The sequence below is a fragment of the Pseudooceanicola profundi genome (assembly GCF_050897955.1).
Taxonomy (GTDB): Bacteria; Pseudomonadota; Alphaproteobacteria; order Rhodobacterales; family Rhodobacteraceae; genus Pseudooceanicola.
Genome location: NZ_JBPAXZ010000001.1, coordinates 448,788 through 503,638, shown reverse-complemented (window position 1 = coordinate 503,638; position 54,851 = coordinate 448,788). Strand labels below are relative to the sequence as shown.

The window sequence follows — 54,851 nt, the reverse complement described above, 5'->3', positions numbered from 1 at the left end:
GGCGCATTGCCACGGCCACGGGCGAAAGCCGCTGGATCACCGGGCCGGAGGCGCGGCGGTTCGTCCATTCTATGCGTCTGCGCCATGATGCGGTGATGGTCGGCGCCGGGACTGCGCGGGCGGATGATCCGTCCCTGACGGTCCGCGACATGGGTGAGGTGCGGCAGCCCGTGCGCGTGGTGACGTCACGCCGGCTGGACCTGCCGCTGATGAGCCAGCTGGCGCGGACGGCGAAGGATGTGCCGGTCTGGATGTGCCATGGCCGCGACGCCGATGCCCAGCTGCGCCGGACCTGGGCGGGCCTTGGCGCGGAGCTGATCGAATGTGATGTGCGTGGCGGCCAGCTGGACCCCCTGTCGGTCCTTCGGGGGCTGGGGGCGCGGGGCCTGACACGGGTCTTTTGCGAGGGCGGCGGGGCGCTGGCGGCCGCCCTCCTGCAGGCCGATCTGGTGGATGTGCTGGTGGGCATGACGGCAGGCGTTGCCATTGGCGCGGAGGGGCAGCCGTCGCTGGGCGCGATGGGGCTGGGACGGCTGGCCGAGGCGCCGCGGTTTCACCTGCGGGAGGCACGGCCACTGGGCGGCGATGTCTGCCACATCTGGGAGCGGGCGGGCGACTGACCCCACGGTATGCCCGTGGTGCGCGCGGAAGCCTCCGGCGGGAGTATTTATTCCAAGATGAAGGGGGGGCGTGGCGCGCGGGCGGGACCGTCAGCGCCAGAGCCAGCTTTGCCCGGCAAGCAGGCCCTGGACCTTGGCAAGCAGGCGCAGAGCCGGAGAGCCATGGCGGCGCGGTCCTTCGGAGAGACGGCGGATCGCCGTCTCCACGGCGCAGGGCTGACGCGTGACCGGGTCGAAATAACGCGGATAGTCGATGAGGGCGGCGTGCACGAGGCCCGTGAGGGCGGGGCGCGCCTGACGGCGGGCGGGCACACGGCCAAGGTCGTTTGTCAGGCCCCAGCCGGCGTAGAAGGGCGTGCCGGTGGTGGTGACGCGGCGACCTCGGATCAGCGCCTCGAACCCCAGGAGAGAGGTCATGGTCCAGACCTCGTCAACCTCCGGCAGGAGCGCGGCCGTGTCGGTGTCGGTGAGGGTAAGATCGGCCCATTGTCCGGGATCGGCGACCGCGCCGCTGCGCAGACCGGCGAGCACGTCGGGATGCGGCTTGTAGAGGATCACCGCATCCGGATTGGCGCTACGGGCGGCCTGCAACAGGCCTTCATTCGTGCGGATATCGCCCGCGCCGAAGCGGATGGAGGCATCGTCCTCGACCTGTCCCGGAACCAGAATGCGGCGGCCCGGCGGCAGCTCCGGCAGGGTGCCGCCCAGATTGTATTTGGTGAGCCCCATTGCGATCAGAGCCCGGATCAGGGTCTCTGCCCGGCTCTGCTGATCCGGGCGCAGGGTGGCGCGCAGGGCAATCATCCGTTCCAGCCGGCTTTCGCTGCGGGGATCGTAATAGATGCCGAGGTCATCGCAGGCCAGCGACAGCGGCGGCACCAGATCCGCACCCAGGCCGCGCGAGCGCAGGAAGCCATCCTCCACCCGCACCGCCGCGGTGTCCTCCGGGGCCTTTCCGGCCCAGACCATGGCGCGCCGGGGCGCCTCTGGCGGGTCTTCGGAAAAGATCACACGGGTCTCCGCCCCGAAAACCTGCTGTAGCACGCCGCGTTTCCACAACCGCATGCCGGCCGCCTGCCAGCCGTGCCGGTCCTCCCGATAGGCGCGCACCCGGGCCTCCAGCCAGCCGAGCGCCTCTTCAAACGTCGCCAGCCTGTCCTCACAGGGGTGATACCAGACCGGATAGAGGATCATGGCGCAGGCGAAAAGCTGGACGCGGGTCAGGCTGCGACCCCGCCGGGTGGCGGGAAAGCGCAGCGGATGGCGGTCATCCGTCAGGTCCCAGCCCGCATAGAAGGGCTGACCGAAGACCACGGGGCGATGGCCCGCCAGGATCGCCTCGAACCCCATCTGGGAGGTGACGCAATAGACGGCAACCGCGTTTTCCAGCAGCGTCCAGGGATCGACCGGATCGGTGCAGAGGCTGATACGGTCCGTCTCGTCTTCGGGGCCGAAATAGCCCTCCCGATGGCCGTCCAGCGTTTCGGGATGGGTGCGGATGACGATGCGGGCGGCGGGGTGATCCTCCTGCGCCCAGTAGAGCATTTCCTTGAAACTATTGGCATCCGCGCCGCCATGGGTGACGGAGGCATCGCCGCGGGTCTGGTCGATGACCAGCACGTAGCCGGGGTCGGGGGCAGGGGCTTCCGGATCACCGGCATTATATTTCGACAGCCGCGCCTCTTTCAGCCGGGCGATGCCGCCCCGCGCGCGGTCGAGCAGGACGGTATCATCCAGCGGATGGGTCAGCAGAAGGGTTTCGAGGTCGGAGGGACCGGAGGCATCAAAATAGATACCGGAGTGATCGATCACGAGGCCCAGCGGCGGCTCTCCCGACCGGCCGGGATGGACGGAGCGCAGGAAGGCATCCTCCACGCGCACCAGCGCCGCGCCCGTTGCCTCTGCCACTGCTTCGCCGCGCTTGGCATAGGGGGAATGGCCCCAGACGGCGATCCGGTCCTCGGCCCCCGGCTTGCCCAGCGTCAGGTCATAGCCTGCCAGCGCCATGATCCGGCGCAGCCTCTTCTGCGACAGGAACCCGCCGTTGAAATAGTAAAGCCGCCGGGGCTGGTCCTCCCCGGCGGCTGATATCATGTGGTCCTCGGGGCCCAAGCCCCTCAGCCGCCGGCGGCGGTGGAGAGCGTGTTGACGGAACCCAGCGTGCCGGTCAGGGCGGAAATGGCCTTGTTCCACTGGGTGAACGGCGCTTCGGTCACATAAAGCGTATCGCCGTCCCGGACAGAGAAGTCGCGTGCATGGAACATGCCGTTGGGCTGCGTCAGGTCGAGCACATAGACCATGCGCTGTGCACCTACGAGGTCGGCGCGGCCCAGTACCTGATTGGCAATCTCTGCCGGTTCGTTACGCAGGACAAATACGCCGGTCGGATCGGCGGCATTCGACAGCAGGCCGCCGACCTGGGCGATGGCTTCCAGCCCCGACAGCGTCTGCGTCTCGAAGGTGACAAGGCTCTGCGCGCCGGTGGCGCCAAGCGCGGTGAATTTGCGGTCATCGGCCTCGACCAGCACCTTGTCGCCCGCGCGCAGCGCAATGTCGAGCTCAGGGTTCTTGTAGAGGTCCTGAAGCCAGATCGTGCCGGTGCTGCCACCGCGAATGACTGAAATCCGCGCGACCTCGGGGTTGATCGTCACGCCGCCGGCCCGGGCGATCATTGCCGCCAGCGTCCGGGTGGGGCGTTCAATCGCGTAAACGCCCTGTCCGCCAATCGCACCGACCAAAGACACGGTCGACCCATCGCCCGCGATCCGCCGCACCTGCACCTGCGGGTCCGGGGTCTGATCTTCCAGCTGACGGGTGATCACACCGCGCACCGCTTCGGGCGTGTTTCCGGCGGCCTTGATCCGCCCCGCATAGGGCACAAAGATAAAGCCGCTGCCGTCCACCTGCACCTCTTCCAGCAGCGTGGCATTGGCGCCTTCGGAGGCCAGAAGCCCGTCATCAACGTTTTCCCAGATCGTCAGACCCAGCGTATCGCCCGGCCGGATCACATCGGAGCCGAGCGTCCCGGCATTCACGAAGCTCTGCGAAAAACCCAGGGCGGGGATCACGGCGGTTGCCCGCGTCACGCGGTCGTTGACCGATACCACAAAGGCATCGCCTTCGCGCTGCACCGATCCGGCAAAAATTTCGCGTTTGTTCGGGCCCACGCGGGGCAGCACGCTGCACGACGCGACCACGGACACGGCTGCCAACAGGGCCACGGGCCTTGCCCAACGGGACATGGGGGATTTCACTGCTCGGTCTCCTCGACCTGATTTCTGCCTCGGTCTTTTTTTGTCAAACTAGCGGATTCAAGGGGATAACGCTAGTCCTTAGCGTAAGCATGCCTCAGTGAACGACCCGCAACTGTTGCCGTGGTGTCGCGGTGCCGGATTTCAACGCATCATAGGGGTCTTCGGGCGCCAGCATCATGTCGACCACGGTGCGCAGCAGCTGGCGCCGCGCGCGGGCAGAATAAAATCCCCCCGCAACCTGGCTGGTTTCCAGAAGAAACCGGCGATAATCCTGATAGGCCTTACGATCCGGACGCGCCGGCCGGGCAAAGAATTCCGGCAGCGGCTGGGTGGAGACGAACTCCGGTTTGGCATAGACCGCCTGCCCGAAGGTCTTGAGCGGAATTCCGCGGAAAAGCACCTGCTGTGCGGCGGTGGAATTCACCGTCACCGCCGTGCGCGTATCGGCCAGCAGCTGTGCCAGCTTGCCGCCGCGCACGTAATGCACCCGGTGTTTCACCCCGCATTCAGCGGCGATGCGGCGGATCTCCCGGCGGACGGGCACGCGGCCATCCTCCAGCGGATGCGCCTTGAAGACGAGGTGATGGTGCTGCGGCGCGCCCTCGGCAAAGCCCTTGATCACGACTTCCAGGAAATCGGACATGGTGTCGAAGGGCGAATGCGCCTGGAACGACGCGTCATGTTCCAGCTGCAAAAGCGCCAGATGATAGGGAAAGCCGCCATGCCGGATCCGCATCGTGGCGAGCCACCGTTCCGCCGCCTGCGCGGGCATCAGGAGCAGCCGCCGCAGGTAAAGCTGGAATTCCTTGGCCACCGACAGCGAGCGGTGCGGCTCAAAACTCCGGTAATCGCCGTTCCGGAACATCACGAACCAGTGGTAGAGCGCGCCGTAGAACACATGGTGCCGCGTGTCGCCCCATTTCGCCGGGGGCAGGGCGGTGTCCATATCCGACTGCTCCAGCATTTTACGCATCTCGTCGACGGTCATGGTCATCAGCCGGGAATGCCCGTTCGACCCGCCGCGTTCGTAGCTGACCCAGTAGGGCCGCATATAGCCTTCCTCGAAGACATGTACGGTCAGGCCCATCTGCTTGGCGCGCTTCACCGCCTCCGCGTGGATCGGGCGCACGTCGCCATAAAGCACGATGTCGGTCACACCCTTTTCGCGCACTAGATCGAGGAAGTGATCGGGCCATTCCGCCACGGTCTTGCGATAGGGCAGGTAGCTTTGCGGATGGAACCAGAAGGCCCGGTCGCCGGCATTGAACCCCACGCGCCAGACCTCTGCCCCCGCCAGCCGCAGCATCTTGCCCAGCCGATGGAAGAAGGGGCCATGGGGCCCCTGGAGGAATAGGAATACGCGCTGTGGTCCGGTGTCTGCCTGCATGACCCTCTGCCCCAAAGGTTCTGGACCTTGTGGATAATCTTTTAAGGCGGCAAAAATATGGCGTGGTCAAGGGATTGCACCCGGGCGCGCGGAGTAATAGCTCTGATCCAAGGCCCTTTGGCGCAGGAGCACCCCATGTTCACAGGCATTGTCACCGATATCGGCATCGTCCGGCAGGTCACCCAGCGGGGCGATCTGAAGGCGCGGATCGGCACCGGCTATGTCACGGACGGGATCGACCTCGGCGCCTCCATCGCCTGCGATGGCGTCTGTCTGACGGTGATTGAAACGGGGGCGGACTGGTTCGACGTCGAAATCAGCGCGGAGACAGTGTCCAAGACCAATATCTCTTCCCACGCCTGGACCGAAGGGCGGCGGCTGAACCTCGAACGTGCGCTGAAGGTCGGCGACGAGCTGGGCGGCCATATCGTGTCGGGCCACGTCGACGGCGTGGCAGAGGTCGTGTCGATGACCGATGAGGGCGACAGCACCCGCGTCCTCTTCCGCGCGCCGGATGCGCTGGCGAAATTCATCGCGCCCAAGGGGTCCATCGCCCTGAACGGCACCTCGCTCACGGTGAATGAGGTCGATGGCGCCCAGTTCGGCGTCAACCTCATCCCCCATACCAAGACCGTCACCACCTGGGGCGATGTCGTCAGTGGCGACCGGATCAATCTGGAGATCGACACGCTCGCCCGTTACGTCGCCCGGCTGCAGGACTGGCAGGGATGAGCGACACCGCCCATGGCATCGGTCACAACAACGGGCCTGCCATGGATGCGGGCCGGTCCTTCCGGGTCTATCGCTGGGCCAAGGCCAAGGCCAACCGCCCCTCTGCCAGCGTCACCCCGCATGTGATCCGCCGCCGGGTGACCCGGGCAAAGGAACTGGGGCTGAGCTATGCCGCCTATGCCTCTCTTCTGGAAACGGCGGGACGCGATGTGGGGGGGTTCCTGATGTCGGCCAATGCCCTGCAGCTGCGCCCGAACCGGCCGGAGCCGCCGGAGAGGATCCTCGACCACCTCGCCGGTCTGCGGAATGTCGAGCGTATCGCCCTGATCCCGCGCGGCTGGCCGCTGCCGGAGGCCGATGTCTTTGACGCGATCTATCAGGCACCGACCCCGATGGCGGCGTTCCCCCGCATCCGCATGGCGATAGCCCAGGCACAGGACCGCCGCCCTGCCGCCAGCCTCGTCGTGATCGGCATGGGGCTGGAACGCGAATGGGTCAGCGCCGGGCGCCTTGGCGGGTTCCTTGAGGCCTCGGAGGTCTTTCCGGCGGCGTGAATGCCACCGGACGAGACGTGCCGGTAATTCGTCTTGCGACAAGCCGGGTGCCGGGCCCGCAGCGCCGCACCATGCAGAAACGCCCGGCAGGACCGGGCGTTCATTTGGGTCATGGATCCCGATCGGATCAGTCCACGCGGCTCTCCGAGATTGTCGGATAGGCGAGGTTCTTGAAAACTGCCCGCACCGGCGTACTGTTCGTTGGCGCCTGGATCATCAGCAGGAAAATCACGTCCTCCACCGGGTCGGTGAAATACGCGGTCCCGGCCGCGCCGCCCCAGTAGAATTCACCCGCACTTCCGAAAATCGGCGCATTGCCCGTCTCCAGCCGCACGCCGTATCCCAGCCCGAAGCCATAGCCGGGGCCTGGCAGGTAGTATTTGCCCGGCATGATGCCCTGCATGTGGTTGGCTGTCATCAGCTGCACCGTTTTGGGAGACAGGATCCGGGAGCCGTTCAGCTCTCCGCCGTTCAGCATCATCTGCGCGAAGAGCGCATAGTCGTTTATGGTCGAGACCAGCCCGCCGCCTCCGCTTTCCGATGGCATCCGCTGACGGGGGTCAAACATGTCGAATGGCCCGATCTTGGCCGTTTCGGGAAAGGCCTCTGCGATCCGGGCGTGCTTGGCAGGGTCGTCCACGTAGAAATCCGTATCCTCCATGCCGAGAGGATCGAATATGCGGGCCTTGAGAACTGCGCCCAACGACTGCCCCGTTACGGCCTCGATCACCCCGCCCAGCACATCGGTCGAGCGTGAGTATTCCCAGGTCGTGCCCGGATCATGTTCCAGCGGCAACGTGGCGATCAGCTTGGCCTGTTCCAGCCCGGTCAGCTCCGGATTGGCGACGCCGGCCTCATTATAAGCATCCCGCGCCGGTCCGACGCCGAAGAAGCCGTAAGTGAGGCCGGACGTGTGGCGCAGCAGGTCCTGAATCGTGATGCGCCCCTTGGCCGGGCGCGTTTCCGGTTTGCCCTCGGCATCGGTTTTGCCCGTCATCACGACCATGTCCTTGAATTCGGGAATATAGGTCGACAGCGGCGCATTCAGGGCGATCCTGCCCTCTTCGACCAGCGACATGATCGCCGCACTGACGATAGGCTTTGTCATCGAATAGATGCGGAAGATCGCGTCTTCGGTCATGGGCGCGCCATCCGGCGTCAGGGTCCCCATCGTCGCAGTATGGGCGATCTGCCCGTCGCGGATCGCCATCACCACGGCGCCGGGCATCATATTGCGATCGATCAGCGCCATGATCCCGTCATCGAGCTTTTGCAGTCGCGCCGGATCGAAGCCTAGCGCGTCCGGATCCCCCTTTGGCAGCGTGTCGGCCGCGAGCGGCAGGGCCAGCGACAGGCCAAGCACGACGGTGCCGGCCCAGAGGCCGGGTTTCCAATAAGTCATGAATTTTCCTCCCTGTGCCGCTCCTCCAGCGGCGACGTCTCAACCCTAGCGGGCGCCATGCCCGCACAGCAACGCCCAGCCTTGCACGAACAGCATTGCACGTCCCCCCTGCGCCAGCGCAGACCCGCGCCGCCGCGTTTCGCTGGTCATTCGCGCCCACAGGTATTATCTGCCAACCCAAGGGAGACGACGGAGACGCCCATGTCCGACAGCATGACCTATGAAGACGCCGGCCCGGTCGAAAAGACCTGGTCCGATGCGATCAGTTCCATCGAAGAGATCATCGAGGATGCCCGCAACGGCCGGATGTTCATCCTCGTCGATCACGAGGACCGCGAGAATGAGGGCGATCTGGTGATCCCCGCCCAGATGGCCACGCCCGAGGCGATCAACTTCATGGCCACCCACGGGCGCGGCCTGATCTGCCTGTCGATGACCGGCAACCGGGTCGACCAGCTGGGCCTGCCGCTGATGGCGTCGCAGAACTCCTCCCGCCATGAGACAGCCTTTACCGTGTCGATCGAGGCGCGGGAGGGCGTGTCGACCGGCATCTCCGCCCATGACCGCGCCCGCACCGTGGCCGTGGCGATCGACGCGGGCAAGGGCCCGCAGGATATCGCCACCCCCGGCCATGTTTTCCCGCTGCGCGCCAAGGATGGCGGCGTTCTTGTCCGCGCGGGCCATACCGAGGCGGCGGTGGATATCTCCCGCCTCGCCGGGCTCAACCCTTCCGGCGTGATCTGCGAGATCATGAACGAGGACGGCACCATGTCCCGCCTGCCGGAGCTGATTGCCTTCGCGCAGAAACATAACCTCAAGGTCGGCACGATCTCCGACCTGATCTCCTACCGCCGCCGCCACGACAACCTCGTGCGGATCGCCTCTGAAAAGACGGTGGAGACGGAGTTTGGCGGCAACTGGCAGATGCGCATCTATACGGACGAGACGCAGGGTGCCGAACATATCGTGCTGATCAAGGGCGATGTTGCGGGCGATGACCCGGTGCTGGTGCGGATGCATGCCATGGATCCGATGAAGGATGTCGTGGGCATCGGTGGCGAAGCCCGCGCCGACCTGTTCCGTGACGCCATGCGCACGGTGGCCGAGGAGGGGCGCGGTGTGGTCGTGCTGCTGCGGGATCTCACGATGAAAATCGCCGAAGGGGCAGAGGTGTCGCCGCAGACGCTGCGCCAGTACGGTCTGGGCGCGCAGATCCTGTCGTCCCTCGGCATTCACAAGCTGGAACTGCTCACGAACTCTCCCCAGCCCAGTGTCATCGGCCTCGATGCCTACGGGCTGGAGATCACCGGCACCCGCAAGATCAAAGGAGCCTGAGCCATGGCTGGCACCGAAACCCATTACATCCTGCCGCGCGGCAGCTTCGACAAGCCCGCCAAGGTGCTGATTGTCGTGGCACCCTATTACAAGGATATCGCCGACGATCTGATCGCCGGTGCCAAGGCGGAGATCGAGGCCTGGGGCGCGGACTGGGACCTGATCGAGGTGCCCGGCGCGCTGGAGATCCCCACCGCCATCGGCATTTCCAACCGGCTGTCGAACTTCGACGCCTTTGTCGCGCTTGGCTGCATCATCCGGGGCGAGACGACGCATTACGACACGGTCTGCAATGACAGCTCCCGCGGCCTGACGCTGCTGGGTCTTCAGGGGCTCTGCATCGGCAATGGCATCCTGACGGTCGAGAACCGGCAGCAGGCCGTGGTCCGCGCGGCGGTGGACGATCAGAACAAGGGCGGTGGCGCAGCGGCTGCGGCCTTGCATCTGCTGGCGCTTTCGCGCAAATGGGGCGCTCCGCGCAAGGCCGTGGGCTTCCGGCCTGCGAGCGACGAATACCAGATCGCGGATAACACCACCGCCTGAGGTTCCGATGACCGACGACCTGCCGACCCCGTCCGCGCCACTGCCCCTGTCGGGCAACCAGAAGCGCAAGATGAAAAGCGCCTCCCGGCTTTATGCCGTGCAGGCGCTGTTTCAGATGGAGGCGGCGGGCCAGACCGTCGACCGGGTCATCAACGAGTTTGAGGATTTCCGCTTTGGCGCCTCCTACGAGGGCGACGAGATGCAGGAGGGCGATCCGGACCTCTTCCGTCACCTGATGCGGGATGCGGTGAATTACCAGGCGAAGATCGACCAGATGACGGACCGGGCGCTGGTCGCCAAATGGCCCATCGCGCGGATCGACCCGACGCTGCGGGCCTTGTTCCGGGCCGCGGGGGCGGAGCTGGTGCAGTCCGACACGCCGCCCAAGGTGGTCATCAAGGAATTTGTCGAGGTTGCGGCGGCCTTCTTCCCGGACGGCAAGGAGCCGAAATTCGTCAATGCCGTGCTCGATCACATGGCGCGGGAGGCGCGGCCGGAGGCGTTCTGAGCCCTGGCTGGCCGGGGAAGGGGGCGTTGCCCCCTACCGACATATGCAGGCATATGTCGGCCACCCCCAGGATATTTTTAGCAAGAAAAAGACCGGGAGGGCGCTGGACCGGGGCGCGGCTTTGGGCATGATGGGCGCATGATCCGGAAAGTGCTTCTTGTCGATGATGATGCGGCTGTGCGCGAGGCGCTGGCCCAGACGCTGGATCTGGCCGATCTGGTGGCGGTGACCTGCGGATCGTTTATCGAGGCCAAGGATCACATCGCGCCGGATTTCGCGGGTGTTGTCCTGTCGGATATCCGCATGCCGGGGCGCGACGGGTTCTTCCTGCTGGATCACGCGCATAAGGTCGATCCCGACCTGCCGGTCATCCTGCTGACGGGCGAGGGTGATATTCCCATGGCCGTGGCGGCGATGGATCGCGGTGCCTTTGGGTTCCTGGAAAAACCCTGTGCCAGCAAGGACATGCTGGCCGTTCTTGAGCGGGCGCTGCACACCCGTCAACTGATCCTTGAGAATCGTGACCTGAAAGCGCAGCTGGAGGCGGGCGATCCGGCGGCGCGGCTGATCTTTGGCTCCTCCGTCATCAGCCACGGCTTGCGCGACCGCGTCAGGCAGGTGGCGCGCACAACGGTCGAGGTTCTGGTGACCGGGGCGCCCGGGACCGGCATTTCCAAAGTGTCGGAGGTGATCCACCTGTCGTCCGCCCAGTCCCGCAAGCCGTTTGTGAAACGTGCCGCCGTCGGGCTGAGCCCGGACGCCCTGCGGCTGGCGGCCGAGGAGGCGGCGGGCGGGACGCTCTACCTCGATGAGGTGGCAGCGCTGCCGCAGGAGGCGCAGTTTGCCCTGTCCGAAATGATGGAGCAGGGGCTGGAGGCAAGGCTGGTCGCTGGCAGCAGCGCCGATCTGCAGCAGGCGGCAGACAGCGGCGCCTTCCTTCCGGAGCTGTTCTATCGGCTCGACGTCATGCGCGTGCGTATCCCCTCGATCGCCGAAAGGCCGGAAGATATTCCGGTCATGTTCCGGCAATATGTTGAACAGGCGGCGGAGCAGTCGGGCCTGCAGGCGCCCGAGGTCACCGCAGAAGTCATCGCCGGGCTTATGTCGCGCGACTGGCCCGGCAATGCCCGGGCGCTGATGTCGGAGGCCATGCGCTTTGTTCTGGGCATGGGCGAGGCTGCGCCCGATCAGCCGGAGGGTGATCTGGGACTGGCGGAGCAGATGGCGCAGGTGGAGCGGTCGCTTCTGGCCGCCGCGCTGCGCCGGCATGGGGGGCAGGCCACGGCTGCGGCGCGGGCGCTGAAGTTGCCGCGAAAGACCTTCTACGACAAGCTTGCCCGCTTTGGGTTGAGACCCGAAGATTTTCGCCGCGCCTGATCTGTGCGGTTTTCCGCACGTATCGGGGTGGGCCTTGTGTGGTTCATCGCACATCTCTGTCGCCGCGGCGCAGAATAGAGCGACGCAGAAGTTTTTCAAGATATTGATTTAATGTGGAATAATTTGATTTCATGTCATGGCTGCACATTTTCTTGAGCGCTTTCTCGCCGACACGCAAATCTGCACCCGGAGACGCCGCTGAGGCGAATCGAAACGGAACCGGGAGGAGATCCGACATGAAATTCCTGACAACTGCCGCCACGGCCATGGCCCTGGCCGTCACCGCAAATGCAGCTTTCGCAGCCTGCGACGATGGCGAGATCGTCATCAAGTTTGCTCATGTGACCAATACCGACAAGCATCCCAAGGGGATCGCGGCCTCGCTGCTGGAACAGCGCGTCAACGAAGAAATGAACGGCACCGCCTGCATGGAGGTCTATCCGAACTCCACGCTCTATGATGACGACAAGGTTCTGGAAGCCATGCTGCAGGGCGATGTCCAGCTGGCCGCGCCGTCCCTGTCCAAATTCGAGACCTTCACCAAGCAGTTCCGCCTGTTCGACCTGCCCTTCATGTTCAAGAACATCGACGCGGTTGATGCCTTCCAGGCGTCCGAGACCGGTCAGGCCATGATGGACAGCATGCAGAAGCGCGGCCTGCAGGGTCTGGGCTTCTGGCACAATGGCATGAAGCAGTTCTCTGCCAACAAACCGCTGGTCGAACCGACCGACGCCAAGGGCCTGAAATTCCGCGTGCAGCCCTCTGACGTGCTGGTTGCGCAGATGGAAGCGCTGGACGCCTCGCCGCAGAAAATGGCCTTCTCCGAAGTCTATGGCGCGCTGCAGCAGGGCGTTGTGGACGGTCAGGAAAACACCTGGTCCAACATCTACGGCCAGAAGTTCTTCGAAGTGCAGGACGGCACGACGGAAACCAACCATGGCGTGCTCGACTACCTCGTCGTCGCCTCCGTCGACTGGCTGGACAGCCTTGACGAAGCCACCCGTGAGCAGTTCACCACCATCCTGACCGAAGTGACCGCAGAGCGGAACGCGGCCGTGGGGCAGGTGGATGCCGAGGCCCGTCAGGCGATCCTCGATGCCGGCGGCGAAATCCGCGAGCTGACGGCAGAGCAGCGCCAGGACTGGGTCGATGTCATGAAGCCGGTCTGGGACAAGTTCCTAGAGGACGTCGGTCAGGACAATATCGACGCGGCCCAGGCGTTCAACGCCAAGATGTAATCGTCCCGCAGGGATGATTGAGGGGCGCGGTGACCCAGCCGCGCCCCTGTTTGCACCCGGTTCAGAGAAACCGGAACAAGGGGAACACCATGCAGACCGAAACCGGCTCGAATGTCATCGATCGGATCGAGGAAACCGTCATCGCGGTGATCCTCGGCCTGATGACGATGATCACATTTGCAAACGTTGTCGCGCGATATGTCTTCAACGCCAATATCCTCTGGGCGCTGGAGATCACCGTCTTCATGTTTGCCTGGCTGGCGCTTCTGGGCGCCTGCTATGCGGTGAAGAAGGGCGCGCATCTGGGGGTGGACGCCATCATCGGCATCCTGCCGCCCGTCGCCCGCCGGATCGTTGGGCTGTTTGCCGTGGCGGTCTGCATCGCCTTCTCCTTCCTGCTGCTGAAGGGCGCCTGGGATTACTGGGCCAATTTCGCCAACCTGCCGCAGACAGAGGGCCGCTGGTTCCCGCTGGGCTTTGAAGAAAAGTTCCGCCCCAAGGCCTGGTACGAGGTCAATGACATCCCCATGCCGCAATGGCTGCGCTGGATCGAGCCGCTGATGAACGACGGCGATTCCTATGAGAAGATGCCGCGCTTCATCCCCTATGCGATCCTGCCCTTCACAATGGCGCTGATGCTCTATCGCTTTGTCGTGGCTGGCATCGAGATCTGGCGCGGCGAGAGCGACCGCATCGTGGCCTCCCATGAGGTCGAAGACGAGCTTGAAGAAATCCGCCATCAGCGCGGTGAGGTGTAAGCCATGGATGTCGTACTTCTTTTTGTCATGGTTGTCGGCCTGATGCTGGTCGGCGTGCCGATCGCCGTCTCTTTGGGCATGTCTTCTGTGCTGTTCCTGCTGTGGTTTTCGGATACCTCGCTGGCCTCCATCGCGCAGACACTGATGCAGGCCTTTGTTGGCCACTACACGCTGCTGGCGATCCCGTTCTTCATCCTTGCGTCGTCCTTCATGTCGACGGGGGGCGTGGCGAAACGGATCATCCGCTTCTCCATCGCCTGTGTGGGGCACCTGCGCGGCGGCCTTGCCATCGCGGGCGTCTTCGCCTGCATGATCTTCGCCGCACTCTCGGGCTCGTCGCCCGCCACCGTGGTCGCCATCGGCTCCATCGTGATCGGCGCGATGACGCAGGCCGGCTACACCAAGGACTTCGCAGCGGGCGTGATCTGTAACGCGGGGACGCTGGGCATCCTGATCCCGCCATCGATCGTGATGGTGGTCTATGCGACGGCCACGGATGTCTCCGTGGGCCGGATGTTCCTGGCGGGCGTCTTCCCCGGCCTGCTGGCGGGCGGCATGCTGATGGCGGCCATCTATATCATGGCCCGTATCCGCAATATGCCCGCGGGTGAGTGGAAAGGGTTCGGTGAGATCTGGCTGTCGTTCAAGGATGCATTCTGGGGTCTGATGCTGATCGTCATCATCATGGTCGGAATCTACGGAATCCCCGGCATCACCGGCGCGATCTTCACGCCGACCGAAGCGGCCGCCGTCGCCTCGGTCTATGCCTTCATCGCAGCGGTCTTCATCTACCGCGACATGGGTCCGCTGGCGACGGAGGGCGATGCGCCCAACCTGCCGCTTTATAAAAAGCCCTATGCACTAGTGACCGCCTGGGTCCACCGCGACACGCAGAAGACGCTCTTCGAGGCGGGCAAGCTGACGGTCACCCTGATGTTCGTCATCGCCAATGCGCTGATCCTGAAACATGTGCTGACGGATGAGCAGGTGCCGCAGACCGTGGCCAATGCCATGCTGAACGCGGGGTTCGGGCCGGTGATGTTCCTGGTGGTGGTGAACATCATCCTGCTGATCGGCGGCCAGTTCATGGAGCCTTCGGGCCTGCTGGTCATCGTGGCACCGCTGGTGTTCCCGATCGCGCTGGAGCTGGGCATCGACCCGATCCATCTGGGTATCATCATGGTGGTGAACATGGAGATCGGCATGATCACCCCGCCGGTTGGCCTGAACCTCTTCGTGACCTCGGGCGTCGCGGGCATGCCGATGATGCGGGTGGTGAAGGCGGCGGCCCCCTTCCTGCTGGTGCTCTTCGTCTTCCTGATCATCGTGACCTATGTGCCGGTGATCTCCACCTGGCTGCCGACGACGGTCATGGGGCCGGAACTCATCACAAAGTGACGGGCGTGATCCAAATGCGCGCTGCCGCGCAGTCCCGGTTCTGACATAGGAGACGCGACGCCCCAATCCGGGCGTCGCGTTTGTTTTGAACGGGTTATGTGAGTATTTTTGGAAAGATGAAGATCAGGCCGCTTCAAGGGCCTTGATGATCGGGGAGAAGTCGGAGGCCGAGAGGGAGGCGCCGCCGACCAGCGCGCCGTCGACATTGGAGATGGCGAAGATCTCGGCGGCATTGCCCGCCTTGACCGAGCCACCGTAGAGCAGGCGGACGGAGCGGCCGACGCCCGGGCCGAAACGCTGTTCGAGCCGGTCGCGCATGAAATCATGAACCTCGCCGATCTGGTCGGCAGTCGGGGTCAGGCCGGAACCGATAGCCCAGATCGGTTCATAGGCGATGACGAGGTTCTCTCCGGTGGAGCTGTCGGGCACCGACAGCGAGAGCTGCGCCCCGATGATGTCGAGCGTATTGGTCGCCTTGCGCTGGATCAGGCTTTCGCCCAGGCAGATCACCGTCATCAGCCCGGCCTTCTGGGCGGTGCGGGCCTTGTCGCGCACCTCTTCTGAGGTCTCGTGATGGGCCGCACGACGCTCCGAATGGCCAAGGATCACCGCCGTCGCGCCAGCGTCGCGCAGCATGGAGGCGGATATATCGCCGGTATGCGCGCCTTCTTCGTTCGAATGGCAGTCCTGTCCGCCGATCCGTACGGGGCTGTTGCCAAGCGCCTGAACGGCGGTGGAGATCAGCGTGGCGGGCGGGCAGATCAGCAGATCGACCCCGGGGGTGGAATGGTCCTGCGACAGGGCCTGCAATTCCTCCAGCGCGGCCTTGGTGCCGTTCATCTTCCAGTTTCCGGCCGCAAGTTTCCGCCGCATGAATATCTCCCTGTGTTCCGCTTTGGGTGCATCATCAGGGAATGCCGGGGCAGGTCAAGGCGTTGCTGCGTCGATCCACGGCAGGTCCACAGGTGAGGTCAGGAAAGAGGCTGATAGCTCTCAGCCACCCCGCCCCCTTTTTCTTGCTGAAAATATCCCGGGAGGTGCGGAGGGCAGCGCCCTCCGCTGCCTCAGCCAGCCTGACGCGCCTTCCGGGCCGCCTTGCGCGCCTTTTCAGCCCGCTTCTTCTCTGCCGCCGCGCGGGCCGGTCCGAGTGACAGGCGGGCCCAGATCACGGCGTCCTCGGGGTCGTCCATGGCGCTGTCGGGCAGCGACATCAGCGACGTCACCTGTTTGCGGTCACCGCCGCGTGTATACCAGAAGGGCTCCGACCCGGCCGCTTCGAACTGCCCCTGAACCTGCGGATCGGTCTTCATGTAGATCACGTCGGAGGAGGAGATCATGGCGAACATCACGTCTTCCTCGACGTACAGCGCCACGCCGGAGAACATCCGACCCGTTCCAATCCGTCCCAGGTCACGGAAGAGGTCGAGCGCATGCTCCAGCACCTCTTCCGAAACAGCCATCAGTTTTCGGCGAACTTGATCGACTCGCCGCAGCCGCAGGCTTCGACGACATTCGGGTTGTTGAACCGGAACCCCGATTCGAGCAGCGAGGTCTCGTAATCGATCTCGGTCCCGAAGAGGAACATCTGTGCCATGGGCGCAATCAGTATGCGCGCGCCGCCCTCTTCAACGACTTCATCGTTCGGATCGACCGCATCGACGTAATCCATGGTATATTCCATGCCTGCGCAGCCGCCCTTCTTGACGCCGATACGCAGGCCTTCATGGCCCTCACGCTGCATCAGCTTGAGGATCTGTGCCGCGGCACGCGGGGTCATGGATACGGCTTGTTTGCCGGGAATACCGAACATGAACTGTCTCCTTGCGCATAAAGGTAGTCATTCGCCAGCAGGTTGCCAAGAGGCGGAGCGCCGACAGAGAGCCTGAGCCCACCATGTCCGGAGCAGCTATGGCCGGCGGACACCTGTTGGCATGCAACCCCGGTTTGCCTTGTCCGCCTTACATGAACCCCAGTTCGAGGCGCGCTTCATCAGACATCATGTCCATGCCCCAGGGCGGCTCCCATGTCAGGGCGACATCGACCTGTTTGACGCCGTCCAGCGGCTCTACCGCATCGGCAACCCAGCCCGGCATGTCGCCTGCCACCGGGCAGCCCGGCGCGGTCAGTGTCATCACGATCTTCACCTCGTTCTCGGAAGATATCTCGATCGTATAGATCAGCCCGAGATCGTAGATATTGACCGGGATTTCCGGATCATAAACGGTGCGGCACGCGTCGGTCACCGCATCGTAAAGCGGGTGTCCGGTTGACGAAGGCGCAATCAGAGGCGTGCCTTCCGCTGGGTCCTGTATGTCGGTCATGTCGTCCTGCCTTGTTCCCGAGCGATTATATAGGAATTGTAGCGCCCGGGGTCCAGTGCCCGCTGTGTCCAGTGCCCGATGTGTGCGGGGCCGGGGATGCCTTGGCCGGGGCTGGACCGGGTCAGGGGCCTGATCTAGCCTGATCCTCCGCAGCTTGGCGCAACGCAGGAAAGGCGGCAGTGTGAAGGTACTGGGGATATCGGGTTCGGCCCGCGCGGCCTCTACGAATACGGCGCTCTTGCAGGCCCTGGCCCGGGCCGCCTCCGAAGATACCGGCATCTTGGCCAAGGTCGATGTCTGGGCCGGCGTCGCCGATCTGCCGGTGTTTTCGCCCGACCGCGAAGGCGATAAAACCCCGCCCGAGGTGCTGCACTTCGCAAACCGGATCGCCACGGCAGATGCGCTGGTTGTGGCCTGCCCGGAATATGTTCACGCCCTGCCAGGTGGTTTCAAGAATGCGATCGACTGGCTGGTCTCGCGTCAGGAAATCATCGGCAAACCGATTGCGTTGCTGCATGCCTCGCACCGGGGCGCGGATGTGCTGGCCGATCTCCGCCGGGTTCTGGCCACGGTCAGCGACGGGTTCCGGCCCGAAATCTTCCTGCAAATCCCCTGCGGGAAGATGTCCCCCGACGAGGTCAGGCAACACTGTGCCACCCCTGACCTGACGCGTCAGCTGACAGATTTTCTCACAACCCTTTCCAAGGAAATTGCCCTGTCTCGCCCCGATTGACCGCCGGTGCAGGCCAGGTGACCCGACCCGATCAGGGCGTTTTGCGGCGCCGGACAGGAACGGGACGGACCCGCGCCTCGATCTCGTCATAGAGCTTGCCGACCACATCCTTGCCCGACGCGGTCTCCACCCCTTCAAAGCCGGGCGAGGAGTTCACCTCCAGCACCTTTGGCCCTGTCTCCGATCTCAGAAGATCGACGCCGGCCATGTTCAGCCCGAAGGCGCGTGCCGCCCGGACGGCGGTATCGCGTTCCTCTTTCGTGATCCGTGCCGGCGTGGCCTTGCCGCCCAGATGCAGGTTGGATCGGAAATCATCCCCTGACGCCGTCCGCTTGATCGAGGCCACGACCTTGCCGCCGATGACGAGGCAGCGAATGTCCTCTCCGGCGGCCTCTTTCACGAAATGCTGAACCAGGAAATTGGCCCGCAGACCGCGAAAGGCGGAGATCACCGATTCCGCCGCCTTGCGCGTCTCGGCCAGAACCACACCCTTGCCTTGCGTCGATTCCAGCAGTTTCACGATGAGCGGCGCCGACCCGACAAGGCCGATCAGATTGCCCGTATCCTTGGGCGACGAGGCAAAGGCCGTTGCCGGCATCCCAATCTTGTTCCGGGCCAGCACCTGATGTGCATGCAGCTTGTCGCGCGACGCCGTAATCCCCGACGATCCGTTGACGCAGAAGGTGCCGATGGTTTCGAACTGACGGATGACGGCCGTGCCATAGGGGGTGATCGAGGCGCCGATGCGCGGGATCACCGCATCATAGCGGGGCAGGCGCTTGCCATCGTAATGGATTTCCGGCGCCAGCGCATTGATCGCCATATAGCAGCGGGCGGTGTCGATCACCTCCACCGCATGGCCACGCTGTTCGCCTTCGCTCACCAGACGGCGGGTGGAATAATTATCCTCCCGGCTGAGAACCGCGATGCGCAGCACCCGGTTGGGCGCCTGCGACCGCACCTTGGTCGAATGGTACACCTCATAGGAAAGCTGCGACTGACAGAACCGCTCGCCCGGGACAACCGTCACCCGGTCTCCCAGTGCCTGCCGCCCCAGCAGCATATGCGAATTCATGCCACGCCGGTCAGTCAGCGTCACTTCGATAGGCCAGCTCTGCCCGTCGATCTGCAGCGGGGTGGCGATGACATAACGCATCTCCGTCTCCCCGTTCGACGACGTCACCTCGCGCCGGTCGGTCACCGGGGCAGAGCAGGGGATCCACAGATCTTCCCGCCCCGGAATCGGCTGGACGGAAAACCGCACCATCGGCGCCGTGGCAGGGCCGAATGTCTCAATCTCCGTCGCATGCAGGGCAGATGTCTTGGCGCCGGTATCCACCTTGGCACGCAGGGCCGGCAGGCCCAGCTCCGGCAAGGCGACCCATTCCTCCCATCCAAGTCGGAGGTCAGGGGTCGCGGGGGAGGGGGGCATGTCTGTCATGGCGGCTATGTGGGGCATCTCTCGGTGCTCGGCAAGGATTCGAATGGCTCCGGAACAGGCTAGGCAAAGGATCGTAACGATCCCTTCACATCGCGGTCGGGATGCGTCAAAAGGCGGCGATGCTGAAAAGGCTGGCCGATGACCACACGCTTCCACTTTGAAAAACTCGCCCAGGACGGCAAGGCACGGCTGGGCCGCATCTCCACCCCGCGCGGAGACATCAGGACGCCGGCCTTCATGCCGGTGGGCACGGCCGCGACGGTCAAGGCGATGATGCCCGAAAGCGTGGCCGCCACGGGCGCCGATATCCTGCTGGGCAATACCTATCACCTGATGCTGCGCCCGACGGCGGAACGGATCGACCGGCTGGGCGGGCTGCACAAATTCATGAACTGGGAGAAACCGATCCTGACGGATTCAGGCGGCTTTCAGGTCATGTCGCTCGCCGACCTGCGCAAGCTGACAGAAGAGGGCGTGACCTTCCGGTCCCATGTCGACGGCTCCAAACATCACTTGACGCCGGAACGCTCGATGGAGATCCAGCGGCTTCTCGGCTCCGATATTGTGATGTGTTTCGACGAATGCCCCGCGCTGCCGGCGGACCGCAGCCGGATCGAAGACTCGATGCGCCTGTCCATGCGCTGGGCCCTGCGCTCGCGCGAGGCCTTTGGCGACCGGCCCGGACATGCGCTTTTCGGCATCCAGCAGGGCGGGCTGGAAGAGGACCTGCGCGCGGAAAGCGCCGCCGAGCTCCGCAAGATCGGCTTCGAGGGCTATGCCATCGGCGGGCTGGCCGTGGGCGAGGGGCAGGAGGCCATGTTCGCCTGTCTCGACTATGCGCCCGACCAGCTGCCTGAGGACCGGCCGCGCTACCTGATGGGCGTCGGCAAACCCGACGACATCGTCGGCGCGGTCAAGCGCGGCGTGGATATGATGGACTGCGTCCTGCCCTCCCGGTCTGGGCGCACCGGCCAGGCCTGGACCCGGCGCGGACAGGTCAACATCAAGAACGCCCGCCACGCCGATGACCCGCGCCCCCTGGATGAGGACTGCAGCTGCCCGGCCTGCCGTAACTATTCCCGCGCCTATCTGCACCATGTGTTCCGCGCGCAGGAGATGATTTCCGGCATGCTGCTGACCTGGCATAATCTGCACTATTATCAGGAACTGATGGCTCAGATGCGGAACGCGATCGCCACAGGCACATGGGCGGAGTTCGAGGCCGCCTTTCACGCAGCCCGGGCCGATGGCGATCTGCCGGCTCTCTGACGCGGGTCGTTCTGCGCGCCGGCTTTGATACCAGGCGCGGGCGCCGTGATGTCTTGCCCGGCCACAGGCCCCTGCAAAGGGCGCGGCTATCCCAGGATATTTCGATCAGGATGACAGGCCATCCGGCTTCATCTTTCCCAAAATACTCCCGCCGGAGGCATCCGCCCTCTGGCCTCGCGGCGCGCGCCGGGCCATGGTGCAGGCGATGAACAAGACCCGCGCCCCTCTCCGTCGTGGCTGGTCCACAGGCGCCTGCGCCGCTGCGGCGACCCGGGCGGCCTTGCTCGACCTGTGGTTCGGCGAGCGGCCCGGGACAGTCAGGATCACCCTGCCACGGGGCGAGACGCCGGACTTTGTCATTGCCGAGCGGGACGCAGGCCAGGGCTGGGCAGAGGCCGCGGTCATCAAGGATGCCGGGGATGATCCTGACGTCACCCATGGCGCGCTGATCCGGGTGCGTGTCGCCCCGTCCGACACAGGCGTCATCTTCCGGGCGGGCGAGGGGGTGGGCACGGTCACAAAACCCGGTCTGCCGGTCCCCCCCGGAGAACCTGCGATCAACCCGGTGCCGCGCGCCATGATGACCGGGATCGTGCAGGAGCTTGCCACCCGGTCAGGTCAGCCCGCGGCGGTTGAGATCACGGTGTCGGTGCCGGATGGCGCCCGCATCGCGCAGTCGACCTGGAACCCGCGTCTTGGCATTGTCGGCGGTCTTTCCATCCTAGGAACCACCGGAATTGTGCGCCCGTTTTCCTGCAGCGCGTGGATCGCCTCGATCCATCGCGGGATAGATGTGGCTCGGGCCGGCGGGCTGACGCATGTGGCCGGCTGCACCGGCGCCACATCGGAAAGCGTCGTGCGTCAGCTCTACGGTCTGCCGGATCACGCGCTTCTGGATATGGGGGATTTTGCCGGCGGCATGCTGAAATATCTGGCCCGTCACCCGGTGGCCCGCGTCACCATCGGCGGCGGGCTGGGCAAAATGACAAAGCTGGCACAGGGGGCCGTCGATCTGCATTCCGCCCGCAGCCAGGTCGACTTTGACGATCTGGCAGCCCGTTTCGGGGCGCCCGGCGCCACCGCGGCGAATACGACACAGGAGGCAGCAGAGATAATCGGCCCCGCACTTGCGCACTGGGTGGCCCAGACGGCCCGCGACCGCGCGGCGGCCTATCTGGGCGCGGCAGTGCAGGTCGACACGGTTGTGATCGACCGCTCCGGCCGGATACTGGCCCAGGCATGATCCTTCTGCTCGCAGGGACAGCCGAGGCGCGGCAACTGGGCGGTTTGCTGCGGTCCGAAGGCATCGTCGCGACGGCATCCTTTGCCGGCATCACCGGCCGGGCCGAGTCCGGCGGGCTGCCGGTCCGGATCGGCGGATTTGGCGGGGCGGACGGTTTCCTGCAGTACGTATCGGACGGGGCGGTCACGTCTGTCATCGATGCGACCCATCCCTTTGCCGCCCGTATCAGCGACCGCACGGCAGGGCTCTGCCACCGGATGGGCCTGCCGTATCTGCGGCTCGACCGGCCGGAGTGGCAGCCGGAGCCGGACGACAGATGGGCTGACATCCTGCGGCCCGAGGACCTGAACACCGTCATTCCGCCGACGGCCCGCGTCTTCCTGGCCGTCGGGCAGAATGAGATCGACCGCTATCGTGGCCTGCGTGCGGCTGCTGTGACGCTGCGCAGCCTGGCCGACGCGACAGACCTGTCGGACCTGCCCCCGGGGTGGCAGGGGATTGCAGCCCGGCCGCCTTTCGCGGCCGATGACGAGGCCGCGCTTTTCGACCGGCTTGGCATCGACTGGCTTGTGACAAAGAATTCGGGCGGCTCTGCCGCCGCGCCCAAGCTTCTGGCGGCCCGGCGGCTGCGCCTTCGGGTGGCCATGATCCAAAGACCGCCGGCGCCCCCGGATGCCCATGTCGTCCGCGATGTGCCATCCGCCCTGGCCTGGGCCCGGGAGATCGCAAAATGAGCCGGATCGACACTGTCGAAGACATCACGCGCGGGGCCCATGCGCTGGCCGCAGCGGATCCGGCCTTCGCGCCATTGACCACCTATGTACCGCCGCTGCGGCGCCGGCCGTCCGGCTTTGCCACGCTGCTGCAGGCGATTGTGGGGCAACAGGTCTCCACCGCCTCTGCCGCGGCAATCTGGGCGCGTGTGGAGGCGGCTGGGCTGACCGAGCCCGAGGCGGTCGAGGCCGCCGGCGAGGCCGGGCTCCGCAGTCTTGGCTTTTCCCGGCCGAAGATCCGCTATGCGCTTGCCCTGGCCACCGCGCGGCTCGATTTCGATGCGCTGGACAGGCTGGAGGACGAGGCCGTGATTGCCAGCCTGACCGCGCTTCCCGGGATCGGGCGCTGGACGGCAGAGATCTATGCGCTGACCGCTCTGGGCCGCGCCGATGTCTTTCCGGCCGGGGATCTGGCCTTGCAGGAGGCGGCGCGCATCCTCTACCAACTGGACGCACGCCCGGATGAACGCGAATTGCGGCAGATGGCGCTGGAATGGGCGCCCTGGCGGGCGGTTGCGGCGCGACTGCTCTGGGAACATTATCGGCTGTCAAAGCAGAGGGAGGGAATACTATGACACGGGTTCTAAACGCAGGGCGCAAGGCGCCTGCCTCGGGCACAGTACGGTCGGTGGTCGTCTTCCTGCATGGCTACGGGGCCAATGGGGCGGATCTGCTGAGCATCGGCGACGTCCTGGCCGAACATCTGCCGGACACGCTTTTTGTCGCCCCAGACGCGCCGGAATCGGTGCCGGGCGCGCCGATGGGATTTCAGTGGTTCCCGATCCCCTGGCTCGACGGCTCATCCGAGGAAGAGGCAGAGCGTGGCATGAGCCAGGCGGTCGACGATCTGAACGCCTTTCTCGATGCGCTGATGGTCGATGAGGACGTGCTGCCGGAACAGGTGGTGCTGTTCGGCTTCTCGCAGGGCTCGATGATGTCGCTGCATGTGGCACCGCGGCGCGAGGACGAGGTCGCGGGGGTCGTCGCCTTCTCCGGCCGGCTGCTGAAGCCGGAGCTGCTGGAGGATGAGGTGATCTGCCGCCCGCCGGTGCTGCTGGTGCATGGCGATCAGGACGATGTGGTGCCGCCCCAGTCGCTGCCCGCCGCCGCCGAAGCACTGCAGACTGCAGGCTGGAAAGAGGTCTATGCCCATATCATGAAGGGCACCGCGCATGGCATTGCGCCCGACGGACTGTCGGTGGCGCTGGCCTTCATGCGGGATAAATGCGGGCTCTGAAGCGGCCCTGGTCGAGATTTTCAGGTTTCGGAGGAGGAGAGACCCATGATCATCATCTGCGGCACCATTGAGGTGACAGAGGCCGGCATCGCGCCCTACAAGGCGGCGGCCGGACCCGCGACGGAGGCCTCGCTGAAGGAGGAGGGCTGCGGCACCTACGGGTTTTACCAGAGCATCGATAACCCCTGTCTCTTCCGCGTCTACGAGGAATGGGAGAGCAAGGAGCACCTGCGCGCGCATGGCGCCTCGGCCCATTTCGCGGCCTTCGGAGCAGCCATCAAAGATATTGTCGTGGCCCGCAAGATCACCATGATCGAGCCGGAGCGGATGCGGGACCTCTGAGGGAGGCTCCCGGCCCGGCCGTCGGGCGGCGGGGGTTTCACGCCCGCCGCCCATTGTGCTTGCACAAATGGCGCATGGTGGACGACCCCCGTGGAGTATTTTCCGGAAAGATGAAGGGGGGGGATTGCCTATTGTCACGGCGGTGTCACGGAATCCCGGTAGCCCTGTGGATAAGCAGCATCTCGGGGGCTTGCCTAACGTCACCCGCGATATATAGTCAAATTTAGGCAGGGGCGGGACACCCCGCCCTGGCTACCATCAGGCAGACCGGGCGGGAGAGCACTTGGAATGGACGGAGATTTCAGAACCGAATTCGTGAGGGACCCCGCGGCGCTGAAGAAGCACCCGGCGCTGGTCCTGAACGCGGATTACCGGCCGCTGTCATATTATCCCCTCAGCCTCTGGCCCTGGCAGGAGGCGGTGAAGGCGGCCTTCCTCGACCGGGTGGATATCGTTGCGGAATACGACACCTGTGTCCGAAGCCCTTCGACCCAGATACGCATACCGTCGGTGGTCGTGCTGAAAGATTACGTAAAACCTCAGAAGCGCGTGGCCTTCACGCGCTTCAATCTTTTTCTGCGGGACGAATTCCGCTGCCAGTACTGCGGCAGCAAGGGCGATCTGACCTTTGACCACGTTGTGCCGCGCGCCTCCGGCGGGATCACCTCCTGGGAAAACGTCGTGGCGGCCTGTTCGCCCTGCAACCTGAAGAAGGGCTCCAAGAGCCTGCGGCGCGCCAACATGTCGCTGCGCAAGCCGCCCCGCGCGCCGGGCGCGGAAGAGCTGCGCAATATGGGCCGGAAGTTCCCCCCCGGCCACCTGCATGAAAGCTGGATCGACTACCTTTACTGGGATGCCGAGCTGGAGGCCTGATCCTCAGGACGCGGTGGCGGCTTCCCGGAGGGCCATATCCTCGGCCAGGGCGCGTGCGACCGTCGGACGTGTGGCGATCCGACCCTGCAGGGCCATGAGCGACGGATAGGCGGTCATGTCGACTTCCACATGCACAGCCCAGCAGAGCACCACGAAGAGATAGGCATCGGCGACGGTGAACTGCGCCCCGGTCAGATAGTCCCGCCCATCGGACAGCACATGTTCCAGATGGCCGAAACGGGGGGGCAGGGACTTGGTCAGGCAATAGCTGCGCATCTCCTCCGGCGCATCCGGGGTGAATTGCGGGGCGAAGAGGTATTTATGCAGCTCTGTCCCGACATAGCTGAGCCATTGCTGCAGCTCGGACCGGGCGAATGTGCCCGTCGGCGGGGCGAGGTCTGCCTCCGGCGCCAGATCGGCCAGGAACTGCAGAATGGCGGCGTTTTCCGTCAGCAGCTGCCCCTCATCCGTCAGCAGGGCGGGAACGCGGCCCTTCCGGGTCACGCCGAAGTAGTCGCCGCCATCGTCGATGAGTTTTGTCATGAGCGTCACCGCGTGAAACCGCACCCGGGCATCCAGGCCCGCTTCGTAAACGGTGATCCGGGAGGCGAGAGAGCAGGAAAGGGGGGAAATATACAGGTCCATGATGGTCCTCACTGTTACATTATGGAATGATAGGTAAAGAAATACTCGAGCGGGTCAAGGATATATTGAATGAGCGTTCCAAAAAAGAATCGAGGCCGCCCCCGGAGCTTTGACGAAGGCGAGGTGCTGGACCGCGCCATGCAGGTCTTCTGGCGTCGGGGCTATGCGGAAACCTCGGTGGCGGATCTGGTGGCGGCAACCGGGCTGGAACGGGCCAGCCTCTATGCGGCCTTTGGCGACAAGCAGGGGCTCTATCTGGCGGTGCTGACGCGCTATACGGCGCGGATGATGGGCCTGTTTGACGCAAGCCTGACAGCGGGCGATCCGGCGGCACGTCTGACGGAATTCTACCGCGCGGCCATCGCCGTCTACAGCGATGACAGCGTCCCGCGCGGCTGCCTGCTGAGCAACACTGCCGGGGTCGCAGCGGCGGAGCTGCCAGCTGTGCGCAGTTTTCTGGAAGACGCGCTGACAGAGGCCGATACCGCCCTCACTGCCTTCCTGAGGGAGCACGGGTTCTCACAGCCGGAAACCCGGGCCGCGCTGGCCCATGCCGTGATGCACAGCGCGGCCCTGCGCCTGCGCGCCGGGACGCCACGGGAGGAGGTGGAGGCCTTTACCCGCCACGCTGTGCCCTTCATCCTTGGATGAACAGACGCGTTGCAGGGCCTTCTTGGAAAGAGAAACACCTGCCGGCGCCCACAGCGTAATCCGGCCTTGTCCCAAAAAAGAAACCCCGGCCGGGGCCGGGGTTGCGGGTCTTCGATCTGGCTAATCTCAGCTGCCGGAGGTGCTGCTTGCCGCAGGCGCAGCTGCGGCGGCCGGAGCCGTAGCAGGCGCGGCCTTGGTCTTGTTCGCCGAGAGCGGATCGTCCTGACGCTGCACGGAGCCTTCGAAATGCGCGCCGCTTTCGATGGCGATGGTCTTGTGGATGATGTCGCCCTCAACCTTGGCGGTAGAGGTCAGGCGGACCTTCAGGCCACGCACACGGCCCACGATCCGGCCGTTGATCACAACATCGTCGGCAATGACTTCGCCACGGATCGTGGCGCTCTCGCCAACGGTCAGCAGATGCGCGCGGATGTCGCCTTCGACCGTGCCCTCGACATTGATGTCGCCGGTGGTCTTGATATTGCCGGTGATATGCAGATCGGAGGACAGAACGGATGCCGGCGGCTTGGCCTTCATCGCGGCGGGTTTGTATTCCGGCGGGGTGGACGATTTCGCCGAGGTGTCGGCCGGGGCGGAGCTGGGGGTCGCGGTTGCGTCCGAAGCTTTGGGGCCGGGTTCGTTGATTTTGCTCTTAGAAAACATCGTTGGCAGCCTTGATATAGATCATCGGGTTAATGGCCTGACCTCCGACCCGCACTTCGTAATGCAGATGGGGGCCTGTGACCCGTCCGGAAGCTCCCATATCACCGATCCGGTCGCCGCGCGATACCCTTTGTCCGACTTTCACGCGGATGCGAGACATATGGGCAAAGCGGGTTTCAATCCCGAACTCATGCTGGATTTTTACCAGCCGGCCATAGCCGGACTGCCATCCCGCATGAATGACGGTGCCATCCGCCGTCGCGTAAAGCGGCGTGCCGACCGGCCCGGCGAAATCGACGCCTGCATGCATGCGGCGCCCGCCATTCTTGGGATCGCGCCGGTAGCCGAACCCGGAGGTAAACCGGTAAGAGCTGTGCACGGGGATCGCAAAGGGCGCCTGTTCGGCGGCAATGCGATACAGGTTCAACCGATCAAGCTGGTTCAGGATACGGTTGGCGCGGCTTGCGTCCAGCGTCGGCAGTTCCCCCATCGTCGACACCGAAATCGGTGTCAGCGGGCCACCCTGGCCGGAATAGCCGCGGCGCACCTGCGCAATGATCTTTTCGGTATTCATCCCGGCAGAGCGGAACATCTTGTCCAGCGGCTTGATGGACACCGTCATGGCTTCTTCGAGCTGACGGAAAATCTGGTCGTTGCGGTCCTGCAGCATCGCGATCTGATGTTCCAGATCGGCGGCATGGTCCAGCGTGTCCTGGGCATTGGCCGTGACACTGTCCCGTTCCTGCGCCGTGGCCGAGAGCGCATCGCTCAGAAACGACAGCGCCTCTTCATTGGCGGCGGCAAGCTGGGTGCCGGGCAGGGCCGCGGCCCCGTCGCCCAGCTGAGCGGTCAGAACCGCCATCTCTTCACGCGCGGCATCGCGTTCTTTCAGCGACCGCCGCAGCGTCGCCTGCACCACGCCAAGGCCGGTTTCCGCCTCTCTCAGCCGGGTTTCGGCGGCAAGCAGATCGGACTGCATCTCGGAGATACGGGCCAGCGCGGTGTTGAACCGACCCTGCGCCGCCAGAGCCTCTTCGGCGCGGGCGTCGCGTTCTTCGGCCATCTCATTCAAACGGTCTTGATAAATCAGCTGGTCGCGGCGGGCCTGATCACGGAAATTGCCGGCCCCGATCCGGTCCATGATCAGGATCGAACTTGCGATGATGGTCCAGGCGACAACCGCGGCAGAGCCGGCGAACCCGATAAGCTGCGTCAGCGGTTTGAGCCTGATGAACCTCGTATCCGCTTCGGATCTGAGAAAGAGTCGTCGCTCAGGAAAATAGCGCTCCAGCAAAGCATGAGCGCGGATTGCCAATCTTGTCCGCAAGATAAGAGTCCTCTGTCCCGTTCCCCTATCCGGCGCCTTATGTCCCCGTGGCGCCGTTGCAACATCGGATACATATTTTACTTGCCCTAGGCAACCATTTTGCCCGTCGCGAATCGGGGTCGGCGAAAGCTTGCGGCTTTTCGGCAATATTTCGCCGATTCAACCTGTTAACGGAAAGGAATTGCGGTCGCGTTTCGGGGGCGTCGGCGGCTGCGGCTGGCCGTCGGTATCGCGCGGCGGGTCAATTCGGCCTGAGCCTGACCGCGCGCCGTGGTCCCGCAGATCGCAGACCCCGTACCGCAGCTGTCCGTGCGCGCTGCAGGTCAGAGCTCCCGAACTGCGGCAAGAACCTCTTCGGCATGGCCATCGACCTTGACCTTGGGCCAGCTGCGGACAATCTGCCCGGAGCCGTCGATCAGGAACGTCGCACGGGTGATGCCCATGAAGGTTTTGCCGTACATCTTTTTCTCGCCATAGACGCCATAGCGCTCACAGACGTCACCCTCCGCGTCTGAGAGCAGCGTCACATCCAGATCGTGCTTGCTGCGGAACTTGGCGTGTTTCTCGACCGGGTCTTTCGAAATCCCCAGCAGCTGCGCCCCGGCGGCGGCAAAATCCCCGGAGAGCGCTGTGAAGTCCTTGTTTTCAATCGTGCAGCCCGGCGTGTCGTCCTTGGGGTAGAAATACAGGACCACCGGCGCAGGACGCAGGCTGGACAGGGTCACGGGGTCGCCACCATCCTGCGGCAGGGTGAAATCGGGGGCGGGGTCGCCGGCGGCGGGCAGGGGCTGCGACATTGTGAAGGGCTTTCCTCGACCTGTTTGATATATTTCCATATTAGGCCTCAATACTGACGAGGAAAGCCCGGGTCACAATCCGGGGCGGAGAAACCGAGTGACGTCAAGCGGATCATACACCGATACGCCGGTGCAGCGTCGCGGCCTGAAGTGGGCCGCGCGGGTCGTCGCGGGATTTGCTCTGGTACTTGTCGCGGCGGTCGTCGCGGCGCTCTTCTGGGTCCGTGAACATGGGCTCACCGCCCCGGACTGGCTGCATGCCAGGCTGGAAGAGAAATTGTCTGAGATCGTCCCGGGCCTCGACGTGGGGGTCGGGGAGGTCCATCTGTCGATATCGGAGGGCTGGCAACCCGACCTGACCCTGCGCAATCTGGCGCTGATACCGCCCGCGCCGGGCGACCCGATCACATTTGACACCGTGACCGGCAGTTTCGATCCGCGCGCCCTGTTCGACGGCGTGCTGCGTCCGCGCAAGCTGTTGGTCCGCGGGGCCAGGATTCACATCGACCGTGCCGCCGATGGCGTCTTTTCCATTGCGCTGGTGCCGATTGACCTGGCCGCCGATCCCGACCGGGCCCGCTCGATCTGGCATTCCATGGACCTGGTGTCCGACATCCTGCGCCGGCCGGCGTTCTCTGCGCTGCGCCAGGTTCAGGGGGAGGCGCTTCTGATCCGCTATGAGGACCGGGTGTCCGGACGTGCCTGGACGGTGGACAGCGGTCTGATCGACCTGACCCGCGATGGCGAGGACCTGCGGCTGCATGGCGATTTCCCTCTGCTTGGCGGCCATGCCTATGCCTCCGCCGTTCAGACGACAGTGACGGGCCGCCTCGGGTCGCATGAGGCCAGCCTGTCCCTGCGGGTCACGGATATGCCGGCCCGTGATATCGCCACGCAGAGCGCGGGCCTCGCCTGGCTGAGCGTGCTGGATGCGCCGATCTCCGGCGCCTTCCGGGTCACCACCACCGGCGACGGTCAGGTGGGGCCGCTCAACGGCACATTGCAGATCGGGGAAGGGGCGATTGCCCCGGATGCCACCGGCGATCCGGTGCCCTTCACTGCCGCCCGGACCTATTTTGAATACATTCCGGATCGGCGTCGACTGCGGTTCGACGAGGTCTCTGTTCAAAGCGACTGGGGCGATGCCGTCGCCGAAGGGCGGATCGACCTGGGCGAGATCTCCGGCGGCGTTCCCGCCTCTATGATTGGCCAGTTCAGGATCGCGCAGATGCGGCTGAACCCCGGCGGTCAGTTTGCGGCCCCCATCCTGCTGGAGGGCGCATCCGCCGATCTGCGTATGACGCTCGACCCGTTCCATATCGACATCGGCGGGATCCGCGTCCGGGACGGCGAGGCCGATCTGAACCTGTCCGGCTGGGTCGCAGGCCGGCCCGAGGGATGGGATGTCAGTCTGAGCGGCCGGATGAACCGATTGGACCGTGACGGCCTGTTACATTACTGGCCGCCCGCCGCGATTGGCCGCACGCGCGACTGGGTGGCCGAAAATGTAACGACCGCACAGGCAAAGGATATCCAGCTGGGGCTGCGTCTGCGACCGGGGCAAAAACCCGATCTCATGCTGGGGCTTGAGTTTGAGAACCTGGCGGCGACCTTCATGAAGACCATGCCGCCGGTGACCGGCGCCTCTGGCCGGATCGAAATGCGGGACAACAGGTTCGTCATAGAGGCGGACAGGGGCGAGGTTCGGCTTCCCGATGATGGCGGTGCGCTGGACATTAGCGGCACCTCCTTCGCCTATCTGGACACCCGCGTGAAAAAGGGGCCCGCGCGCATTCGCCTTTCGGCCAGCGGCGCCCTGCCGGACATGCTGGCGCTGCTGGATCGCCCGCCGTTGAACGCCATGTCCAAGGCGGGCCGGACACCGGACCTGGCCAAGGGCCGGATCGACGCGCGCGCCACCCTCGACCTGCCGCTGCGCAAAGGCGTCAAACTGGAGGAAGTGCAGGCCAGCTACGAGGCAGATCTGCACGAGATCGAAAGCGACAGGATCGCGCCCGGAAAGACCCTGACGGCAGACAAGCTGACCCTGTCCGGCACCCAGTCCGACCTCTCCATCTCGGGCGAGGCGCGACTGAACGGCATCCCGGCAGGCGGCACGTTCCGGGCCGCGCTCGGGCCGGGGGGCGACGCGGCGCTCGACGGCTGGGTCACCGTGTCGGAGGCGGCCAATTCCGCGCTCTCACTGGGACTGGAGCCGGGCATGCTCTCCGGCGCCGGCCGTGGTCAGATGCGCATCGACTTCACCAAGGGAGAGGCGCCACGTTTCAACCTGACCAGCGATCTGAACGGTCTGGGGCTGCGAATCCCGGCGCTCAACTGGTCGCTGGGCCAGGCAAGCCGGGGCAAGGTCGAGGTCACGGGCGCGATGTCGACGCCCCCCCGCATCGACCGCCTGTCTCTGGACCTTCCCGGGCTTTCGGCCGAGGGCAAACTGGTTCTGAACCCGGGCGGTGGCCTGCAGGAGGCCCGGTTCGACCGTGTGCGGGTCGGCGACTGGCTGGATGCGCCGGTTCTGCTGACCGGGCGGGGGGCAGGGCGCAGCCCCGCTATCGCCATCACCGGCGGCAGTGTCGATCTGCGCAAGGCCGATCTTGGTGGCGGCGGCAGCGGCCAGCAGCGCGCGGCGGGGGGCGGCGCTCCGGTGAAACTGACGCTGGACCGGCTTCAGGTCACCGATAGCATCGCGCTGCGCGGGTTCCGGGGCGAATTTGATACAGCGGGGGGCCTGTCCGGCCGGTTCGCGGCATCCCTCAACGGCGCGGCCCCGGTCGAAGGCACGGTGGTGCCGCGCAACGGCGGCTCTGCCGTGCGGATCACCGCCCCGGACGCCGGTGCAGCGCTGTCGGCGGCCGGCCTTCTGGACAAGGGGCGCGAGGGCACGCTCGATCTGTCACTGACCCCCGCTGGCAGCCCGGGCCAATACGACGGTCTGCTCAAGGTGCAGGACATCTGGGTGCAGGACACGCCCACCATGGCCTCCATGCTGTCGGCGCTGTCCATCGTGGGCCTGCTGGAACAGCTGTCCGGGCGCGGTATCCTGTTCAACGATATCGATGCCAATTTCCGGCTGACCCCGTCACAGGTCATCCTTCGATCCGGCAGCGCGGTCGGGGCCTCCATGGGGGTGTCCATGGACGGCGTCTATAACCTGGGGCCCAAGTCTTTGAATATGCAGGGGGTTGTCTCGCCTTTCTATTTCGTGAACCAGATCGGCGGCATCTTTTCCCGCAATCGCGGAGAGGGGCTGATCGGCTTCAACTACAATCTGCGGGGCACGGCTGAGAAGCCGAATGTACAGGTGAATCCGATATCGCTCTTTACTCCCGGCATTTTCAGAGAGATTTTCCGCCGCCCGCCCCCAGAGGTGAACTGACCCCCCGGCAGCCGCTGCCAGAACCCTGGACCAATCCTGCCCTGACAAGCGCAGGCCCGTGACCGACCCCGGAAAGACCATGCCATGCAGCTGAGCGATTTTGACTTCGACCTGCCCGAGGGGCTGATCGCCACCCGGCCCGCGCGGCCCCGTTCCTCTGCCCGGCTGCTGGTGGCCGAAGGCGACCGGATCACCGATGCCGTGGTGCGGGACCTGACCGACTGGCTGCGCCCCGGCGACCGGCTGGTGCTGAACGACACCAAGGTGATCCCGGCGCGCCTGTCCGGAACCCGCGCCCGCGACGGGGCGGAGGGCCGGACGGAGGCCCGGATCGAAGTCACCCTGCTGGAGCCCCGCGCCGACGGCACATGGTCCGCCATGCTGAAGCCGCTGAAGAAGGTCCGCGACGGGGAGGTCATCCGCTTTTCCGACGATCTGTCGGCAGAGGTGACGGGGCGCGAAGACGGGCAGGGCCTGCTGCGCTTCAACCTCGCGGGCGATGATTTCGACGCGGCACTGGCAGAGGCGGGCGCCATGCCTCTGCCGCCCTATATCGCCGCACTCCGCGCGCCCGACAGTCAGGATAAGGAAGATTACCAGACCGTCTGGGCGGAGAAGAAAGGCGCTGTAGCTGCACCGACAGCTTCCCTCCATTTCGATGCGCCGCTGCTGGAGCAGATCGCAGGCATGGGCGTAACCCGCACCCATGTCACCTTGCATGTCGGCGCGGGCACCTTCCTGCCGGTCAAGGTCGATGACGTCACCACCCACAAGATGCATGCCGAATGGGGCGAGGTGACGCCGGAGGCGGCCGCGGAGATCGCCACGACCAAGGCCGCCGGTGGCCGTGTCATCCCTGTAGGCACCACCGCCCTGCGCCTGATCGAAAGCGCCGCCCGCTCCGGCCAGATCGAGCCATGGCGGGGCGAGACCGACATTTTCATCTATCCCGGTTTCACCTTCCACGTGGCTGATGCGCTGATGACCAATTTCCACCTGCCGAAATCGACTTTGATGATGCTCGTCTCCGCCCTGATGGGGCAGGATCGCATCCGCGCGATCTACGACCATGCCGTGGCCGAGAAGTATCGCTTTTTCTCCTACGGTGATGCCTCCCTGCTGATCCCCGGATAGACCCGCTGCCGCAGGCAGACCCGGGAATGACGTTCCCGGACTGGCCAAGGCGGCACGAATCGGGCAGGGCGGAAGGACGTAAGAAGGAGACGCCCATGGTACAGGTTCTGAAATCCGCATGGGCGCTGCTCCTGGGTCTGATGCTGCTGATGGTCGGCAACGGCCTGCAGGGCACGCTGCTGGGTGTGCGCGGCGAGATCGAAGGCTTTTCGACCTTCGAGATGTCCATCGTCATGTCCGGCTACTTCCTTGGCTTCCTCGGCGGGTCGCGCGCGGCGCCCGAGATGATCCGCCGCGTCGGCCATGTCCGGGTCTTCGCGGCCTTGGGCAGCTTCATCTCCGCCATCCTAATCCTGTATCCGACCATCGCCGATCCGGTGGCATGGACCATCGGGCGCGTGCTGATCGGCTTCTGTTTCTCCGGCGTGTACGTCACCGCCGAGAGCTGGCTCAACAACGCCGCCACGAACGAGACCCGCGGTCAGGCGCTGTCGCTTTACATGCTGGTGCAGGTGCTGGGGATCATCGGGGCGCAGGGGCTGCTGCTGGTCGCGGATCCGTCGGGATTTGTCCTCTTTGTCATCCCCTCCGTGCTCGTCTCTATCGCCTTTGCGCCGATCCTTCTGTCGGTCCAGCCGACACCCGCCTTCGAACGCACCGCGCCGATGAACCTGCGCCAGCTCTTCGCCGTCTCGCCGCTGGCCTGCGTCGGCGTCTTCCTGCTGGGCGGGGCCTTTTCGGCGCAGTTCGGCATGGCGGCGGTCTACGGCTCCCAGGCCGGGCTGACGCTGGTCCAGATCTCCGGCTTCATCGCGACCTTCTACGTCGGCGCCACCTTCTTCCAGTTCCCGCTGGGCTGGCTGTCGGACCGGATGGACCGGCGCCGGCTGATCATGCTGGTCTCTGCCGTGGGCACGGCGGGCGCCGTCATCGGTATCCTCTTCGGGTCATTCTACGGGCTGCTGGTCGCGGCCTTCTTCGTGGGGGGCATGTCCAACCCGCTCTATTCCCTGCTGATTTCCCACGCCAACGATTTCCTTGAACCGGCAGAAATGGCGTCGGTCTCGGGGGGCATGCTGTTTCTGAACGGGCTCGGCGCGATCTCGGGGCCGCTGGCCACCGGCTGGATAATGACCGCGCTCGGCCCCTCCGGCTTCTGGGTTTTCATCGCGGTCCTGCTGCTGGTCCTGACGCTTTACGCGCTCTACCGGATGACCCAGCGTCCGGCCCCGAAAATCGAGGATACGGGTGCCTATACGCCGGTCATGATGTCAGCCACCCCGGTCGCGGTTGAGGCCGCGCAGGAATGGGCCGTAGACGCCGCAGAGCACTCTGATCAGGAAGAAAACGTTTCCAAACCATAATGTTAGCGCTCAAGTGGCCGTATTTTCTATTGCGGAATGTCACCAAAGTGTAACAATCATGGTCAGAGCGCGCCGGAGCCGGAGGAGACCATGGCAAGCCCCGAAGACATTCTGAATTTCTGGCTGGATGAGATCGGCCCCAACGGCTGGTACGATGCGGATGACGCGCTGGACCAGCAAATTCGCGACCGCTTCGGCCCGGCCTGGGAAGCGGCGATGGACGGTGCCTACGGTCTGTGGCTGACCTATCCGACAGGCGCGCTGGCCTATCTGATCCTGACCGATCAGTTCCCGCGCAACATGTTCCGGGGGCAGGGCAAAGCCTTCGCCTCCGACCATCTGGCCAAGGCCGTTGCCAAGCGCGCGCTGGAACGCGGCTGGGATCTGAAAATCGACGAGCCGGCCCGGCAGTTCTTCTACCTGCCGCTGATGCATTCGGAAAACCTGTCCGATCAGGACCGCTGCGTCCGGCTTATGGCGGAACGGATGCAGGGCGGCGACGGCAATCTGCTGCATGCCCGCGCCCATCGTGAGGTCATCCGCCAGTTTGGCCGTTTCCCCTACCGGAACGAGGCGCTGGACCGGAAAATGACCAGTGTCGAAACCGCCTATATCGCCGATGGCGGCTACGGTGCGACCGTGCGTCAGCTGCAGGCGGCGGAGTAACCATCGGCGAACAAAGTCGAAAGAATTGACAGAGGCCCCGTGGCAAATTGCTTCGGGGTCTCTATCATTTGCGCTACCCGTATTGAGGGCGTCACAGAAATAGTTTAACGTCAAACTATCTCGCCGGATGGAGGACAGGGACCATGGCCGCAACCTACGATTTTCTCGTGATCGGATCGGGTCCGGGCGGCTATGTCGCCGCCATCCGCGCCGCTCAGCTGGGGCTGAAGGCCTGCGTGATCGAACGCGAACACCTTGGCGGCATCTGTCTGAACTGGGGCTGCATCCCGACCAAGGCGCTGCTGCGCTCGGCCGAGGTCTTCCACCTGATGCACCGCGCCGCCGACTACGGGCTCAAAGCCGGGGATATCGGCTATGATCTGGACAAGGTCGTGCAGCGCTCCCGCGGGGTCGCCAAGCAGATGGAGGGCGGGGTCAAACACCTGCTCAAGAAGAATAAGGTCGACGTGGTGATGGGCGAGGGCAAGCTCGCCGGTAAGGGCAAGGTCACCGTCAAGACCGACAAGGGCACCGAAGAGATCTCTGCCAAGGCCATCGTCCTGGCCACCGGCGCCCGCGCCCGCGAACTGCCGGGGCTGGAGGCCGACGGCGATCTGGTCTGGACCTACAAGCACGCGCTGGCGCCCAAACGGATGCCGAAAAAACTGCTTGTCATCGGCTCCGGCGCCATCGGCATCGAATTTGCCAGCTTCTTCAACACACTGGGCTGCGACACCACGGTGGTGGAGGTCATGGACCGCGTTCTGCCGGTGGAGGATGCGGAGATCAGCGCCTTCGCCAAGAAGCAGTTCGAAAAGCAGGGCATGAAGATCATGGAGAAATCCATGGTCAAGCAGCTGGACCGCGCCAAAGGGAAAGTCACCGCCCATATCGAGGCCGGCGGCAAGGTCGAGAAGATGGAGTTCGACACCGTGATCTCTGCCGTGGGCATCGTCGGCAATGTCGAGGGGCTGGGGCTGGAAGAGGCCGGGATCAAGGTCGACCGCACCCATGTCGTGACCGATGAATATTGCCGCACCGGTGTCGAGGGCGTCTATGCCATCGGCGATATCGCCGGCGCCCCCTGGCTGGCGCACAAGGCTTCCCACGAAGGGGTCATGGTGGCGGAACTGGTCGCGGGCGGCCATCCGCATCCGATCAAGCCGGGCTCCATCGCGGGCTGCACCTATTGCCATCCGCAGGTGGCCAGCGTCGGCCTGACGGAGGCCAAGGCGAAAGAGCAGGGCTACAAGGTCAAGGTCGGTAAATTCCCCTTCATCGGCAATGGCAAGGCCGTGGCTCTGGGAGAGCAGGAAGGCCTGATCAAGACCGTCTTCGACGAAAAGACCGGGGAGCTTCTGGGCGCCCATATGGTCGGCGCCGAGGTGACGGAGCTGATCCAGGGCTATGTTGTCGGCCGCGCGCTGGAGACGACCGAAGAGGATCTGATGAACACCGTCTTCCCGCATCCGACCCTGTCGGAAATGCTGCACGAGGCGGTGCTGTCGGCCTACGGGCGCGCAATCCACATCTGATTGCAGACCGGGCGCTTTAGACCGGAACCCTATAGGAAACGTAAACATTTCTGCCGCGCCGGTATCTCCGGCGCGGTTAATTAATTCCGTCACAAAACTTTTTCAAAAGTGTCGCATGACGGTTTCCCCGCCCGGATAACTGGAACCTCGCTGCACGTCTCCGACTGTGCAGTCCAGACCTGTGACTGTTTTGACCGGCCCCTTCCGGGCCCGATCCAAGCGCATAGACAAACTAAATTTTCCGTGGGGGAATAAATGGTTACCACATATCAGAAGAAATCCATCGGGGTCGAGCTGGCCACGACGTTTGACAGCGGCGCCGGCGAAGGCGGGTCCGAGGTTGTCGCACATTTCGACGGCCGCCTCTACATCACCGATGGGGCAGAGGACCGGGTCAACGTGGTCGACGCGGCCACCGGAGAGCTGGTGTTCTCCATCGATCTGACCGTTGTGCCGGATTATGACGGGCTGAATTCCGTGACCGTCAGCGCCTCCGGCATTGCGGTCGCCATCGAACGTGACATCGACGATTTCGACAATGGTGTCGTGGCGCGCTTTTCCCTGGACGGCACCTATATTGACGCAATCGAGGTCGGCAATCTGCCCGACATGGTGACCTTTTCCAAAGACGGCACCATGATCTTTGTCGCCAACGAAGGCGAACCCGATGGCGGCACCGATCCGATGGGCTCCATCTCGATCATCGACGTCGCAACGGGCGTCGCGCAAACCTTTGATTTCACGCAATTCGACGCCATGGCCGAAGAGCTGGCAGAGGCCGGAGTGCGGATTTTCCCCGACAATATGCCCTCCACCGATTTCGAACCGGAATATATCGCAGAGGCCGACGGCAAGCTCTACGTGACGCTGCAGGAGGCCAACACGGTTGCCGTTTTCGACCTTGAAACCATGTCCTGGGAGGCGCTGCAGCCGCTGGGTCTGGCCGATCATTCGGTCGACGGCAACGGCATTGACCCGTCGGACCGCGACGACGCGATCGACATCCACACCGTGCCGGTCATGGGCATTCGGATGCCCGATGCAATCGCGGCCACGGAGATTGACGGTCAGGTCTATTACTTCACCGCGAACGAGGGCGACGACCGTGGTGATTTCGACGAAGGCGGCGATGCAGCCCGGGTCGGCGATATCCTGGATGGCGACGTGCCCGGCCTGTCCATCGACCCCTCTGTCGATACCACCGGGTTGGAACGGCTGACCGTCTCCATCATCGACGGCGACACCGATGGCGACGGCGACATCGACGTGCTGCACAGCTACAGCTCTCGCTCCTTCTCGATCTTTGACGCCGCGGGCAATCTCGTCTTCGACAGCGGCGATGATTTCGAACAGATCATCGCCTCTATCCGTCCGGCAAATGCGTTCAACAACGACGATTTCCCGAGCGATGACCTGGACGTCGTCGATGACGGCCGGTCCGACAACAAGGGCCCCGAAGCCGAGGCGATTGCCGTGGGCCAGGTTGGCGACCGCACTCTGGCGTTCATCGGGCTGGAGCGCGACTCGGGTATCATGATCTACGACGTGACCAACCCGAGCTATTCCACCTTCCTCGACTACATCGACGGGTCCGAATTCGGCAATGTCAGCCCCGAGGTAATCAGCTTTATCGCGCCCGAAGACAGCGCGACCGGGCTGGCGCAGATTGCCGTTGCCTACGAGATTTCGGGTACGACCTCGGTCTATGACCTCGAATTCGGCGCCCGTCTGGTTGGCGATGACACCTCCGAGGTCATCGACGGCACGCTGGGCGATGACAATATCAAGGGCAAGGGCGGCGACGATGTGATCGACGCCGGCGGCGGCAATGACGGTGTCAACGGCGGCATGGGTGCAGATTCGATCCTTGGCGGCGCCGGGGACGACACGATCTTTGGCGGCAATGGCGACGACACGATCGACGGCGGGCTGGGCGACGATCTGCTGGTCGGTCAGGCCGGCGCAGATGTCTTTGCCTTCGGCACCGGCGATGGCGACGACACCATCAAAGGCTTTGGCGCCACCGATACGATCGACCTGTCGGAAACCGGACTTTCCTTCGGCGATCTGGTGATCGACGAAACACCGGAAGGCGATGTCCTGGTCACCTACGGAACCGACAGCATTCTGGTCATGTTGACGGGGCAAAACGCCGTGCTGGACGAGCTGTCGTTCCAGTTCTGATCGACTGCGGCCCGGCCCCTCTGATCGGGGGCCGGGCATGTCACGGCTTCATCGGCACAGACTTGTCGCATAGGGTGGGCGGACCCGTTCTCCCTCCGAGGTGCAGATGCCGAGCTTGAACCGAATTGTCATGCGCCGCTCCAGTCGCCGCTGGATCAAAGCGCTGACCCCAAGCCGGCTGACCGTGGCCGAGATTTCCGGAAAATGGGGAGAATCCTTTTCTTTCCGCAGCTACGAGATCTTCCGGTATCCCGAATATGACATATGCGCCGGTCCGTTCCTCGATGAGGCCGGCCAGCCGCGCAAATTCGATCTCATTCTGGCCGACCAGGTCTGGGAACATCTCGACAGGCCCTATAGCGCCATTCGTAACGTATTGAAAATGCTGCGGAAGGGCGGTCATTTCTACATAGCCACACCGTTTTTCATCCCCTACCACGGCGCGCCGATCGATTGTTCGCGCTGGTCGGCGCGGGGCATGACCAATCTGCTGATCGAAGGCGGATTTGCCCCGGATGCGATCCGTGCCGAACAATGGGGCAATCGGGCCGCCGCCCTGCGGAATCTGGAGACCCCCTGGCCGCCCGAATACCGCGACGGCGAGGATGATCTGGAAAATGACCCGCTTTTTCCCATGGTGACCTGGGCCCTGGCACAAAAGACCTGACCCGGCGTCGTGCACAGCCGATATCCCGCGCCAGCCACCGCGCCGCCCGTTCCGCAGGCGGCCGGCGGCCGAGGCTCCTGAAAAGTCAGGAGCCTGGCGGAAGTTCTCTTAATGTTCTCATTTTCCACTTGGAACTATGGCGGACGTAAACTATTTCTTGAGCATTCATTGCCGGGGGGCACATGGCCGAGCTTAAGAACATCGAGGTGCGCGGCGCGCGCGAACATAACCTCAAGAATATCGACGTCGATATTCCGCGTAACGAACTGGTTGTTATCACGGGGCTTTCCGGATCCGGGAAGTCTTCGCTCGCCTTTGACACGATCTATGCCGAGGGCCAGCGCCGCTATGTCGAGTCGCTTTCGGCCTATGCGCGGCAGTTCCTCGACATGATGGAAAAGCCGGATGTGGACCATATCTCCGGCCTCTCCCCCGCGATTTCCATCGAACAGAAGACGACGTCGAAGAACCCCCGCTCGACCGTCGGCACGGTGACGGAGATCTACGACTACCTGCGCCTGCTCTTCGCCCGCGTCGGCACGCCCTATTCCCCCGCCACCGGCCAGCCCATCGAGGCGCAACAGGTGCAGGACATGGTCGACCGCGTCATGGGCATGGAGGAGGGCACGCGCGGCTATCTCCTCGCCCCGATCATCCGCGACCGGAAGGGTGAATATAAGAAGGAATTTCAAGAGCTTCGCAAGCAGGGCTTCCAGCGTGTAAAGGTCGACGGCGCCTTTTACGAATTGGACGAGCCGCCGACGCTCGACAAGAAATTCCGCCATGATATCGACGTGGTGGTCGACCGGATTGTGGTCCGTGAAGGGATGGAGACGCGGCTGGCCGACAGTTTCCGCACCGCGCTGGATCTGGCCGATGGCATCGCGATCCTCGAAACCGCCCCGCGGGACGATGAAGGGGAGGCCGAACGCTTCACCTTCTCCGAAAAATTCGCCTGCCCGGTCAGCGGATTTACCATTCCGGAGATCGAGCCGCGCCTCTTCTCCTTCAACGCCCCCTTCGGCGCCTGCCCGGATTGCGGCGGCCTTGGGGTTGAGCTGTTCTTCGATGAAAGACTGGTCGTTCCGGATGCCACGCTCAAGATCGCCGATGGCGCGCTGGCACCCTGGCGCAAAGGGAAAAGCCCCTATTTCCTTCAGACAATCGAAGCCATCGCCAAGCATTACGATTTCGACAAGAAGGCCCGCTGGAAGGACCTTCCGGCCCATGTGCAGCAGGTCTTCCTCTACGGCTCGGGCGATGAAGAAATTCCGTTCCGCTACGATGAAGGTGGCCGCGTCTATCAGGTTGAACGCACCTTTGAAGGTGTTATCCCGAATATGGAACGCCGCTACCGCGAGACCGACAGCACCTGGGTCCGCGAGGAATTCGAGCAATACCAGAACAACCGCCACTGCGGCACCTGCGACGGCTACCGGCTGAAGCAGGAGGCGCTGGCGGTCAAGATCGGCTCTGCCAAGGAACAGACGCTGATGCATATCGGCCAGGTCGTGCAGATGTCGATCCGGGAGGCCTATGACTGGTGTCAGACCGTCCCCGACAACCTGACCGCGCAGCGCAACGAGATCGCCCGCGCCATCCTCAAGGAAATCCGCGAAAGGCTTGGGTTCCTGAACAACGTCGGCCTTGAATACCTGACCCTGTCGCGCAATTCCGGGACCCTGTCGGGCGGGGAGAGCCAGCGGATCCGGTTGGCATCGCAGATCGGGTCCGGCCTGACCGGCGTACTCTACGTGCTGGATGAGCCCTCCATCGGGTTGCACCAGCGCGACAATGGCCGCCTGCTGACCACGCTGAAGAACCTGCGCGATCAGGGCAATACGGTGATCGTCGTCGAACACGACGAAGAGGCGATCCGCGAGGCCGACTATGTCTTCGACATCGGCCCCGGTGCGGGCGTGCATGGCGGCAGCGTTGTCTCTCACGGCACGCCTGCCCAGGTCACGGCGGACGAGAATTCCCTGACCGGCCAGTACCTTGCCGGCACGCGGGAGATTGCGGTGCCGAAAACCCGCCGCAAGGGCAACAAGAAGAAACTGACCGTGGTCAAGGCCGTGGGCAACAACCTCAAGGAGGTGACGGCCGATTTCCCGCTGGGCACCTTCCTCTGTGTCACCGGCGTCTCGGGCGGCGGCAAATCGACCCTGACAATCGAGACGCTGTTCAAGACCGCCTCCATGCGGCTGAACGGCGCCCGCCAGACGCCCGCCCCCTGCGAGACGATCAAGGGGCTGGAACATCTGGACAAGGTCATCGATATCGACCAGCGCCCCATCGGGCGCACGCCGCGGTCGAACCCCGCCACCTATACCGGCGCCTTCACCCCGATCCGCGACTGGTTCGCCGGTCTGCCGGAGGCCAAGGCGCGCGGCTACAAGGCCGGGCGGTTCTCCTTCAACGTGAAGGGCGGGCGGTGTGAGGCCTGCCAGGGTGACGGCGTCATCAAGATCGAGATGCACTTCCTGCCCGACGTCTATGTCACCTGCGAGACCTGCCACGGCGCCCGCTACAACCGCGAGACGCTGGAGATCAGGTTCAAGGGCAAGTCCATCGCCGACGTGCTGGACATGACGGTGGAAGATGCGCAGGAGTTTTTCGCCGCCGTCCCGTCGATCCGCGAAAAGATGGATGCGCTGGTCCGTGTGGGCCTCGGCTATATCAAGGTTGGCCAGCAGGCGACGACGCTTTCCGGCGGGGAGGCGCAGCGGGTCAAACTGTCCAAGGAGCTGGCAAAACGGTCCACTGGCCGCACGCTCTATATCCTCGACGAGCCGACCACCGGCCTGCATTTCGAGGACGTGCGCAAGCTATTGGAAGTGCTGCATGAACTGGTCGATCAGGGCAATTCGGTCGTGGTGATCGAACACAATCTCGACGTTATCAAAACGGCCGACTGGCTGATCGACATCGGACCTGAGGGCGGCGATGGCGGCGGCACCGTTGTGGCCACCGGCACGCCCGAAGACGTCGCCAAGGTCGAGGCCAGCCATACCGGCCGATATCTGATCCCGATGCTGAATGCGGGCAAGGTCGCGGCGGAATAGGCCGGTCATGCTCCCGACGGGGAGTCAGTAACGCGACAGATGCGGGTTCATATGGTCCAGCACCTGACGGGACTGCATATCCGCGCGGTAGATCTGCTGACCGGATTTGAAATAGGTCCAGCCGCCATGCGGCAGCGGCAACCCGTAGCGCAGCGGATTGATCAGGATCATGACCTCTGCCGGCAGAACGTCGCCGGGGATAAACAGGTTTTCTTCCGGGATCGGTCGGGTCCGCGCCTTTTTGAAACGGCCCTGAGACATGCGGTTCGCAATGGCCTGAGGAGAGTTTCGTGTCGCTGTCACGAAGCGCGCCCCGATATTGGAACGGGTCCCCGATGCCGAACCGGCTGGGGCGGTATTCAGACATCGGACCGTTGTGTCATCGGGATCGCAGGCCGCCATTGCCACCCCGCCCGGAAGGGCGAGGACCAAAGCGAGAATGGCTGGTCGATACATCTGTGCCCCCTGACAGCGACCTGCGGAGTTTGCCCGCCAAAGGGTTTCGGAAAAACCCCCTGGCCGGAAACAGTCAGTTCAGGATAGCAGAAACCGCCCCCAGCAGCGCAAGAACTTCTCTGGTCTCGCGATCGACTTGGTACACGTTGCCGTCGATGCGGTAATAAACGCCATAGGGGTCCAGCCCGTAATACCCGGGATCGCGCACCAGAACATACCGGTCGCCAAAATAATCGGGGTTCAGATATTCGCCGACATGAACAACATAATCCCGGTCGTCATGCTGCTTCTTGGCCAGTCCCAGCGGCACGCAGGCCGGAGATTTCTTTGCCAGTCCGGGCGGGCAATTGGTCGCGTACCGCGGGGCGGATTGTTGCTGTACCTCGCGGTGCACCTGTTTGTGGACCTTTTTGCCATTGCCGTGACCATTGCCATGTCCCTTGCCGGGATTGGCCATGGCTGTGACGGGCAGGGCGATGGCGACGGCCATCGTTGTCATCATAAGACGTTTCATCGCGTCCTCCTTTCGTGCGGTGCCCGGCATGGGCCGATACCGCTGGATCGTGAGGACAATGCCCGCCTCAGGCCACGGGTTCCCCGGCGGAGGCAGATTGCCGCCGCCGGGGGATTTCCTGTCACTGGCTGGTGGCGACGGCAAAGGCCGTGATCAGGCCAAGCGCCGCGACAATCGCGCCGGTCTGGTCATCGACTCTGACCAGCTGGTCACCATGACGGGCATAGTGCTGGCCCTGCGGGGCAGGGGGCACATGCTGACGATGGTCATCGCGACTGTCATGGCGGGCTTCAGGCCGGTGCATCTGCTGCTGCGGCTTGCGCGGGGCGTCATCCCCCCGCGCTATGGCGGCGGGGGCGGCAAGCCCAAGCATCAGCGTGGCGGCGAGGGCAGTTGTCAGCGTTTTACGGAACATGAGGGGTCTCCTGTCTGGGTCTGTCCTTGTCCAACGCGGCAGCCGGGCACATCCGTCGCGCCCGGCTCTCACATCCGCGCGAGCCGCTCAACCGCGCCCGCGTTTCTCGAACCGCGGCAGCATGGCGGAGAAGTCGCGCCCCGCGCCGTCCTCCTCCTCCACGAAGCGGGCATAGAGCGCGGCCGCTGCCGCGCCCATGGGCGTATCGGCATCCGCTGCCTCTGCCGCCTGCTGCGACAGGCGCAGGTCCTTCAGCATCAGATCGGCGGCAAAGCCGGGCTTGTAACCATTGTCCGCAGGGCTGGAGGGGCCAACCCCCGGCGCCGGGCAATAGGCATTCATCGTCCAGGAATAGCCGGAGGAGGTAGAGACGACATCGAACATCGCCTGCCGGTCGAGCCCCAGCTTGTCCGCCAGCGCAAAAGCCTCGCAGGTGGCGATCATCGTCACGCCGAGGATCATGTTGTTGCAGATCTTGGCCGCCTGACCATTGCCCGACGGCCCGCAATGCACCGCCTTCTGCCCCATGATGTCAAAGAGCGGCTTGGCCTTGCCGAATGCCTCCTCCGATCCGCCCACCATGAAGGTCAGCGTGCCACCCTGCGCCCCGCCGATCCCGCCGGAGACGGGCGCATCCAGCGCCAGCTTGCCATCCGCCACGGCCGCCTCGGCCACGGCGCGGGCGCTGTCCACATCAACCGTGGAACAGTCGAGGAAGACACAGTCCGGTGCCATCGCCGGCACGATCTCCTCGGCCACGGCGCGCAGGATCGCGCCATTGGGCAGCATGGTGATGACCACGTCCCGGCCCGCGGCGGCCTCCGCCCCCGATCCGGCCATGGTGACGCCGTCGACCGACACGCCCGCCGTGTCGAAGCCCGTCACCGCATGCCCCGCCTTGGCCAGATTGGCCGCCATCGGCCCGCCCATATTGCCGAGACCAATAAATCCGATCTTCATGTCAGTCCTCCTCGAATGTCAGCTCGTCACGGCCCAGCGGGGCCAGCATCGCCTCCGCCTCCTCCCGCGTGACCTCTCCGGGCTGGTGCTTCCAGCGCGGGCTGCGGTCCTTGTCGATAAGCTGCGCCCGCACGCCCTCCAGGAAATCCCCGTGCTCGATCGCGCGCGACGTGCCGCGGAACTCCTCCTGCAGGGCCACGCGGATATCGGTCGTATCCGCCAGCCGTTCCAGCAGCAGCAGCGTGGTGGCCATGGCGATGGGAGAATTCCTCCGAATGGCCTTCAGGGCCGTCTGCGCCAGCTCCTCCGGATCGGCCTCCAGCTTGGCCATGATCTGCGCCACATCGCCCTTGAACAGGTGGTCGATCACATCCTGCCCGACTAGGATATCGGGTGGCGGCGCTTCCAGAACCCGGTCGGTCAGGTGCTTCAAAATGCCATGCAGTTCAAGGTCTTCGATCACGCCCGCCCAGTCCTCGCGCGGCAGGTAATGGTCGGCAAACCCGGCATGGATTGCCTCTCCCGGCCCCATCCGCGCCGCAGTCAGCCCGAAATAGGCGCCCAGCCGTCCCGGCGCCCGCGCCAGCAGCATGGAGCCCCCCACATCCGGGATCAGACCGATGCCGCATTCCGGCATGGCGATGCGCGTGCTGTCCTCGACCACCCGATGCGAGGCATGGCACCCGATACCGACCCCGCCGCCCATGACAAACCCCTGCATAAAGCTGACCACGGGCTTCGGAAAATGCGCCAGCCGCGCGTTCATCCGGTATTCGTCGCGCCAGAACCGGCGGGCATAGCCAAAATCGCCCTCCAGCCCGTGCCGGTAGAGCTCGGCCACATCGCCACCGGCGCAGAAGGCCTTGTCGCCCTCCGCATCGATGATCACCAGCGCCACATGATCGTCCGCGGCCCAGTCCTTCAGCGCCGCATCCATCGCCATGCACATGTCATAGCTCAGCGCATTCAGGGCCTTGGCCCGGGTCAGGGTGATGCGGCCCGCGCGCCCCGCGCGGCGGATATGGATATCGCTCATGCCGCCACCATCTGGCGCGCCACGATCAGGCGCATGATCTCGTTCGTGCCTTCGAGGATCTCATGCACCCGCAGGTCGCGCACCAGCTTCTCGATCCCGTAATCGGCCAGATAGCCGTAGCCGCCATGCAGCTGCAGGCAGTCGTTGACGACCTTCGATCCGGTCTCCGTCACGAACTTCTTCGCCATGGCGCAGAACTTGGTGGCATCGGGCGCCCCCCGGTCCAGCTTCCAGGCGGCCTGTCGCAGGAAGGTGCGCGCCGCCTGCAGTTCGATCTCCATATCGGCCAGCCGGAACTGCAGCGCCTGGAACTGGTTGATCGGCTGACCAAAGGCCTTCCGCTCCGCCATGTAGCGCAGCGTGGCGTCCAGCCCGGCCTGCGCCGCGCCCAGCGAACAGGCGGCGATGTTCAACCGGCCGCCATCCAGCCCTTTCATCGCATATGTGAATCCCTGACCTTCGTCACCCACGAGATTCCCGGTCGGAATATCGCAATTGTCGAACTGGACCTGCCGCGTCGGCTGGCTCTGCCAGCCCATCTTGGCCTCCAGCCCGCCGAAACTCAGCCCCTCCCGGCCGTCCTCCACATAGACGGTGGAGATGCCCTTGGGCCCTGCATCGCCTGACCGCACCATGACCACATAGGCATCCGAATAGCCGCCGCCGGAGATGAAGGCCTTGGTGCCGTTCAGCCGGTAGCCCTCATTTGTCCGCTCCGCTCGCGTCTTGAGCGCAGCGGCGTCAGAGCCGGAGCCGGGCTCCGTCAGGCAGTAGGAGAGCACGGTTTTCATCGCCACGACATCCGGCAGCACCCGATCCCGCAGCTCCGGCGCGGCAAAGGCGTCGATCATCCGGGCGCACATATTGTGGATCGACAGGAAAGCCGCGACGGAAGGGCAGGCCATCGACAAGGCCTCAAACACCAGCGTCGCGTCGAGCCGTCCAAGCCCCGCGCCGCCGTTCTCCTCCGACACATAGAGCCCGCCAAAGCCAAGCTCTCCGATCTCGGGCCAGAGCTCTTTCGGGATCGTCCCGGCCTTCTCCCAGTCGCGCGCAAAGGGCGCGATCCGGTCCTGACCAAAGGCATAGGCCATGTCGAAAATGGCCTGCTGTTCCTCGCTCAATGCAAAATCCATCACGTCTCCTCCACGGTGAATGAATTATCGAATTTCAGATTTGGCGGCGAGAGATAGCCAGGCCGCGATCAGCGCGCGGCCTGCAATAGTTCTTCGACGGAGGCTTCCGGCTGACCCAGAAGGTCAAGCGCGCGCGATTCCTCCGCCTGGATTATCGGCACAACCGCATGCACATTCCCCCAGGACCGGACGAACATCTTGGCATATTCCATCGCAATGTCCGTCGGGGCCCAATAGACACATAAGGTCTGCGTGCGGCTGCGGGCCAGACGTCCCGATTTCTGCGCCTGCAGTATGATGAACTCGGCATAGTTCTTTTCGAACCCGATCACCTTGCTCATGTCAGCCAGCTGTTTCTGACCGGCCCGATAGTCCGGATGCGCGACATATCTGTCTGTCGCGCTCCGCAGTTCGGCCACCGTCACAAACCCTGACATGCGTACGACCGTCAGGCCGCGTCGGGGTAGAATGTCGAATTCGACTGCCAAATGAGTTCAGTCCATTGGTTTGAAATTAAATTCTCCTCCCTCCTTGATGCCAGACGGCCAGCGGGATGTCACTGTTTTCGTGCGTGTATAGAACTTGAACGCATCGGGACCGTGCTGATTGAGGTCACCAAAGACCGATTTCTTCCAGCCACCGAAGGTGTGATAGGCCAGCGGCACCGGGATCGGCACGTTGATCCCCACCATGCCGATATTGATCCGGCTGGCGAAATCGCGGGCCGTGTCGCCGTCGCGGGTAAAGATCGCGGTGCCATTGCCATATTCATGGTCCATGGCCAGGCCGATCGCCTCCTCGTAGCTCTGCGCGCGAACGGTCGACAGGACGGGGCCGAAGATCTCCGTCTTGTAGATGTCCATGTCCTTGGTCACGCGGTCAAACAGGTGCGGACCGACAAAGAACCCGTCCTCATAGCCCTGCAGTTTGAAATCGCGCCCGTCGACAACCAGCTCCGCGCCCTGGTCGATGCCGGTCTGGACCAGCCGCAGGATGTTCTGCTGTGCCGCCTTGGTGACAACTGGGCCGTAATCCACATCCTTGCCGGCGGTGTAGGGGCCGACCTTCAGCTTCTCGATCCGGGGAACCAGCTTTTCGATCAGCCGGTCGGCGGTTTCCTCGCCCACCGGCACAGCGACAGAGATCGCCATGCAGCGTTCGCCCGCCGCGCCATAACCCGCGCCGATCAGCGCGTCGGCCGCCTGATCCATATCGGCATCCGGCATGATGATCATGTGGTTCTTGGCACCGCCGAAACACTGCACCCGCTTGCCGTTGGAACAGCCGCGACCGTAGATGTATTCCGCGATCGGGGTGGAGCCGACAAAGCCGATCGACTGGATCACCGGGTTGTCGAGGATCGCATCCACCGATTCCTTGTCGCCGTTGACGACCTGCAGGATGCCCTTAGGCAGACCGGCCTCTTCCATCAGTTCGGCCAGCATCAGCGGAACCGAGGGATCACGCTCCGACGGTTTCAGGATGAAGGCGTTGCCGCAGACGATGGCGGGCGCGAACATCCACATCGGGATCATGGCGGGGAAGTTGAAGGGGGTGATGCCTGCGGTGACTCCAAGCGCCTGACGCATGGAATACATGTCGATGCCCGGGCCCGCCGCATCGGTGAATTCACCCTTCAGCATCTGCGGCGCGCCGATGCAGTATTCGACCACTTCCAGACCGCGCTGAACGTCGCCCGCCGCATCCGGCAGGGTCTTGCCATGTTCGCGGCTCAGCGCTTCGGCCAGCTTGTCCATGTCGCGGTTCAGCAGGTCGACGAATTTCATCATCACGCGGGCGCGGCGCTGCGGGTTGACCGCGGCCCAGGCCACCTGCGCCTTTGCGGCGATCTCAACCGCGTGGTCCAGCTCTGCCACAGAGGCCAGCGGCACCTTGGCCTGAACTTCGCCGGTGGCGGGGTTCATGACATCGGCAAAGCGGCCCGAGGTGCCCTTGACGTGTTCACCGTTGATGTAATGGGTCAGTTCTTGCATGGGATCCTCCATTCTTTGGCCGCACCATAGGCTTGCGATTTTGTATGAAAAAGGGGAAATACGGCAAAGGTATTTTGCATTTTTGCAAGGCGGAGGGGCGCATGCACTGGGACGACCTGCGTATTTTCCTGGCCGTCGCACGGGATGAGAGCCTCTCGGCGGCGGGGCGCAGATTGCGCATCGACCCGGCGACAGTATCCCGCCGGATTGCGCGGCTGGAGGAAAACATCGGCGCCGCACTTTTTGCCAAATCCCAGCAGGGCTATGCGCTGACCGATGCCGGGCAGCGCCTGATGGACCATGCCATCCGCGCCGAACAGGCCGTCACGGCAGCGGGGGAGGAGATCGCGGGGCAGGCGGGCCGCCTGTCGGGTCAGATCCGCATCGGCGCGCCGGATGGGGTGGCGAATTTCCTGCTGCCTCAGGTCTGTGCCGCCATTGTCGATGACAACCCGGACCTTGAGGTCCAGATCGTCGCGCTGCCCCGGCTCTTCAACCTGTCGCGGCGCGAAACGGACATGGCCGTCACCGTCTCCGCGCCCACGGCGGGGCGGCTGATGGTGCAGCGGGTCAGCGACTACCGGCTGCATCTCGCCGCCTCTGCCGCCTATCTGGCGGCCCATGCTCCCATCAGCGATCTGCAGGATCTGACCGGTCACCGCATGGTCGGCTACATCCCCGATATGATCTTCGACAAGGAGCTGGACTATCTGGGCGAGCTTGGCGTCAGCCGCGTACCCCTGGCGTCAAACTCGGTCACCGTGCAGCTCAACTGGCTGCGGCAGGGCGGGGGGCTGGGCATCGTGCATGACTTCGCTTTGCCCTCCGCGCCGGAGCTGCGCCGCATCCTGACCGACCGCTTCAGCCTGACCCGCAGCTTCTATCTGGTCCGCCATGCCGATGACACGCGGCTGGAACGCATGAACCGTTTCGCAGCACTTTTGAGCGAAGGTATCCGGCAGGAAGTTGCGCGGCTGGAGGGGCGGCTTGACAAAATGTCGCACCTCTAGGACCATTTACCAAAGATCAGCCAAAGGAGGAGTGGCCATGATCGTCCAGCAAATTCTCAAGGCCAAGGGCGCCGAAGGCGTCGTGACGGCAACCCCTGACATGAGTGTGACGGATGTCGCCGGCCTGCTGACCCAGAACCGGATCGGCGGCGTGGTCGTGTCGGCCAGCGGTGACACGGCTGATGGCATCCTGTCGGAACGCGACATCGTGCGCGCCCTGTCCACCCGTGGCCCGTCCATCCTGAACGACCGCGCCGATGCGCTGATGACCAAATCGCCGGTCTGCTGCACCCGCGCCGATACCGCCGACGAGGTGCTGCGCCGCATGACCGACGGCCGGTTCCGCCATATGCCCGTTGTCGAAGACGGTGTGCTGATCGGCATCGTCACCATCGGCGACGTGGTCAAGGCGCGGCTCAGCCAGCTCTCGATGGAACGCGACGCTCTGGAAGGCATGGTCGCCGGCCACTGACCCATCGGTCAGAAGGGCGCGCAGTCCGGAAATAACATCCGGGCACCCCTTGCAATCCATGACGCAATAATGTTGCGTGCGCAGAAGCCCCGTGACTGCGAGGAGAGAGCATGCGCATCGGCCTTTATCCCGGCACCTTCGATCCGATCACCCTCGGGCATGTCGACATCATCCGGCGTGCGACCTCGCTGGTCGACCGGCTGGTCATCGGCGTCGCCATCAACCGCGACAAGGGCCCGCTCTTCTCTCTGGAAGAACGCGTGGCGATGATCGAGGATGAATGCGCGGAATTATCAGCGGCAACGGGGACAGAGATTGTCGCCCATCCTTTCGAGAACCTGCTGATCCATTGTGCCCGCGACGTTGGCGCGTCGCTGATTGTGCGTGGCCTGCGTGCGGTCGCGGATTTTGAATACGAATATCAGATGGTTGGCATGAACCGCTCGCTCGACAGCTCGGTCGAGACGGTCTTCCTCATGGCCGATGCCAAACATCAGGCGATCGCGTCGAAACTCGTGAAAGAGATTGCGCGCCTCGACGGCGATGTCCGAAAATTCGTGCCACCGCGTGTTAACGGTAAACTTCTGGCGAAGCTCGGGAAACCAGCCGGCGGCCCTTGAACGCCTCTGCCGCCCGGGCCACGAATTCCACGCAGATATCCGGCTGGGTCACCGGCAGCATATGCCCGCCGGGTGTCAGTTCCAGGCCAATCTGCGGATGCCGGTTCACCAGCTTGTGCCCGTGCAGCTCCGGGTCGAGAACGCGGTCATTCTGGCCAAACAGAATACGCACAGGAACCTGCAGTCGTGCGTAATCCCGCGCCATTCCCGGCAGATCGTCCTGAACGGTCGCAAAATCGCGACTGGCCTGGATCATGGCCGAGGGCCGCAGCGACAGCAACCCGCCGCCGGTCGTCAGAAAGTTTGACGGCATCTGCTCCGGGCCAAAAAACTGTTTCAGAACAACGCCGGAATGCTTGACCCGATGCGGGATGCCGGTTGTCCATGACCGCAGCTTGCGACGGAAATCCGTGTCGCTTTCATAGTCGCTGAAGACATCCGGAACCTCTGGAATAGGCAGGGTCAGCGGTGCCAGCAAAGCCAGTCCGCAGATCAGGTCAGGCTTTTCCAACGCCAGGGCCAGCGCAATCGACCCGCCCATGGAATGACCGACAAGCAGCGGGCTTTCCAGTTCCAGCACCTCGATGGCTTCGGCCAGCAGACGCGCCTGGGCCCGGACATTCGTCGCAGTACCGGCAGGTCTTTCCGAATAGCCCGACCCGGGCCGGTCAATGGCGACCACGCGATGATTGCGGGCCAGCTCGTCGATCAGCCCGCAATCGAAATGCCCGAGATTGCCGTCCAGCGTATGGACCAGCACGATGGCAGGCCCGGTGCCGCAGTCCAGATAATGCAACCGGCCGGTCGAAATCTGCACAAATGCACCACGCGGCGGCACCGCCGCCTCGGCCCGCCGGCCAGCCCGCCAGCTCCGGTACACCAAGGCGCCCGCCACGGCGGCGCCAAGGATGACAAGAAGAAGGATCAGAGTTGAAATGTTGATCATGAGGCGGGTCGACCCGGTAGACTTCCGATTAGCGCCAAAAGGCGAGCCATTCTACAAGGCTCGCGAATTTCCGCGAAAGAAACAAACTATTGGCGCCGTCAAGCCGCAGCCAGTCATAGCCCAGCAGCGCCAGAATGATCAGCGCAAGCGCGATGGCAATCTTGTTTGTCATCGGTCCCCCGCCACGCCTCAATACCTCTCGCTATGGACCAGGAAACGCCCGGGAATCAACCCTGTTCAGCGTGATGCCATCAAAGCTGCCCCATCAGCGCTGCGACGTCGCCCATCCGGTTGGAAAAGCCCCATTCGTTGTCGTACCAGGTCAGCACCCGCACGAACCGGCCTTCCATGACCCGGGTCTGGTCCAGCGCAAAGGTCGACGAAGCCGGCGCATGGTTCAGATCGGTCGAAACAAGCGGTTCATCGGTCACATCCAGAATGCCCTTCATCGGCCCCTCGGCAGCTGCGACGATGGCGGCGTTGATCTCTTCGACCGTGGTGTCGCGGCCGGCATCGAAGGTCAGATCGACACAGGACACATTGGGTGTCGGCACCCGGATCGACGACCCGTCCAGCTTGCCCTTCAGCTCCGGCAGGACAAGTCCGACCGCCTTGGCCGCCCCCGTGGTCGTGGGGATCATCGACAGGCCGGCTGCCCGCGCCCGGTAGAGGTCCTTATGCCCGGTATCCAGCACCGGCTGATCCCCGGTATAAGCATGCACCGTCGTCATGAAGCCGCGCGTGATCCCGACCGTGTCATTCAGCACCTTCGCCACCGGCGCCAGGCAGTTTGTGGTGCAGGAGGCATTGGAAACCACCCGGTCCTCCGGGCTGAGGCTGTGATGGTTGACACCCATCACCACCGTCCGGTCGACGTCTTCGCCGGGGGCAGAGATCAGAACCCGCCCCACACCCGCTTCAAGATAGGGCTTCACCGCATCGCGGCTTCGGAAAATGCCGGTGCATTCCAGCACGACGTCGATACCAGCCCAGTCGAGCTTGCCCGGCTCCCGTTCCGCCGTGACGCGGATCGGCCCGGCCCCCGGATCGATCCAGTCCGCCCCTTCGGTCACCGTGCCGGGAAAGCGCCCGTGCACCGAGTCGTAGCGCAGCAGATGCGCATTGGTTTGCACATCGTAGAGGTCATTGATCGCCACGACCTCCACATCCTTGCGGCCCGATTCCACGATTGCACGCAGAATATTACGGCCGATACGTCCAAAACCATTAATGGCCAGAGTGACAGTCATGGGACCCTCCCTGCAGAAAGCGCAGACGCGCTGTTAGCGTTAACATGCGAGGGACACTATCAGCCTAGCATCGGGAGGCCAAGCGGAGGCCGTGAATTGTCCGGACATCCCACGCCAGGCCGGCAGACCCATCCTCCCGCCAAGCCCCGCGCCATCGCCGCCCCGACACACTATTGTGAGCGCAAGTGTCGCCCGGACCCGTTGATTAACCGTCAAGATCGGCAACAATCCGGCCATGAGCCCAATTCCAACCGCCAAATCCCGCCGCCGTTTCCTTGCCACCGGTGCGGCCTGCGCGCTGCTGCCCGCCGCCCTGCATGCTCAGGGCGCCGATCCCTTTGCTGCAGTGGCCGATCGTGCCCGCAGCCTTGACCAGCTCCACACCATCCTCATCCGACAGAACGGTGCGGATGTATTTGGCCTCACGCCGCGCGGCCCGGCCCCTGACCGGCCCGTCAATGTCAAATCCGTCTCCAAAAGCATCATCGCCATCCTTGCCGGCTGTGCCCTCGACCGCGCGGAAATCCCCGCGCTCGATGCCACACTGGGCGAGCTGGCGCCCGGATTGATCCCGGCCGGAGCGGACCCGCGCGTGGCCGGTATCACCACCGC

At 64.2% G+C, this 54,851-nt stretch carries 56 protein-coding genes (2 of these 56 cut by a window edge); 31 read left to right on the top strand and 25 right to left on the bottom strand.

Going from position 1 to position 54,851, the window contains the following annotated elements:
- On the top strand, positions 1-620 hold the 3' portion of the coding sequence (gene ribD, locus ACRARG_RS02445) for a bifunctional diaminohydroxyphosphoribosylaminopyrimidine deaminase/5-amino-6-(5-phosphoribosylamino)uracil reductase RibD (RefSeq protein ID WP_432688388.1). 484 nt of this gene lie to the left of the window's left edge; 620 of the gene's 1,104 nt are visible here — the last part of the coding sequence; its start codon lies off the left edge, out of view; the stop codon is at positions 618-620.
- Between the two features lie 90 nt (positions 621-710).
- Here ribD and ACRARG_RS02440 read toward each other — a convergent pair whose 3' ends face one another.
- The 3 genes from ACRARG_RS02440 to ACRARG_RS02430 form a co-directional block, all read right to left on the bottom strand.
- Positions 711-2,714 (bottom strand): capsule polysaccharide biogenesis protein, encoded by a 2,004-nt coding sequence (locus ACRARG_RS02440; protein ID WP_432688387.1) that lies wholly within the window; start codon positions 2,712-2,714, stop codon positions 711-713.
- Between the two features lie 23 nt (positions 2,715-2,737).
- Positions 2,738-3,862, bottom strand: coding sequence for a polysaccharide biosynthesis/export family protein (locus tag ACRARG_RS02435; protein ID WP_432688386.1), 1,125 nt, complete (start codon positions 3,860-3,862; stop codon positions 2,738-2,740).
- 106 nt (positions 3,863-3,968) lie between these two features.
- Positions 3,969-5,261 (bottom strand): capsule polysaccharide biogenesis protein, encoded by a 1,293-nt coding sequence (locus ACRARG_RS02430; protein WP_432688385.1) that lies wholly within the window; start codon positions 5,259-5,261, stop codon positions 3,969-3,971.
- Between the two features lie 135 nt (positions 5,262-5,396).
- Between ACRARG_RS02430 and ACRARG_RS02425 the strand changes: the two genes are divergently transcribed.
- Together ACRARG_RS02425 and ACRARG_RS02420 are read left to right on the top strand one after the other, a co-directional pair.
- Positions 5,397-5,993, top strand: a complete 597-nt coding sequence (locus tag ACRARG_RS02425; protein ID WP_432688384.1) for a riboflavin synthase — start codon at positions 5,397-5,399, stop codon at positions 5,991-5,993.
- Positions 5,990-6,547 carry a hypothetical protein gene (locus tag ACRARG_RS02420; RefSeq protein WP_432688383.1) on the top strand — a complete coding sequence of 186 codons (558 nt, stop codon included), beginning with the start codon at positions 5,990-5,992 and terminating at the stop codon, positions 6,545-6,547. The genes ACRARG_RS02425 and ACRARG_RS02420 overlap by 4 nt, the downstream gene beginning before the upstream one ends.
- 127 nt (positions 6,548-6,674) lie before the next feature.
- Here the strand turns inward: ACRARG_RS02420 and ACRARG_RS02415 are convergent, their stop codons facing one another.
- Positions 6,675-7,949 carry a serine hydrolase domain-containing protein gene (locus ACRARG_RS02415; protein WP_432688382.1) on the bottom strand — a complete coding sequence of 425 codons (1,275 nt, stop codon included), beginning with the start codon at positions 7,947-7,949 and terminating at the stop codon, positions 6,675-6,677.
- A gap of 201 nt (positions 7,950-8,150) precedes the next feature.
- On the opposite strand from ACRARG_RS02415, the gene ribB reads away from it, so the two are divergent.
- The 4 genes from ribB (at position 8,151) to ACRARG_RS02395 (ending at position 11,712) form a co-directional block, all read left to right on the top strand.
- Positions 8,151-9,284 (top strand): 3,4-dihydroxy-2-butanone-4-phosphate synthase, encoded by a 1,134-nt coding sequence (ribB, locus tag ACRARG_RS02410; RefSeq protein ID WP_432688381.1) that lies wholly within the window; start codon positions 8,151-8,153, stop codon positions 9,282-9,284.
- A 3-nt stretch (positions 9,285-9,287) separates the two neighbouring features.
- Positions 9,288-9,827 (top strand): 6,7-dimethyl-8-ribityllumazine synthase, encoded by a 540-nt coding sequence (locus tag ACRARG_RS02405; protein ID WP_432688380.1) that lies wholly within the window; start codon positions 9,288-9,290, stop codon positions 9,825-9,827.
- A gap of 7 nt (positions 9,828-9,834) precedes the next feature.
- Complete coding sequence (gene nusB / locus ACRARG_RS02400) at positions 9,835-10,335, top strand: transcription antitermination factor NusB (RefSeq protein WP_432688379.1); 501 nt, start codon at positions 9,835-9,837, stop codon at positions 10,333-10,335.
- Positions 10,336-10,473: 138 nt separating this feature from the next.
- The gene (locus ACRARG_RS02395; RefSeq protein WP_432688378.1) at positions 10,474-11,712 is read left to right on the top strand and encodes a sigma-54-dependent transcriptional regulator; all 1,239 of its coding nucleotides are present in this window, start codon (positions 10,474-10,476) and stop codon (positions 11,710-11,712) included.
- 43 nt (positions 11,713-11,755) lie between these two features.
- Here the strand turns inward: ACRARG_RS02395 and ACRARG_RS02390 are convergent, their stop codons facing one another.
- Complete coding sequence (locus ACRARG_RS02390; protein ID WP_432688377.1) at positions 11,756-11,950, bottom strand: hypothetical protein; 195 nt, start codon at positions 11,948-11,950, stop codon at positions 11,756-11,758.
- On the opposite strand from ACRARG_RS02390, the gene ACRARG_RS02385 reads away from it, so the two are divergent.
- The 3 genes from ACRARG_RS02385 (at position 11,949) to ACRARG_RS02375 (ending at position 15,106) form a co-directional block, all read left to right on the top strand.
- Positions 11,949-12,950, top strand: coding sequence for a DctP family TRAP transporter solute-binding subunit (locus ACRARG_RS02385; protein WP_432688376.1), 1,002 nt, complete (start codon positions 11,949-11,951; stop codon positions 12,948-12,950). The genes ACRARG_RS02390 and ACRARG_RS02385 overlap by 2 nt on opposite strands.
- 89 nt (positions 12,951-13,039) lie before the next feature.
- Positions 13,040-13,708 (top strand): TRAP transporter small permease, encoded by a 669-nt coding sequence (locus tag ACRARG_RS02380; RefSeq protein ID WP_432688375.1) that lies wholly within the window; start codon positions 13,040-13,042, stop codon positions 13,706-13,708.
- Between the two features lie 3 nt (positions 13,709-13,711).
- Complete coding sequence (locus tag ACRARG_RS02375) at positions 13,712-15,106, top strand: TRAP transporter large permease (RefSeq protein WP_432688374.1); 1,395 nt, start codon at positions 13,712-13,714, stop codon at positions 15,104-15,106.
- A gap of 123 nt (positions 15,107-15,229) precedes the next feature.
- Here the strand turns inward: ACRARG_RS02375 and tpiA are convergent, their stop codons facing one another.
- The 4 genes from tpiA to ACRARG_RS02355 all read right to left on the bottom strand — a co-directional run bounded on the left by tpiA (position 15,230) and on the right by ACRARG_RS02355 (position 17,427).
- Entirely contained in the window at positions 15,230-15,979 is a 750-nt protein-coding gene (tpiA, locus tag ACRARG_RS02370) for a triose-phosphate isomerase (RefSeq protein WP_432688373.1), read from the bottom strand.
- A 191-nt stretch (positions 15,980-16,170) separates the two neighbouring features.
- The gene (locus ACRARG_RS02365; RefSeq protein ID WP_432688372.1) at positions 16,171-16,566 is read right to left on the bottom strand and encodes a TfoX/Sxy family protein; all 396 of its coding nucleotides are present in this window, start codon (positions 16,564-16,566) and stop codon (positions 16,171-16,173) included.
- A complete protein-coding gene (locus ACRARG_RS02360; RefSeq protein ID WP_432688371.1) occupies positions 16,566-16,916 on the bottom strand; it encodes a HesB/IscA family protein in 351 nt (116 codons plus the stop codon). The genes ACRARG_RS02365 and ACRARG_RS02360 overlap by 1 nt, the downstream gene beginning before the upstream one ends.
- 148 nt (positions 16,917-17,064) lie before the next feature.
- On the bottom strand, positions 17,065-17,427 hold the full coding sequence (locus tag ACRARG_RS02355) for an SUF system Fe-S cluster assembly protein (protein WP_432688370.1): 363 nt from the start codon (positions 17,425-17,427) through the stop codon (positions 17,065-17,067).
- A gap of 181 nt (positions 17,428-17,608) precedes the next feature.
- On the opposite strand from ACRARG_RS02355, the gene ACRARG_RS02350 reads away from it, so the two are divergent.
- Positions 17,609-18,160, top strand: coding sequence for an NADPH-dependent FMN reductase (locus ACRARG_RS02350; RefSeq protein ID WP_432688369.1), 552 nt, complete (start codon positions 17,609-17,611; stop codon positions 18,158-18,160).
- Between the two features lie 31 nt (positions 18,161-18,191).
- On the opposite strand, the gene rimK is transcribed toward ACRARG_RS02350, so the two are convergent.
- On the bottom strand, positions 18,192-19,601 hold the full coding sequence (gene rimK / locus ACRARG_RS02345; RefSeq protein ID WP_432688368.1) for a 30S ribosomal protein S6--L-glutamate ligase: 1,410 nt from the start codon (positions 19,599-19,601) through the stop codon (positions 18,192-18,194).
- A gap of 138 nt (positions 19,602-19,739) precedes the next feature.
- On the opposite strand from rimK, the gene tgt reads away from it, so the two are divergent.
- From tgt to ACRARG_RS02310, 7 genes are all read left to right on the top strand, one after another.
- The gene (tgt, locus tag ACRARG_RS02340) at positions 19,740-20,870 is read left to right on the top strand and encodes a tRNA guanosine(34) transglycosylase Tgt (protein WP_432688367.1); all 1,131 of its coding nucleotides are present in this window, start codon (positions 19,740-19,742) and stop codon (positions 20,868-20,870) included.
- 205 nt (positions 20,871-21,075) lie between these two features.
- A complete protein-coding gene (locus ACRARG_RS02335) occupies positions 21,076-22,113 on the top strand; it encodes a cobalt-precorrin-5B (C(1))-methyltransferase (protein WP_432688366.1) in 1,038 nt (345 codons plus the stop codon).
- Positions 22,110-22,847 (top strand): precorrin-6A/cobalt-precorrin-6A reductase, encoded by a 738-nt coding sequence (locus ACRARG_RS02330; protein ID WP_432688365.1) that lies wholly within the window; start codon positions 22,110-22,112, stop codon positions 22,845-22,847. Before ACRARG_RS02335 ends, ACRARG_RS02330 begins: the two co-directional genes overlap by 4 nt.
- Positions 22,844-23,461: a DNA-3-methyladenine glycosylase family protein gene (locus ACRARG_RS02325; RefSeq protein ID WP_432688364.1), complete on the top strand. Its 618-nt coding sequence runs from the start codon at positions 22,844-22,846 to the stop codon at positions 23,459-23,461. The genes ACRARG_RS02330 and ACRARG_RS02325 overlap by 4 nt, the downstream gene beginning before the upstream one ends.
- Positions 23,458-24,123, top strand: a complete 666-nt coding sequence (locus ACRARG_RS02320; protein WP_432688363.1) for an alpha/beta hydrolase — start codon at positions 23,458-23,460, stop codon at positions 24,121-24,123. The genes ACRARG_RS02325 and ACRARG_RS02320 overlap by 4 nt, the downstream gene beginning before the upstream one ends.
- A 45-nt stretch (positions 24,124-24,168) precedes the next feature.
- Entirely contained in the window at positions 24,169-24,465 is a 297-nt protein-coding gene (locus ACRARG_RS02315) for a putative quinol monooxygenase (RefSeq protein ID WP_432688362.1), read from the top strand.
- Positions 24,466-24,753: 288 nt separating this feature from the next.
- Complete coding sequence (locus tag ACRARG_RS02310) at positions 24,754-25,338, top strand: HNH endonuclease (protein ID WP_432688361.1); 585 nt, start codon at positions 24,754-24,756, stop codon at positions 25,336-25,338.
- A 3-nt stretch (positions 25,339-25,341) separates the two neighbouring features.
- Here the strand turns inward: ACRARG_RS02310 and ACRARG_RS02305 are convergent, their stop codons facing one another.
- Complete coding sequence (locus ACRARG_RS02305; protein WP_432688360.1) at positions 25,342-25,983, bottom strand: glutathione S-transferase family protein; 642 nt, start codon at positions 25,981-25,983, stop codon at positions 25,342-25,344.
- 69 nt (positions 25,984-26,052) lie between these two features.
- On the opposite strand from ACRARG_RS02305, the gene ACRARG_RS02300 reads away from it, so the two are divergent.
- A complete protein-coding gene (locus ACRARG_RS02300) occupies positions 26,053-26,634 on the top strand; it encodes a TetR/AcrR family transcriptional regulator (RefSeq protein ID WP_432688359.1) in 582 nt (193 codons plus the stop codon).
- A gap of 126 nt (positions 26,635-26,760) precedes the next feature.
- Here ACRARG_RS02300 and ACRARG_RS02295 read toward each other — a convergent pair whose 3' ends face one another.
- The 3 genes from ACRARG_RS02295 to ACRARG_RS02285 form a co-directional block, all read right to left on the bottom strand.
- Entirely contained in the window at positions 26,761-27,297 is a 537-nt protein-coding gene (locus ACRARG_RS02295) for a bactofilin family protein (RefSeq protein ID WP_432688358.1), read from the bottom strand.
- Complete coding sequence (locus ACRARG_RS02290) at positions 27,287-28,624, bottom strand: DUF5930 domain-containing protein (RefSeq protein WP_432688357.1); 1,338 nt, start codon at positions 28,622-28,624, stop codon at positions 27,287-27,289. Before ACRARG_RS02290 ends, ACRARG_RS02295 begins: the two co-directional genes overlap by 11 nt.
- A 323-nt stretch (positions 28,625-28,947) precedes the next feature.
- Positions 28,948-29,421, bottom strand: coding sequence for a peroxiredoxin (locus tag ACRARG_RS02285; protein WP_432688356.1), 474 nt, complete (start codon positions 29,419-29,421; stop codon positions 28,948-28,950).
- 97 nt (positions 29,422-29,518) lie between these two features.
- Between ACRARG_RS02285 and ACRARG_RS02280 the strand changes: the two genes are divergently transcribed.
- From ACRARG_RS02280 to uvrA, 8 genes are all read left to right on the top strand, one after another.
- The gene (locus ACRARG_RS02280) at positions 29,519-32,815 is read left to right on the top strand and encodes a YhdP family protein (RefSeq protein ID WP_432688355.1); all 3,297 of its coding nucleotides are present in this window, start codon (positions 29,519-29,521) and stop codon (positions 32,813-32,815) included.
- 84 nt (positions 32,816-32,899) lie between these two features.
- Entirely contained in the window at positions 32,900-33,949 is a 1,050-nt protein-coding gene (gene queA / locus ACRARG_RS02275; RefSeq protein ID WP_432688354.1) for a tRNA preQ1(34) S-adenosylmethionine ribosyltransferase-isomerase QueA, read from the top strand.
- Between the two features lie 95 nt (positions 33,950-34,044).
- Positions 34,045-35,313 (top strand): MFS transporter, encoded by a 1,269-nt coding sequence (locus ACRARG_RS02270; protein WP_432688353.1) that lies wholly within the window; start codon positions 34,045-34,047, stop codon positions 35,311-35,313.
- A gap of 90 nt (positions 35,314-35,403) precedes the next feature.
- Positions 35,404-35,979, top strand: a complete 576-nt coding sequence (locus ACRARG_RS02265) for a DUF924 family protein (protein WP_432688352.1) — start codon at positions 35,404-35,406, stop codon at positions 35,977-35,979.
- Positions 35,980-36,122: 143 nt separating this feature from the next.
- Positions 36,123-37,514, top strand: a complete 1,392-nt coding sequence (lpdA, locus tag ACRARG_RS02260; protein WP_432688351.1) for a dihydrolipoyl dehydrogenase — start codon at positions 36,123-36,125, stop codon at positions 37,512-37,514.
- Positions 37,515-37,769: 255 nt separating this feature from the next.
- A complete protein-coding gene (locus tag ACRARG_RS02255; RefSeq protein WP_432688350.1) occupies positions 37,770-39,698 on the top strand; it encodes a choice-of-anchor I family protein in 1,929 nt (642 codons plus the stop codon).
- Between the two features lie 130 nt (positions 39,699-39,828).
- Complete coding sequence (locus tag ACRARG_RS02250; protein ID WP_432688349.1) at positions 39,829-40,365, top strand: class I SAM-dependent methyltransferase; 537 nt, start codon at positions 39,829-39,831, stop codon at positions 40,363-40,365.
- A 182-nt stretch (positions 40,366-40,547) separates the two neighbouring features.
- Positions 40,548-43,430: an excinuclease ABC subunit UvrA gene (uvrA, locus tag ACRARG_RS02245; RefSeq protein WP_432688348.1), complete on the top strand. Its 2,883-nt coding sequence runs from the start codon at positions 40,548-40,550 to the stop codon at positions 43,428-43,430.
- A 24-nt stretch (positions 43,431-43,454) separates the two neighbouring features.
- Here the strand turns inward: uvrA and ACRARG_RS02240 are convergent, their stop codons facing one another.
- From ACRARG_RS02240 to ACRARG_RS02205, 8 genes are all read right to left on the bottom strand, one after another.
- Positions 43,455-43,733: a hypothetical protein gene (locus tag ACRARG_RS02240; protein ID WP_432688347.1), complete on the bottom strand. Its 279-nt coding sequence runs from the start codon at positions 43,731-43,733 to the stop codon at positions 43,455-43,457.
- A 226-nt stretch (positions 43,734-43,959) separates the two neighbouring features.
- Positions 43,960-44,400 (bottom strand): hypothetical protein, encoded by a 441-nt coding sequence (locus ACRARG_RS02235; protein WP_432688346.1) that lies wholly within the window; start codon positions 44,398-44,400, stop codon positions 43,960-43,962.
- A 121-nt stretch (positions 44,401-44,521) separates the two neighbouring features.
- The gene (locus tag ACRARG_RS02230) at positions 44,522-44,815 is read right to left on the bottom strand and encodes an RcnB family protein (RefSeq protein WP_432688345.1); all 294 of its coding nucleotides are present in this window, start codon (positions 44,813-44,815) and stop codon (positions 44,522-44,524) included.
- Between the two features lie 87 nt (positions 44,816-44,902).
- Positions 44,903-45,775, bottom strand: a complete 873-nt coding sequence (mmsB, locus tag ACRARG_RS02225) for a 3-hydroxyisobutyrate dehydrogenase (RefSeq protein ID WP_432688344.1) — start codon at positions 45,773-45,775, stop codon at positions 44,903-44,905.
- Position 45,776: 1 nt separating this feature from the next.
- The gene (locus ACRARG_RS02220) at positions 45,777-46,811 is read right to left on the bottom strand and encodes an enoyl-CoA hydratase/isomerase family protein (protein WP_432688343.1); all 1,035 of its coding nucleotides are present in this window, start codon (positions 46,809-46,811) and stop codon (positions 45,777-45,779) included.
- A complete protein-coding gene (locus tag ACRARG_RS02215) occupies positions 46,808-47,947 on the bottom strand; it encodes an acyl-CoA dehydrogenase family protein (RefSeq protein ID WP_432688342.1) in 1,140 nt (379 codons plus the stop codon). Before ACRARG_RS02215 ends, ACRARG_RS02220 begins: the two co-directional genes overlap by 4 nt.
- Before the next feature lie 68 nt (positions 47,948-48,015).
- A complete protein-coding gene (locus tag ACRARG_RS02210) occupies positions 48,016-48,384 on the bottom strand; it encodes a hypothetical protein (RefSeq protein ID WP_432688341.1) in 369 nt (122 codons plus the stop codon).
- Between the two features lie 57 nt (positions 48,385-48,441).
- Positions 48,442-49,941, bottom strand: coding sequence for a CoA-acylating methylmalonate-semialdehyde dehydrogenase (locus ACRARG_RS02205; RefSeq protein WP_432688340.1), 1,500 nt, complete (start codon positions 49,939-49,941; stop codon positions 48,442-48,444).
- Positions 49,942-50,042: 101 nt separating this feature from the next.
- Here ACRARG_RS02205 and ACRARG_RS02200 point away from each other — a divergent pair, with 101 nt between their 5' ends.
- The 3 genes from ACRARG_RS02200 (at position 50,043) to coaD (ending at position 52,043) form a co-directional block, all read left to right on the top strand.
- Entirely contained in the window at positions 50,043-50,951 is a 909-nt protein-coding gene (locus tag ACRARG_RS02200) for a LysR family transcriptional regulator (RefSeq protein WP_432688339.1), read from the top strand.
- 37 nt (positions 50,952-50,988) lie between these two features.
- Complete coding sequence (locus ACRARG_RS02195; RefSeq protein ID WP_432688338.1) at positions 50,989-51,423, top strand: CBS domain-containing protein; 435 nt, start codon at positions 50,989-50,991, stop codon at positions 51,421-51,423.
- A gap of 110 nt (positions 51,424-51,533) precedes the next feature.
- Positions 51,534-52,043 (top strand): pantetheine-phosphate adenylyltransferase, encoded by a 510-nt coding sequence (gene coaD / locus ACRARG_RS02190; RefSeq protein ID WP_432688337.1) that lies wholly within the window; start codon positions 51,534-51,536, stop codon positions 52,041-52,043.
- On the opposite strand, the gene ACRARG_RS02185 is transcribed toward coaD, so the two are convergent.
- The 3 genes from ACRARG_RS02185 to gap form a co-directional block, all read right to left on the bottom strand.
- The gene (locus ACRARG_RS02185; protein ID WP_432688336.1) at positions 51,994-52,989 is read right to left on the bottom strand and encodes an alpha/beta fold hydrolase; all 996 of its coding nucleotides are present in this window, start codon (positions 52,987-52,989) and stop codon (positions 51,994-51,996) included. The two genes, coaD and ACRARG_RS02185, sit on opposite strands and share 50 nt — an antisense overlap.
- A 28-nt stretch (positions 52,990-53,017) precedes the next feature.
- The gene (locus ACRARG_RS02180; RefSeq protein WP_432688335.1) at positions 53,018-53,161 is read right to left on the bottom strand and encodes a hypothetical protein; all 144 of its coding nucleotides are present in this window, start codon (positions 53,159-53,161) and stop codon (positions 53,018-53,020) included.
- Between the two features lie 79 nt (positions 53,162-53,240).
- Complete coding sequence (gene gap, locus ACRARG_RS02175) at positions 53,241-54,239, bottom strand: type I glyceraldehyde-3-phosphate dehydrogenase (RefSeq protein ID WP_432688334.1); 999 nt, start codon at positions 54,237-54,239, stop codon at positions 53,241-53,243.
- Positions 54,240-54,474: 235 nt separating this feature from the next.
- Between gap and ACRARG_RS02170 the strand changes: the two genes are divergently transcribed.
- A protein-coding gene (locus ACRARG_RS02170; RefSeq protein ID WP_432688333.1) for a serine hydrolase domain-containing protein crosses the window boundary here: on the top strand, positions 54,475-54,851 show its start. 646 nt of this gene lie beyond the right edge of the window; only the first 377 of its 1,023 coding nucleotides appear in the window; the start codon lies at positions 54,475-54,477; its stop codon lies off the right edge, out of view.

Coding starts and splice junctions, on each gene's coding strand:
- ACRARG_RS02320 (WP_432688363.1), top strand. CDS start 23,458: ATGACACGGGTTCTAAACGCAGGGCGCAAGGCGCCTGCCTCGGGCACA.
- ACRARG_RS02285 (WP_432688356.1), bottom strand. CDS start 29,421: ATGTCGCAGCCCCTGCCCGCCGCCGGCGACCCCGCCCCCGATTTCACC.
- nusB (WP_432688379.1), top strand. CDS start 9,835: ATGACCGACGACCTGCCGACCCCGTCCGCGCCACTGCCCCTGTCGGGC.
- ACRARG_RS02305 (WP_432688360.1), bottom strand. CDS start 25,983: ATGGACCTGTATATTTCCCCCCTTTCCTGCTCTCTCGCCTCCCGGATC.
- queA (WP_432688354.1), top strand. CDS start 32,900: ATGCAGCTGAGCGATTTTGACTTCGACCTGCCCGAGGGGCTGATCGCC.
- ACRARG_RS02415 (WP_432688382.1), bottom strand. CDS start 7,949: ATGACTTATTGGAAACCCGGCCTCTGGGCCGGCACCGTCGTGCTTGGC.
- ACRARG_RS02250 (WP_432688349.1), top strand. CDS start 39,829: ATGCGCCGCTCCAGTCGCCGCTGGATCAAAGCGCTGACCCCAAGCCGG.
- ACRARG_RS02295 (WP_432688358.1), bottom strand. CDS start 27,297: ATGTTTTCTAAGAGCAAAATCAACGAACCCGGCCCCAAAGCTTCGGAC.
- ACRARG_RS02265 (WP_432688352.1), top strand. CDS start 35,404: ATGGCAAGCCCCGAAGACATTCTGAATTTCTGGCTGGATGAGATCGGC.
- ACRARG_RS02195 (WP_432688338.1), top strand. CDS start 50,989: ATGATCGTCCAGCAAATTCTCAAGGCCAAGGGCGCCGAAGGCGTCGTG.
- ACRARG_RS02435 (WP_432688386.1), bottom strand. CDS start 3,862: ATGTCCCGTTGGGCAAGGCCCGTGGCCCTGTTGGCAGCCGTGTCCGTG.
- ACRARG_RS02405 (WP_432688380.1), top strand. CDS start 9,288: ATGGCTGGCACCGAAACCCATTACATCCTGCCGCGCGGCAGCTTCGAC.
- tpiA (WP_432688373.1), bottom strand. CDS start 15,979: ATGCGGCGGAAACTTGCGGCCGGAAACTGGAAGATGAACGGCACCAAG.
- rimK (WP_432688368.1), bottom strand. CDS start 19,601: ATGACAGACATGCCCCCCTCCCCCGCGACCCCTGACCTCCGACTTGGA.
- uvrA (WP_432688348.1), top strand. CDS start 40,548: ATGGCCGAGCTTAAGAACATCGAGGTGCGCGGCGCGCGCGAACATAAC.
- ACRARG_RS02385 (WP_432688376.1), top strand. CDS start 11,949: ATGAAATTCCTGACAACTGCCGCCACGGCCATGGCCCTGGCCGTCACC.
- ACRARG_RS02200 (WP_432688339.1), top strand. CDS start 50,043: ATGCACTGGGACGACCTGCGTATTTTCCTGGCCGTCGCACGGGATGAG.
- gap (WP_432688334.1), bottom strand. CDS start 54,239: ATGACTGTCACTCTGGCCATTAATGGTTTTGGACGTATCGGCCGTAAT.
- ACRARG_RS02440 (WP_432688387.1), bottom strand. CDS start 2,714: ATGATATCAGCCGCCGGGGAGGACCAGCCCCGGCGGCTTTACTATTTC.
- ribB (WP_432688381.1), top strand. CDS start 8,151: ATGTCCGACAGCATGACCTATGAAGACGCCGGCCCGGTCGAAAAGACC.
- ACRARG_RS02430 (WP_432688385.1), bottom strand. CDS start 5,261: ATGCAGGCAGACACCGGACCACAGCGCGTATTCCTATTCCTCCAGGGG.
- ACRARG_RS02210 (WP_432688341.1), bottom strand. CDS start 48,384: ATGTCAGGGTTTGTGACGGTGGCCGAACTGCGGAGCGCGACAGACAGA.
- ACRARG_RS02325 (WP_432688364.1), top strand. CDS start 22,844: ATGAGCCGGATCGACACTGTCGAAGACATCACGCGCGGGGCCCATGCG.
- ACRARG_RS02365 (WP_432688372.1), bottom strand. CDS start 16,566: ATGGCTGTTTCGGAAGAGGTGCTGGAGCATGCGCTCGACCTCTTCCGT.
- ACRARG_RS02180 (WP_432688335.1), bottom strand. CDS start 53,161: ATGACAAACAAGATTGCCATCGCGCTTGCGCTGATCATTCTGGCGCTG.
- ACRARG_RS02375 (WP_432688374.1), top strand. CDS start 13,712: ATGGATGTCGTACTTCTTTTTGTCATGGTTGTCGGCCTGATGCTGGTC.
- tgt (WP_432688367.1), top strand. CDS start 19,740: ATGACCACACGCTTCCACTTTGAAAAACTCGCCCAGGACGGCAAGGCA.
- ACRARG_RS02270 (WP_432688353.1), top strand. CDS start 34,045: ATGGTACAGGTTCTGAAATCCGCATGGGCGCTGCTCCTGGGTCTGATG.
- ACRARG_RS02310 (WP_432688361.1), top strand. CDS start 24,754: ATGGACGGAGATTTCAGAACCGAATTCGTGAGGGACCCCGCGGCGCTG.
- ACRARG_RS02390 (WP_432688377.1), bottom strand. CDS start 11,950: ATGTCGGATCTCCTCCCGGTTCCGTTTCGATTCGCCTCAGCGGCGTCT.
- ACRARG_RS02380 (WP_432688375.1), top strand. CDS start 13,040: ATGCAGACCGAAACCGGCTCGAATGTCATCGATCGGATCGAGGAAACC.
- ACRARG_RS02185 (WP_432688336.1), bottom strand. CDS start 52,989: ATGATCAACATTTCAACTCTGATCCTTCTTCTTGTCATCCTTGGCGCC.
- lpdA (WP_432688351.1), top strand. CDS start 36,123: ATGGCCGCAACCTACGATTTTCTCGTGATCGGATCGGGTCCGGGCGGC.
- ACRARG_RS02255 (WP_432688350.1), top strand. CDS start 37,770: ATGGTTACCACATATCAGAAGAAATCCATCGGGGTCGAGCTGGCCACG.
- ACRARG_RS02395 (WP_432688378.1), top strand. CDS start 10,474: ATGATCCGGAAAGTGCTTCTTGTCGATGATGATGCGGCTGTGCGCGAG.
- ACRARG_RS02355 (WP_432688370.1), bottom strand. CDS start 17,427: ATGACCGACATACAGGACCCAGCGGAAGGCACGCCTCTGATTGCGCCT.
- ACRARG_RS02205 (WP_432688340.1), bottom strand. CDS start 49,941: ATGCAAGAACTGACCCATTACATCAACGGTGAACACGTCAAGGGCACC.
- mmsB (WP_432688344.1), bottom strand. CDS start 45,775: ATGAAGATCGGATTTATTGGTCTCGGCAATATGGGCGGGCCGATGGCG.
- ACRARG_RS02330 (WP_432688365.1), top strand. CDS start 22,110: ATGATCCTTCTGCTCGCAGGGACAGCCGAGGCGCGGCAACTGGGCGGT.
- ACRARG_RS02235 (WP_432688346.1), bottom strand. CDS start 44,400: ATGAAACGTCTTATGATGACAACGATGGCCGTCGCCATCGCCCTGCCC.
- ACRARG_RS02335 (WP_432688366.1), top strand. CDS start 21,076: ATGAACAAGACCCGCGCCCCTCTCCGTCGTGGCTGGTCCACAGGCGCC.
- ACRARG_RS02425 (WP_432688384.1), top strand. CDS start 5,397: ATGTTCACAGGCATTGTCACCGATATCGGCATCGTCCGGCAGGTCACC.
- ACRARG_RS02360 (WP_432688371.1), bottom strand. CDS start 16,916: ATGTTCGGTATTCCCGGCAAACAAGCCGTATCCATGACCCCGCGTGCC.
- ACRARG_RS02215 (WP_432688342.1), bottom strand. CDS start 47,947: ATGGATTTTGCATTGAGCGAGGAACAGCAGGCCATTTTCGACATGGCC.
- ACRARG_RS02220 (WP_432688343.1), bottom strand. CDS start 46,811: ATGAGCGATATCCATATCCGCCGCGCGGGGCGCGCGGGCCGCATCACC.
- ACRARG_RS02230 (WP_432688345.1), bottom strand. CDS start 44,815: ATGTTCCGTAAAACGCTGACAACTGCCCTCGCCGCCACGCTGATGCTT.
- coaD (WP_432688337.1), top strand. CDS start 51,534: ATGCGCATCGGCCTTTATCCCGGCACCTTCGATCCGATCACCCTCGGG.
- ACRARG_RS02420 (WP_432688383.1), top strand. CDS start 5,990: ATGAGCGACACCGCCCATGGCATCGGTCACAACAACGGGCCTGCCATG.
- ACRARG_RS02315 (WP_432688362.1), top strand. CDS start 24,169: ATGATCATCATCTGCGGCACCATTGAGGTGACAGAGGCCGGCATCGCG.
- ACRARG_RS02300 (WP_432688359.1), top strand. CDS start 26,053: ATGAGCGTTCCAAAAAAGAATCGAGGCCGCCCCCGGAGCTTTGACGAA.